Raw genomic sequence first — 54,651 nt, forward strand, 5'->3', positions numbered from 1 at the left:
GCTGCCCGGCTCGCTCGCGCTGCTGGCGGACCTGCGCGAGCACGGCATGCTCGGCGACGCGGGCGCGAACGTGCTCGGCGCCGCCGTGGGCGCCGCCGCGACCCGCACCCTCCCGGCCCCTGCCCGTCTCGCGCTGCTCGGCGGGGTCGTCGCGCTGACCCTGGCCAGCGAGAAGGTGAGCTTCAGCGCGGTCATCGACCGCACCCCGGCGCTGCGAGCGCTGGACCGCGCAGGCCGGCTGCCCGTGCCCTCCCGCGCCGTGGACGGCTCCGCCGTCCCTGGGACGACCGACGGGCCCGCCGCGCCGTCGGGGCCGCCGAGGACGTCCAGCGACCCGGACGACGCGGAGGAGGCACGTTGAACGGGACCGACACCGCGTCGGAGGCACGGCCCGTGCCCTCGACCCGCAGCGGCCGCATCGCCCGCTCCGTGCTGCGCGGCGCGGGGATCATCCTGATCGTCACCGTGTTCGCACGGATCGCGGGCTTCGTGCGCTATCTCGTGTTCGGCGCGAGCGTGGGCGCCGGCGACGTGGGCACCGCCTACACCACCGCCAACATGCTCCCCAACGTGCTCTTCGAGATCGTCGCGGGCGGGGCGCTCGCCGCGGCCGTCGTGCCGCTCATCGCGGGCCTCGTGCCCGAGCGGGACCCCGAGGAGGCGGAGGGGACGGCCGACGTGCCCGTGCCTGCGCCCGCCGCCGGGACGACCGCGGTCCCGCAGCCGTCCACGGCGACGCCGGAGCCCACGACCCCGGCCCCCGGCTCATCGGCGTCGCCGCAGAGCGCCTCCTCGCCCGACTCGCCGACGCGTCCCGTCCCCGCCGGTGCGGCGCTCGCCGACCGGATCATCTCGGCGCTGCTGACCTGGACGGTGATCGGCACCCTGCTCCTCGCCGCGCTCGTGATCGCCCTCGCCGAGCCGCTCTCGCAGCTGCTGCTCGCCTCCGACCAGACCGGGGCGGCCGGCGTCGGCCTCGGCGCGACGCTGCTGCGGATCTTCGCGGTCCAGCTGCCGTTCTACGGGGTCTCCGTCGTGCTGGCCGCCTACCTCCAGGCCCGGCGGCGCTTCCTCTGGCCGGCGATGATGCCGCTGCTGTCCTCCCTGGTGGTGATGGCGTCCTATCGCGTGTACGCCCTGCTCGTGCCGTCGGTCGCGACGGTCTCCACCATCGACGGCGCCGCCGTGCAGTGGCTCGGCTGGGGCACCACCGCCGGGGTCGTCGTGATGGCGCTGCCCGTCGCGATCGCCTCCGCCCGGGCGGGGCTGCGCGTCCGCCCCGCGCTGACCATGCCCGCCGCGCACGCACGGCGCGCCCTCGCCCTCGGCGGAGCGGGGCTCGGCGCGGTCGGCGCCCAGCAGATCGTGCTCGCCCTGGTGATGCTGTTGGCCATGCGCGCGGGCGGCGTCGGCACCCTGCCTGTCTTCCAGTACGCCCAGGCGCTCTACCTGCTGCCCTACGCGGTGCTGGTGGTGCCGCTGGTGACCTCCGTCTTCCCGCACCTGTCCGAGCTGCGCCTGGTCGGGGACGTCACCGGCTTCGCCCGTGTCGCCGCCGTCTCGGTGCGCACCGTCATCGGCGTGTCCGTGGTCGGGGCGGCGATGCTCATCGCGGCCGGCCCGGCGCTCGGCCAGTTCTTCCGCCACATCGACCGGGCCGAGGCGACCGGGGTGGGCTCCGCGACCGCGGGCCTCGCGCTCGGGCTGGTCGGCTTCGCCGTGGCGACCCAGTGCACCCGCATCCTCTCCGCGGCGCTGCGCGCCCGGGACGCGCTGATGGTCGGCGCGGTCGGCTGGGGCATCGCCCTGGTCGCCCTGCTCGTCCTGGTGCTGCCCAGCCCTGCTCGCTCCGCCGCGGAGGCGGCCACCGCCTTCGCCCTCGCGATCGCGGCCGGCATGGCGGTGGGCGGCCTGGTCGGTCTCTCCCGCATCTGGGACATGCTCGAGCACGGCGGCCACGAGCGCCAGGTGCGCCGCACCGCCCTCGCGGTCCCCGTCGCCGTGCTCGTCGGGGCGGTGCCGGGACTGCTGCTGGGCCGTCTGCTGATCACGGTCGACACCGGCGAGGTGCTCACCGTGCTCTACGGCATCCTGTGCGGGTTGGTCGCCGCCGTGCTCTCCGCCGCGGTGCTCGGCGCGGTGGACCGGGAGCTCGCCGTCGGCGTGCTGCGACGCCTGCGGAGGGCGGGCTGATGCGCGTCCTGCTCGTGCGCCCCACCGCCAGCGGGGGACTGGCCGCGCATGTCGACCAGGAGCTCGCGCTGCTCGAAAGCGCAGGACGACGCGTCGCCGAGGCGCCGGTGCGGATCCGCGAGCGCCCCAGCCCCCGGCACGACGCCGCGACCGTGACGGCGCTGCGCCGGATCGTGCGCGGCGCCGGGGAGCCCGTCGCCGTCCATGCCCACGGGTTGCGCGCCGGGGCCCTGGCCGCCCTGGCCGTGCCCCGCCGGGGCGGGCACCGGCTCGTGGTCACCCTGCACAACCGCACCGTCGGCGGGGTCCCCGCCCGAGCGATCGGCGCCGCGCTGCTGCGGCTCCTCGCCCGCCGGGCCGACACCGTGCTCGCCGTCTCCCCGGACCTCGCCGAGGACGCCCGCCGCGCCGGCGCGCGCGACGTGCGACACGCCGTGATCCCCGCCCCGCGGCGCCCGGAGGAGGCGGGGGAGCAGCGCTCCGCGAGCGACGGGACCGGTGCCCGGGAAGCGGCCGGGCCGGGAACGCCCGTGGCCCTCGTCGCCCTCGTCATCGCTCGGCTCGCCCCGCAGAAGGGGCTGCACGACCTGCTCGACGCGGCGGCCCTGCTGCGCGGCGAGGAGGTGCGGATCCTCGTCGCCGGCGACGGTCCGCTGGAGCGCGAGCTCGCCGCCCGCATCACCGCGGAGCATCTCCCCGTCGACCTGCTCGGCCGTCGTCAGGACGTCCCCGACCTGCTGCGCCGCGCCGATCTGGTGCTCTCCGCCGCCCGCTGGGAGGGACAGCCCGTCGCCCTCCAGGAGGCGCTCCTGGCCGGCCGCGCGATCGTCGCCACCGACGCCGGCGGCACCCGCTGGGTCACCGGAACGGCCGCGCACCTGGTCCCCGTCGGCGACGCGGAGGCGCTCGCCGCGGCGGTCAGCACGCTCCGCGCCCCGCTCGCACGGCGCCGCGCCGAGACCGCCTCCCGGCGGCGGGCCCGCGAGCTCCCGCGTGCCGAGGATCTCCTGGCCCAGCTCGACGAGATCCTCGCCCCCGCACCCCGCCGATGGTAGGTTGGCCGTCCGTGGCAGACACGAGCGCGAGCGCACCCCAGACCGGCACCGGCCCCATCCCCCGGATCGGGGCGGCCGCATCGGCCAAGCCCTTCCGCAACGAGGGCACCACCAAGCACATCTTCGTCACCGGCGGTGTCGTCTCCAGCCTCGGCAAGGGACTGACCGCCTCCTCCCTCGGGATGCTCCTGCGCAGCCGCGGGCTGCGCGTGACGATGCAGAAGCTCGACCCGTACCTCAACGTGGACCCGGGCACGATGAACCCCTTCCAGCACGGCGAGGTGTTCGTCACCGAGGATGGCGCCGAGACCGATCTCGACATCGGCCACTACGAACGGTTCCTCGACGAGAACCTCTCCGCGAACGCGAACGTGACCACCGGCCAGGTCTACTCCACCGTGATCGCCAAGGAGCGCCGCGGCGAGTACCTCGGCGACACCGTGCAGGTCATCCCGCACATCACCAACCAGATCAAGGAGTCGATGCGCTCCCAGGCCGGTGACGACGTGGACGTGATCATCACCGAGGTCGGCGGCACCGTCGGCGACATCGAGTCCCAGCCCTTCCTCGAGGCCGCGCGCCAGGTCCGCCAGGACATCGGCCGCGAGAACGTGTTCTTCGTGCACGTCTCCCTGGTGCCCTTCATCGGCCCGTCCCAGGAGCTGAAGACCAAGCCCACCCAGCACTCCGTCGCCGCACTGCGCAGCATCGGCATCCAGCCCGACGCGATCGTGCTGCGCGCCGACCGGGCGCTGCCCGCCTCCGTGAAGTCGAAGATCTCCTCGATGTGCGATGTGGACATCGACGCGGTCGTCACCTGCGCCGACGCTCCCTCCATCTACGAGATCCCGCTCGTGCTGCACGGCGAGGGCCTGGACGCCTATGCGATCCGGCGCCTGGACCTGCTCAGCCACGACGTGGACTGGAGCCAGTGGGAGGAGCTGCTGCGCCGCGTCCAGCACCCCGCCTACGAGGTCACCGTCGCCCTGGTCGGCAAGTACGTCGACCTGCCCGACGCGTACCTCTCGGTCACCGAGGCGCTGCGCGCCGGCGGCTTCCACCACAGCGCGAAGGTCACGATCCGCTGGGTCGAGTCGGACCTGTGCGCGAGCGAGGACGGGGCCCGCGAGCAGCTCGCGGACGTCGACGCGATCGTCGTCCCCGGCGGCTTCGGCGTGCGCGGCGTGGACGGGAAGGTCGGCGCGCTGCGTCACGCCCGCACCCACGGCCTGCCCGCGCTGGGCCTCTGCCTGGGCATGCAGTCGATGGTGATCGAGTACGCCCGCACCGAGCTGGGCCTGACGGGGGCGCACTCCACCGAGTTCGACCCTGACACCGCCCATCCCGTCATCGCGACCATGGCCGAGCAGGAGGACATCGTCGCAGGCAGCGGGGACCTGGGCGGCACCATGCGGCTCGGCTCGTACGACCACACCCTCGCCGAGGGCTCCCTCGCCGCCGAGGTGTACGGCACCACCGAGGTCGCCGAGCGGCACCGTCACCGCTACGAGGTCAACAACGCCTATCGCGACCGGCTCGAGCAGGCGGGGCTGCGCATCTCCGGCGTCTCCGAGCTGAACGAGGACCACTCCCTGGTCGAGTTCGTGGAGCTGCCCGCAGAGGTGCACCCGTTCTACATCGGCACCCAGGCCCATCCCGAGCTGAAGTCCCGCCCCACCCGCGCCCATCCGCTGTTCGCGGGCCTGATCGGGGCGGCGCTCGACCTCCAGAAGTCCACCCGCCTGCTCGAGGTGGAGCCCGACGGGACCGTGCCCGAGCTCGCCGAGCACGTCGACGACCAGGACCAGCAGGACTGAGACCCGCGCGGGTGCGCCGGGACCTCCCCTCCCGGCGGCCCGCGACGACCGAGGACGGAGCGGCGATGACCGACGACACGACCACGCACCCGCGGCACGGCGGCGAGGACCCGCTGCGCGACGAGGCCGACCTGCGCCCCGTCGCCGCGCACCGCACGGTGCACGAGGGGATGGTGTGGGACCTCGTGCGCGACACGATCGACTTCGCGCCGGGCGTGCGCTTCGACCGCGAGTACATCCGCCACACCGGTGCCGTCGCGGTCCTCGCCGTGGACGAGGCCGACCGGGTGCTGCTGATCCGCCAGTACCGCCATCCCGTCGGCCACCGGCTGTGGGAGATCCCCGCCGGACTGCTCGACCTCGCCGGCGAGCCGCCCCACGCCGCCGCCGCCCGCGAGCTCGCAGAGGAGGCCGGATGCGAGCCGGTGCGGATGTCCACCCTGGTGGACCTCCGCCCGAGCCCGGGAGGCAGCGACGAGGTGATCCGGGTCTACCTCGCCGAGGGCGTGCGCGAGAGCGAGGAGGAGTTCGAGCGCGTCCACGAGGAGGCCGAGCTGATCAGCCGCTGGGTGCCGCTGGGCGAGGCCGTGGCCGCCGTGCTCGAGGGCCGGATCACCAACGGCACCACGGTCGCCGCCCTGCTCGCCCTGCAGGCGCTGCGCGGCGGGGGAGCACCCGTGGCCGCGCCGCGACCCGCCGACGCACCGTTCATGGAAAGACCCGGACGGCACTGAGCGGGCCGCTTCCCGGGCTCAGACGGACTCGACGCGCGCCCGGTGGATCACCGGCGCGGACTGCTCCGCCTGCCAGGGACGGGCGCCCAGGTCGCGCAGCGCCTGCTCGACCTCCGCCTCGGTCCCGGCCTCCTCGTGCTCCCACACCCACTGGCGCAGCAGCGCGGGCTGGAGGAGGTTCTCCGGCGGCATCTCGAGATCCTCGGCGCGCTCGTTCACCGCGGCGCGCACCACCTGGTAGCGCTCGGCCACGTCGGGATGCTTCTTGGACCAGAGCTTGTGGGGCGGGGGATAGGAGCGCTCGGAGCGCTCCGGCAGGTGCGAGGCCGGCAGCTCGATGCCCGAGCGGGCGACCTGCCACCAGCGGTCCTTGTGCCGCATCTTCGACGGCAGCGCTCGGTCGAAGGCCTCCCTCCCGCGCGGCGCCTCCTTCGCGGCGGCGACGAGGTCGCGGTCCTTGATCACCCGGTGCGGGGAGAGGTCCGCCTCGCTCGCGAGCTCGTCGCGGCGGGTCCACATCTCCCGCGCCGCCGCGAGCTGCCGCACGGTGCGCAGGGCGCCCAGGCCGTGCAGTCCCCGCCAGCTCGAGGAGCGGGTGGGACCGTGCTCGCGGGTGCGCTCGTGGGCGAACTCCTGAGCGGCCCAGTCCGCCTTGCCGGCCGCCTCGAGGCGCTGCGCCAGCACGTCCCGCACCTGGACCAGCACCTCGACGTCGAGCGCGGCGTAGACCAGCCAGCTCTCCGGCAGCGGCCGCTTCGACCAGTCCGCGGCGGAGTGCTCCTTGGCCAGGCGCAGGGCGAGGGTGTCCTCGACCACCGCGCCGAGCCCGACCCGCTCCATGCCCAGCAGCCGCGCGGCGAGCTCGGTGTCGAACAGGCCGCCGGGGTGCAGGCCCAGCTCTGCGAGGCTCGGCAGGTCCTGGCCAGCCGCATGCAGCACCCACTCGCGCTCGGCCAGAAGGGTGCGCAGCGTGCCCGGCATCGTGAACGCCAGCGGGTCGATCAGTGCGGTCCCGGCCGCCTCGGTGCGCAGCTGCACCAGATAGGCGCGGGAGCTGTAGCGGTAGCTGGAGGCGCGCTCTGCGTCCACCGCGACCGGCTCGGCGGGATCGGAGGCCGCCGCCTCGCACCAGGCCAGCAGCGGCTGGATGCGGTCGATCACGGGCACGAGGCCATCGCGGGGCGCGGTGAGGTCGCGCAGCTCGGGTCCTGCGGAGGGAGTGGTGGCGGTGTCGTGGGGCATCTGGGTGCTGGCTGCGCTGTCCGTGGTCTCGAGGGGGCGGGGGCGGCGAGGGCCGCGCGTGCGGGTGCGGCGGCGGGAGCGGGACGCCGCGGGATCGGCGTGATCGGCGGGGGAGGCGTCGCTCGCGGCGTTCACCGCAGCTCCCCGTCGTCCTCCGCGGTGCGGGGCGCTCGCGCATGGTGGGTGGGGGCGATCGCCGAGATCTGCGGGGGCGCCGGGGGCAGCCCCCCGGCGGCGGCGAGCATCGCGGTCCAGGCCGCGAAGTGCGGGGCGAGGGCGAGGTTCCCGTCCTCGGAGGGCTCCGGCGTCCACGACACCCGCATCTCGACGTCGACCGTGGAGGGCCGTGAGGCGAGCGCCCCGTAGGACTGGGAGACGACGCGGGTGGCCGTGCAGCCGAGCTCCCGGGCGTCGGCGTCGTGGAGCTCGAGGGACTCGGTCACCCAGGACCAGGCGACGTCGCCGAGCATCGACTCGATCGCGAACTCGGGCTCGAGCTGCGCCTGGACCAGCGCGACCATCCTCGAGGTGCCGTCCCAGGACTCCTGACCGGCGGGGTCGTGCAGGACCACCAGTCGACCGGAGGCGAGCTCGTCGTCATGGACCAGGATCTCCCCGGTGCAGGCCCACGTCGAGGGCGCCATCCTGGACGGGGCCGGGATGGTGCGCCATGTGAACTCCGGGCGATGGGGAGCGCTGGTCATGGCGTCGATGGCGGCGCGGAAGGTGTCGTCGCCGGTGCGGATTCGATGGACGGACACGCAGGGAGGCTATCCCCGGCGTGCCCGCTCGCCCGGCAGGCGCGCCGGGCTCAGCCGCGGTCCGCCGCGTCGTCGCTGTGCAGCAGGCTGATCGAGTTGATGCAGTAGCGCTGATCGGTCGGGGTGGGGAAGCCCTCGCCCTCGAAGACATGCCCGAGATGCGAGCCGCAGCTCGCGCAGCGCACCTCGATGCGGCGCATCCCGAGCGAGGTGTCCTCGAGCAGCTCCACCGCGTCGGAGTCGCTCGGGGCGTAGAACGCCGGCCAGCCGCAGTGGGCATCGAACTGGGTCTCGGCGGTGAACAGCTCGACGCCGCAGGCGCGGCAGGCGTAGGTGCCGGCGGGACGCACCTCCTCGTACTCCCCGGTGCCAGGGCGCTCGGTGCCACCCTGGCGGAGCACCTGGTACTCGGCGGGGGAGAGGCGCTCGCGCCACTCCTCCTCGCTGATCGCGACCGGGTAGGGGCGGGTGCCGATGGGATCGTTGGACATGATGCCTCCACTCTGCGGCGCCTGGCGCCGCCTGGGGCCGCGGACCGGCGGGGACGGGCTCGTCCCCGCCGACGCGGACGGGTGTTCTCAGTGTCGATGCTAGTGCGTCGATAGGATGCGCGATATGACGTGCGACCCCTCCCGGAACCGCCCGACCACGGCGCTGACCCTTCGCGAGCGGTTGCTGTCCGCACGCCCCGACCAGGCCCGATGGCTCCACGTGGCGGGCTACGGGGTCACCGGTGCCGCCGGGGCGTTCGCGCTCAGCGCAGGGCTGCTCACCGTCGGCGCCCGGGTGATGGCGCGGCTGCCGCTGGTGCCGCGGGAGAGCCTGCGCGGACGGCCCGACGTCACCGTCCGCGCCGTCCACCCCGACCGGGTGCACCTCGACGCCTCCGCGACCACGCGCCGTGACGGCCTGATGGCGCTGCGCCAGTCCGGCGGGACCGTGCACGTGCGTCTGGGGCCGGTCGACGGCCGCCCCACGCCCACGACGGTCTCCCGCCCGCTGCTGGTCGAGGACACCGCCGAGCCGCTGCTCGTGGACCGGGCGACGTCCAACGGCTTCTTCTGGGCGGGCACGCCGCAGACGGCGCACGGGCTGGCGACGGAGGAGGTGGAGATCGGCTCGCCCGTCGGTCCGATGCCGGCGTGGCTCGTGCGGCCCGATGAGGCCGAGGGGTCCGTGCCGGGGCAGGAGGACACCTGGGCGATCCTGGTGCACGGCCACGGCTCCGCCCGCGGCGAGGCGCTGCGCGTGATCCCGCTGCTGCACCGGCTGGGGCTGACCAGCCTCGCGATCACCTATCGCAACGACGCCGGCGGCCCCGCCTCCGCAGACCGGATGCACCACCTGGGCTCGGCCGAGTGGGAGGACGCCGAGGCCGCGATCGAGTACGCCGTCTCCCAGGGCGCCCGGCGCCTCGTGCTGATGGGCTGGTCGATGGGCGGGGGGATCGTGCTGCGCACCTCCGTGCGCTCGGCCCATCGCGACCTCATCGCGGCCCTCGTGCTCGACTCCCCGGCCGTGGACTGGCAGGACATCCTCGTCTACCACGCCACCGCGCTGAAGGCCCCCGCCCCGATGCGGCGGCTCGCGCTGTGGATGATGACCTCGAGCATCGGGGCGCGGATGGTGCGCCTGCACGAGCCGCTGGCGCTGCACGAGATGACCCCCGCCTACTACGGACGTCATCTGCGCCACCGCACCCTCCTCTTCCACGCCCTGGACGATGCGACGGTGCCGCCCGCCCCGAGCCGGCATCTCGCCGCGCTTCGGCCGGACCTGATCGAGTTCGAGCCGTTCGAGGGTGCCTCCCACACCCGCGAGTGGAACCGCGATCTCGCCCGGTACGAGCGGCTGCTGGCCGACTTCCTCGGCGATGTGCTCGGTCTGGGGGAGCAGGCCGCCGCCCTCCAGGTGCCGGTGCGCGATCCCGCCGCGCCCGCTCTCGAGGGTTCGATCGGGCTGCGTCTCTGAGCGGTCGAGCCCCGAGGGCCCCGGTCGCGCCCCGACCGGGCGTGCTCAGGACCGCCGATAGCGCGACAGCGTCGCACCCTCGCCCAGCAGCAGGGACTCCAGCGTCCAGCGCGTCTCGTGCGGGGCGCCGTCGAGCACGCGCGGGGAGGGTCCGCCGACGGTGCGGTGCGCGGTGGTGAAGCACAGCTCGTCCAGCAGCTCCGCCTCCGCCAGCCGGGCGAGGGCCGACGGTCCGCCCTCGGCCTGGATCAGCCGCATCCCCCGGGCGGCGAGCGCGTCGACCGCCTCCAGCGGGGAGTCGGCGGTGAGCACCTGGGCGGCGGGCAGGCCCGAGCGGCGCGCGGCGTCCTTCGCCCCGGCCGACGGGGTGAGCAGGTAGGTCGGCTGGTCGGGGTCGACGTAGTCCGGCAGCTCCCCGCTGCCCGACCAGATCGCAAGCGCAGGTCGCGGGGCGCCGCCGGGCCGGAGGGAGGGTCGCAGCAGGTCCGCGCGGCCGCGCACGCCGCGGTAGTCCTCCGCCCGCACTGTCGCGGCCCCCACGAGCACGACGTCGGCGAGCGCCCGCAGCACGGAGAAGAGAAACGAGTCGTCGGGGTCGTGGAGCGAGCCGGAGGTCCCGTCGGCCCCCGCGACCGCGCCGTCGATCGTGGTGGTCATCATCGCGCGCACGTGCACGGCGCCCGGCGGGAGCTCCGGGGCGGCGTACAGCGCGGCGAGCGCGCGGGCGCCCTCGGCGTCGGCCGGGACGGGCACGGGGGAGGGCAGCAGGGCGCGATCGCGCAGCAGCAGGTGCACGGGGACTCCTTCGCACAGGACGGGTGGGACGGGACATACCGCTCCGAAGCACGGCCGGAGGGTGTGTCCTCGATCATCGCGCACCCGGGGAACCGCCCGGGGCACCGCACGCGGCGCGGGATGCGCCCCTACACTGACCGGCGTGACCGACTCCCTCTGCGACCGTCGCCCCGAACCGACCCTCGAACGACTGCTCGCGGACCTCGTGCCCCCGCCCCGCTTCGCCCAGGCGCGCCTGGAGAGCTACGTCCCCGACCCCGCGCACCCCTCCCAGCAGGAGGCCAAGGAGCGCGTCTCCGCCTTCGCCGCCGCCCTCGCCCGGCCGCGCGGCGGATTCCTCTCCCGGCTGCGCCGACGCAGCGAGGCGGCCCGCGGCATCTACCTCGACGGCGGCTTCGGGGTGGGCAAGACCCACCTGCTCACCTCGCTCTTCCACGCGGTCGAGGGGGAGAAGGTCTACGGCACCTTCGTGGAGTACACCGACCTGGTCGGCGCGCTCGGCTTCCAGAAGGCCGTGGACCTGCTGGGGGCCTCGCGCCTGGTCTGCATCGACGAGTTCGAGCTCGACGACCCCGGCGACACCCTGCTGATGACGCGGCTCATCCGGGAGCTCTCCGACCGGGGCGTCTCCATCGTCGCGACCTCCAACACCCTCCCCGACGCGCTCGGCGAGGGTCGCTTCGCCGCCCAGGACTTCCTGCGGGAGATCCAGGCGATGGCCGAGCGCTTCGAGGTGCTGCGGATCGACGGCGAGGACTACCGGCGCCGCGACGGGGTCGCCGAGATCTCCGCCCTGCCCGAGCAGGAGGTGCGCGAGCACGCCGCGGCGCAGGACGGCGCGACCCTCGACGGCTTCGACGAGCTGCTCGCTCATCTCATGCGCGTCCACCCCTCCCGCTACGGCGCCCTGATCGACGAGGTCGCCGCCGCGCACCTCACCGGGGTGCACGGGCTCACCCACCATCACGACGCGCTGCGCTTCGTGGTGCTCGTGGACCGGCTCTACGACCGGGAGGTCCCGGTGCTCCTCTCCCTCGCCCCCGCGGACGGCGCGGAGGCCGACGGCCCGGCCGAGGCGAGCGAGCCCGGGGACGGTGTGCTCGAGGACCTGTTCTCCGCCGAGCTGCTGCGCTCCGGGTACCGCAAGAAGTACCTTCGGGCGCTGTCGCGCCTGGCCTCCCTCGCCCGCGACGGACTCGTCCTCAGCCGCTGAGGCGCGCCCCGCGCAGCACGGCCGCTCCCGCACCGTCCAGGTGCACGCCCCCGTCCTGTCCGTGACGGAGAGGCCCGAAGGAGCCCAGCACCTCCTCGGCGTGGAGCACCCGCCCGTCGGCCGCGGCGAGCGCGCCCGGGCCGCGGTGGGCGAGCACCGAGAGCTCCCCACGATGCATCAGCACCGTCTCCTCGGCGAGCACCTCGACGCGGGTCGCGGCCAGATCGCCCGAGCGCAGCGCCTCGTGCGCGCGGCGCAGCGCGATCAGCTCCCGGTACCACTCCAGCATCCGTCCGTGCTCACCCTCGGTGCGCTCCTCCCAGCGCAGCTGCGAGCCCACGAAGGTCGAGCGCTGCTGCGGGTCGGGCACCTCTGCGGCCCAGCCCATCGCCGCGAACTCCTCGGCGCGGCCGGCGCTGACCAGGGGCCCGAGCTCATCGTCGTGGTCAGTGAAGAAGGCGAAGGGGGTCGAGGCCGCCCATTCCTCGCCCTGGAAGAGCATCGGCGTGCCGGGGCCCAGCAGGATCAGCGCGATCGCGGCGGCATGGGCGCCCGGGGAGATGCCGTGGTGGATCCGGTCGCCGGCGGCGCGGTTGCCGACCTGGTCGTGATCCTGCAGGAAGGTGACGAAGGAATGGCCGTCGTAGTCGGGGGAGGCGGGGTCCACCGGCGCGCCCCACACCCGCCCGCGGAAGCTCGAGTACGTGCCGGCGTGCAGGAAGATCCCCGGCAGCGCCGCGGCGAGCACGTCGGCGTCGCCGAAGTCGGCGTAGTAGCCGGCGCGCTCGCCGGTGGCCCAGGCGTGCACGGCGTGGTGCACGTCGTCGGCCCACTGCATGTCCATCCCCAGTCCGCCCGAGCTCGTCGGCGTGACGGTCGCGGGCTGGTTGCGATCCGATTCGGCGATCAGGGCGAGGGGGCGCCCGGTCTCCTCCTGCCAGGCGGCGACGGCGCCGGCGAGCTCGGCGAGGAAGTGCGGGGAGGAGTCGTCCTTCAGCTCGTGGACCGCGTCGAGCCGCAGCCCGTCCAGCCCCAGCTCCACCAGCCACTGCCGGGCGCTGCCCAGCAGGAAGTCGCGCACCTGGCGGGAGCCGGGCTGGTCGAGGTTCACCGCCTCGCCCCAGGGCGTCTCGTGGCGGTCCGTGAAGTACGGGCCGAACATGCCCAGGTAGTTCCCCGAGGGTCCCAGGTGGTTGTGGACCACGTCCAGCACGACGGCGAGGCCGCGGTCATGGGCGGCGCGCACGAAGCGGGCCAGCGCCTCCGGCCCGCCGTAGGCGGAGTGCACGGCGTACAGCCCCACCCCGTCGTAGCCCCAGCCGCGCTCGCCGGGGAAGGTCGCCAGCGGCATCAGCTCGACCGCGTCCACGCCGAGCTCGACCAGCGCGTCGAGCCGCTCGATCGCCGTGTCGAGGGTGCCGCCGGCGCCGTCCGGCCCCGGGGCGAAGGTGCCCACGTGCACCTCGTAGAGCACGGCCCCGCGCAGGTCCCTGCCCTCCCAGCCCGGTGTCGGCGCGAGCGCCTGCGCGTCGACGACCTCGCTCGCGCCGTGGACGCCGTCCGGCTGGGACAGCGACCGGGGATCCGGCAGCCACAGCTCCCCGTCGTCGAGGCGGAAGGCATAGCGCGCCCCCGCCACGGGCGCCGGGTCCGACAGCTCGAACCATCCCTCCTCGGCCGGGGCCATGGTGTGCACGGTCCCGTCCACGCGGATCTCCACGGCGCCGGCCGACGGGGCCCACACGCGATAGCGGTCCATCGCGCCGAGCGGGGTCGGGGGCTGCGGTGCGGCGATCATCGCGTCTCCTCCAGGTGGTGGGGGACCGGCAGGGCGCCGGTCGGGGTGGCGCCGACGCGCACCAGCAGCGCGACGGGGCTGTCGTCCAGCAGCTCGACCAGCGGGACCATCCCGCCCTCGTGCTCCGCGCCGCCGAGCACGTCGCGCCAGCGGCCCTCGGGCAGGCCGATCCGGCTCTCGCCCCAGCCGCCGCGCTGGGCGAGCCCGTGCGCGAGCCGTGTGACGACGGTGACCACCTCGACCGGTCCCTCACCGCATGCGCGGCCGAAGGCGACGGCATGGCCGGTCGTGGTGGGCAGCGGGCGGTAGGCTGCGTCCCGGCCCTGGAACAGGTCCGGCCGCTCCCGGCGCAGCACCAGCGCACGGTGGGTCAGCCACAGCTTCTCGTCGCCGATCCCCTCGGGACGGGCGCCCTCGATCATCCGTCCGAGGCGGGCGGCGTGCGCGGCGTGGTCGACCTCGCGGCGGTTGTCGGGGTCCACCAGGGAGAGGTCCACGCTCTCGTTGCCCTGGTAGACGTCGGGCACGCCGGGCATCGTGAGCTGCACGAGCTTCTGGCCGAGGATCGCGGCGCGCTGCACGGAAGCCGTGCGCCGGGTCCAGTCGGCGAGGATCGCGGCGACCTCCTCGGACTCCAGCGCCGCTCGCCCCAGGGCCTGCACCTCGCACTCGTACTCGGCGTCCTGCTCGGTCCAGGTGGTGTGGGTCTTCGCCTCGCGCATCGCCTTGGCGAGATACCCCTCGAGCCGGTCCGCGTCCAGCGGCGCGGCCCCGGAGCCGGGCAGCTCCCAGCAGGTGGCCAGGGTCTGCCACAGCAGCAGCTCGATCGCCCCGTCGACCCGGTCACCGCGATGCGCGGAGGTCGCCCGATCCAGGTCCTGCACCACCAGCGCCCACTCGAGCGGCTGCTCGGTGAGGACGGCCAGGCGTGCCCGCACGTCCTCGCTGCGCTTGGTGTCGTGGGTGGACAGGGTGGTCATCGCATCGGGACGGGTGCGCACCATGTGCAGGGCGTGGTCGTGCAGCACATCCGACTCGACCCCGATCCGCTCCGGGTCCGAGCCCACCTCGTTCACGGCCAGGAAGCGCGTGTAGCGGTAGAATGCGGTGTCCTCGAGCCCCTTGGCGTGGACGGGGCCGCAGGTCTGCGCGAAGCGGACCACGACCTCGTCGCGCTCGGCGCTGCGGCTGCGTCCCGCGCTGCCCGCCTCGTCCCCGCACACCAGGGCGACGACCAGCTCGAGGGTCGCGGCGAGGTCCTCGTCGTCCCCGAGCCGGGACTGTGCCCGCGCCGCGGCCTGCTCGATCACGGCCCGCTCGGCGCCGGGGGCGGGCTCGCCCGGGACGATGTAGGCGCGGTAGCGGTCCATCGAGGTCAGCAGCGCGACGACGACCTTCTGGATGTTGCGCCGCGTGGTGTCGCGCAGGCGGATGTCGTCCTGGCAGATCCCGTGGATCAGCGCGGTCAGCCGTTCGATCTCGGCCCACAGGCTGGTGGTGACCACGAGGTCCGTGGACTCGGCGGCGACCTCCTCGAAGGGGCGCAGGTCGCCGGTGCGCCGCTGCCACAGATGGGTCAGGCCCAGCGCGCCGTGCGGGTCGTGGAACAGGCCTGTCACCCGCCACAGCGCGTCGTAGCCGGTCGTGCCCGCGCAGGGGAAGTCGCCGGGCAGGTGCTCCTCGCCCTCGAGGATCTTCTCGATCACGGTCCAGGCCCCGTCGGTGGCGCGCTCGAGATCGCGCAGGTAGCCGCGAGGATCGGAGAGGCCGTCGGGATGGTCGATCCGGTAGCCGTCGATCACGCCCTCGCCCTGCAGCTGCAGGAGCGTGCGATGGGTCGCCTCGAACACGGCGGGGTCCTCGACCCGCACCGCGGCGAGGGTGTCCACGTCGAAGAAGCGCCGGTAGTTCAGCTCCTCGTCGGAGACCTTCCAGTACGCGAGCCGGTACCACTGGCGGTCCAGCAGATCGGCGAGCCCGAGGTGCTCGGTGCCTGCGGCGACGGGCAGCACGTGGTCGTAGTAGCGCACCACGGTCTCCTCGGCGACCGAACCGTCGGCCTGCGGGACCTGCTCGACGCCCATCGTGATCTCCCCGTCGGCGAGGACCGCGCCGACGGGCCGTCCCAGCACCGGCACGAGCACCGATCGCTCGCCGGAGAGCTCGAGGTCGAACCAGTCGGCGAAGGGGGAGGCGGGGCCGTCGCGCAGCACCGACCACAGTGCCCGGTTGTGCCAGATCGGGGTCGGGATCGACATGTGGTTGGGGACGACGTCCACGACGATCCCCATCCCGTGGGCGTGGGCGGTCTGGGCGAGGCGGCGCAGCGCCTCCTCCCCGCCGATCTCCTCGCTGATGCGGGTGTGGTCCACGACGTCGTAGCCGTGGGTCGAGCCGGGCGCGGCCTGCAGCACGGGGGAGCAGAACAGGTGCCCCACGCCGAGCCTGGCGAGATAGGGCACGATCTCCGCCGCGTCGTCGGCGGTGAAGCCGGCGTGCAGCTGCAGGCGGTAGGTCGAGGTCGGGACCCGGCGCACCGCGGGCTGGGCCCCGGTGTCGGCGGGTCGGGAGCGCCGGGACGGCGTCTCCCGGGGCGTGGGACGGGGACGGGTCTCGAGGCTCACTGCGGGGCTCTCCTTCTCGGGGGTCAGGCGCGGACCGTGCGCTCGAGGTCGTCGGCGGTGCGCTCCTCGTCCTCGCCCGTCTCCGGGGGACGCATGAGGATCAGCATCGAATGGCCGGGGCGGACGACCTGCTGGCCGGGGTCGAAGACGGAACCGACGTCGATGGTGTCGCCCGTGCCGAGCACGACCTCCCACTCGGTGCCGTACTCCTCGCCGGGCAGCACGACGTCGACGTCGTTGCCGGAGGCGTTGAACACCACCAGCGCCGAGTCGCCCTCGATCCGTTCGCCGCGGGAGTTGGGCTCGGGGATCGCGGAGCCGTTGAGGAACATGGTCAGGCACTTGTTCTGAGGATCGTTCCACTCCTCCTCGGTCATCGGCTGCCCGTCGGTGCCCAGCCATTCCACGTCCTTGAGCACGGAGCCGGCGTCCTCGCGCACCACGCCCTGCAGGAAGCGGCGTCGGCGGAAGATCGGGTGCTCGCGGCGCAGGGCGATCATGCGCTGGGTGAACCAGAGCATCTCCTCCTGGTGCTCGTCGAGGTCCCAATGCACCCACGACAGCTCGTTGTCCTGGCAGTAGGTGTTGTTGTTGCCCTGCTGGGTGCGTCCCATCTCGTCGCCGTGCAGGATCATCGGCACGCCCTGGCTGACCAGCAGCGTGGCCATGAGGTTCTTGGCGCGGCGCTTGCGCAGTTCGAGCACGGCCTCGTCGTCGGTGTCGCCCTCGATGCCCGAGTTCCAGGAGCGGTTGTGGCTCTCGCCGTCGCCGCCGCCCTCCTGATTGGCCTCGTTGTGCCGCTCGTTGTAGGAGACGAGGTCCCGCATCGTGAACCCGTCGTGGGCGGTGACGAAGTTGATCGACGCGATAGGTGTGCGGCCGGTGTGCTGGTAGAGGTCGGAGCTGCCGGCGAGGCGCGAGGTGAAGTCGCCGACGGTGCCCGGCTCCGAGCGGTGGAAGTCCCGCACCGAGTCGCGATAGCGGCCGTTCCACTCCGACCACAGCGGCGGGAAGCCGCCCACCTGGTAGCCGCCCTCGCCCAGGTCCCACGGCTCGGCGATGAGCTTGACCTGGGAGATGATCGGGTCCTGCTGGATGATGTCGAAGAAGGCGGAGAGCCGGTCCACCTCGTGCAGCTCGCGCGCGAGGGTCGAGGCGAGGTCGAAGCGGAAGCCGTCCACGTGCATCTCGGTGACCCAGTAGCGCAGCGAGTCCATGATCAGCTGCAGCACGTGCGGGGTGCGCATCAGCAGCGAGTTCCCGGTGCCGGTGGTGTCGTAGTAGTGCGCCTCGTCGCCCTCGACCAGGCGGTAGTAGGCGCTGTTGTCGATGCCGCGGAAGCACAGGGTGGGGCCCAGGTGGTTCCCCTCGGCGGTGTGGTTGTAGACCACGTCGAGGATGACCTCGATGCCCGCCTCGTGGAGGTTCTTGACCATCTGCTTGAACTCCTGGACCTGCTGTCCCAGATCGCCCGCATAGGCGTACTCGTTGTGCGGGGCGAAGAACCCGATCGTGTTGTAGCCCCAGTAGTTGCGCAGCCCCTTCTCGACGAGATGGCCGTCCTGCACGAACTGGTGGACCGGCATCAGCTCGACCGCGGTGACGCCAAGCTCCTTGAGGTGCTCGATCACGGCGGGATGGCCCATTGCGACGTAGGTGCCGCGGATGCTGTCGTCGATCTCCGGGTGCAGCATCGTCAGGCCCTTGACGTGCGCTTCGTAGATCACGGTGTCGTGGTATTCGTGCGCCGGCGGATGATCGTTGCCCCAGTCGAAGAAGGGGGAGACCACGACCGAGTGCATGGTGTGGGCGGCGGAGTCCTCGGTGTTGCGCTTCTCGGGGTCCTCGAAGTCGTAGCTGTACAGCGAGGGATGGTTGCTGGCCATCCCGGCGATCGCCTTCGCGTACGGGTCCAGCAGCAGCTTCGAGGGGTCGCAGCGCAGGCCCGCGGCGGGGTCGAAGGGGCCGTGCACGCGGTAGCCGTAGCGCTGGCCGGGCTGGACCGCGGGGAGGTAGACGTGCCACACGTGGGCGTCGACCTCGGTGACCTCGATGCGCCGTTCGGCGCCGTCCTCGTCGAACAGGCACAGCTCCACCCGCTCGGCCGCCTCGGAGAAGAGCGCGAAGTTGGTTCCCGAGCCGTCGAACGTGGCGCCGAGGGGATACGACTTACCTGTCCAGATCTGCATGGCCCCACAGTACTGGGCGCGGGCGAGCGGGGAACGGGGCGCGGCGAGGCGGGCCCGATCGTGATTATTCCGCGAGCTCGGTCGGGCCCCGGCGGGGTCGGCGGGCTCGTCCACGCCGGGGCGGGGACGAGAAAGGCCCCGGCCGGAGCCGGGGCCTTGCATGGTGGGCGATACTGGGATCGAACCAGTGACCTCTTCCGTGTCAGGGAAGCGCGCTACCGCTGCGCCAATCGCCCGTCGCGCCGGAGGCGCGGGGGAGGGATGGAGCGGACGACCGGATTCGAACCGGCGACCCTCACCTTGGCAAGGTGATGCTCTACCAACTGAGCTACGTCCGCACATCGGCTGGGCCGACGAGGAGTCACCTTAGGCGCGCTTCGACCCCCTGTGCAAACCCGGACGGTCTTCAGTGTCCGAGGTCACGGGCGGCAGGGCCGGGGTGCACCGAGGGCTCGTGCCGGCCGGCCGGCCGGGGCTGCGGAGCGCGAGGAGCACCAGAGGTGCTCGGGCTCCGTCCTCGCGCCGCACGGGCGCGGCGCGCCCGTGCGGTCGGATCGACGGCGCCCGAGCGGTCGGATCGGGGAGGGCGATGGGGCCCGGGTGCCGGCGGGACCGGAGGGTCGGCTCGTCGGGTCCGACGCCGCTCCGATGGACCGGGACGCAGGTCACATCCAGAAGTGGCGCGAGCATCCGTCGGGAGCATGTAAGCTTCTTCAAGTCCGATCGAGAGAACGGGCATCACCTCAGGGCGATTGGCGCAGCGGTAGCGCGCTTCCTTCACACGGAAGAGGTCACTGGTTCGATCCCAGTATCGCCCACGGCAGGATCCTCGGATCCCTGTCCTGCGGACGTAGCTCAGTTGGTAGAGCATCACCTTGCCAAGGTGAGGGTCGCCGGTTCGAATCCGGTCGTCCGCTCCGGGGGGATGGCGCTCCCGACCTCGCGTCGGGAGCGCTGTTCCGTATGATGCGAGAGCATCACCCGGTGGGTTGGCCGAGAGGCGAGGCAACGGCCTGCAAAGCCGTGTACACGGGTTCGAATCCCGTACCCACCTCGAACGGCACCTGCCGGTGCCGTCCCGGGCGATTGGCGCAGCGGTAGCGCGCTTCCCTGACACGGAAGAGGTCACTGGTTCGATCCCAGTATCGCCCACCCACGAGAACAGCCCCGGCTCCGGCCGGGGCTGTTCTGCATTCCGGGAAGGGGCGGCGTTCGGGTCGACTGCTCGATGGTTTCCCACGGGTTCGGGTTCTCACGGCCCCGTGTTCTCCCACGGCTCCTGGGCCCCACCTGTCCCGTGGCCTCCGGCGCGACACCGCCGCGTGATCGCCCCCGTTACCGGTCTGTCGCAAGATGGCGACATAGGATCGCGATACCGCGACCGAGGTGCGACAACGCCGCCACATCGCGTCGATAGCGTCGAGAGCAAGCGGACGGCAGGGGGTCGTCCACCACCGCCCGAGGAGGCGCAGCATGAACGCCACAGCACGCACCAGCAGCCGCATCGTCCGGGGCCTCGCCGCCGCCGCACTGATCACGGCCCTGGCCACCGGCTGCCAGTTCGGCATCGGCGGCGAGGACGAGGAGCCCACCGGCTCCGGCACCACCGCCGAGCAGGGCGAGGCACCCGCGGGCGACGGATCCGGCACCAGCGAGGAGGCCCCGCGGGCCTCCGACGGCGGGGGAGAGGCGGGCAGCGGCGGATCCGGAAGCTCCGATACCGGCAGTGAGGACGACGTGGCGGACGAGAGCGCTGCCGCAGCCGGCGTGGACCTCACCGACCTGGGCGACCCCGTCGCCACGGCCGAGATCCCCGCCAGTGTCGAGGGCGACCCGGAGGCGACTATGACCGTCCAGCTGTTCGGCCTGGAGAAGCAGGGCGAGACGGTGGTGGCGACCTTCGCCTTCACCGTGAACAGCGAGGACGGTTCCGACGAGCAGCGCCAGCTCTACCACTACCTGGGGAACACGGGCTGGCAGCCCTACGCGATCGACACCGTGAACCTCAACAAGCACGGCGTGCTGGGTGGATCCACGACGGGGCAGACCGACTACCAGGGCACGCGCTTCAAGCCTGGCCAGACGTTCTACGCCTACGCCTCCTTCGCCGCCCCGCCGGCGGACGTGACCGCCATGGACGTGATGATGGTGGATGGTGCCCCGATGGCCACGGGGGTGGAGATCCGATGATCTGCTCGACCGCCCGCCACACGATCCCTCGGAGCATCGGAACGGCTGTGCTGACCGCCGCGCTGCTCATCGGTGCCGGTGCCGCTCTGGCCGACGACATCGAACCCCTGGATCCGAACATCACCGCGCTGGATCGCAACATCACCCCGCTCGGCGATGAGGTGACCGAGGGCGAGACCACCACCATCACCCTGGAATCGGACATCCTGTTCGACTTCGGCTCCACCGAGCTCTCCGACGCCGCCGTCACGAAGATCGGCGAGCTGGTGGCCGAGGCGCCGCAGGGAGGGACGGTCTCCGTGGACGGCCACACCGACGACGTCCCCTACCACCGCGGCAACGACGTCCTCTCGACGGAACGCGCCCAGTCCGTCGCGGACGCGATCGCCGCCGCCCGCCCCGATCTGGAGCTCACCGTCACCGGCCACGGCGACAGTGACCCCGTGGCCCCGAACAGCTCCGGCGGCGAGGACAACCCTGAGGGGCGCGCCGAGAACCGCCGCGTCGAGATCCGCTATGACGGGTGAGCGCCCGCGGGTCCTGCTGGTGGACGACGACGCCACGATCCGTGAGCACCTCACCGGGGTGCTCGAGCGCAGCGGCCTCGACGTCCACGCGGCGGCCGACGGCGCCGAGGCCCTGCGCAGCATCGAGGAGAGCGCCCCGGACCTGGTGATCCTGGACGTGATGATGCCGGTGATGGACGGCCGGGAGGCCCTGCGTCGCATCCGGGCGGGACACGACTGGCTGCCGGTCATCCTGCTCACCCAGGTGGGGGAGAGCTTCGAGCGTGCCGCAGCCCTGGACGAAGGGGCAGACGACTACCTCAACAAGCCTTTCGACCCGCAGGAGCTGCTGGCTCGGATCAGGGCCGTGCTGCGCCGCAGCAGCCGGGGCTCCGTCCCCCTCAGCGCCGCCCAGGCGCTGAGGGCCGGGGCGCTGCGGATCGACCGCCCGGCGCGGCGGGTGTTCCTCGGCGATGTCGAGAAGCAGCTCACCCCCCGGGCGTTCGCCCTGCTGGAGTTCCTCATGTCCCATCCGGACGAGGTGTTCGGCCGCGAGCGCCTGCTGCAGACGGTGTGGGGGTTCGACGCCATCGTCACCAGCCGTGCCGTGGACCACCGGGTGGCGGAGATCCGCCGGGTCCTCGGCGAGGACGCCGCGGCCGCCTCGTACGTGGAGACCGTGCCGGGGCTCGGCTACCGCTTCGTGCATCCGGTGGAGCGCGGATGAGTGCGAGGACGCAGGAGGATCTGAGGATCCTGGCCGGCGCGGTGATCGTCCCCGCCGTGCTGGGCCTGGCGCTCTCGGTGATCTGGTGGGCCGCCGGTGGTGACGGGACGTTCTACATGACGGTGTCCCTGCCATGGCTGCCGTTCGCCGTGGGCCTGCTGATCAGTGCCCTGCTGCTGCCGGCGCTGGTGACCCTGATCGCGATGCGCCGTCACGTCGAGCAGGTGCGCCGCCGCACCGTCCAGGAGCAGACGGCCAGCAGGCGCCGACTGCTCGCGCGACTGGACCACGAGATCAAGAACCCCATCCAGGGGATCCGTGCCGCGCTCGCCGACGAGCCCTCGGAGCGGCAGCGCGCCAGCATCGACGCCCAGTCACAGCGCCTGACCAGTCTCCTCGGGGATCTGCGCAAGATCGGCGAGGTGGAGCACACCGCGCTCGAGCTCACCACCATCGATCCGGCAGCCCTCGTCGAGGAGGCCGTCGCCACCATCACCGAGGCTCCCGGCGCCGGCGAACGGCGCATCGCCGTCTCGCTGCCCACCGCTCCGCGTCCGCTCCCGCCGATCGTGGGGGATGAGGACCTGCTTTTCCTGGCACTGGTGAACGTGCTGACCAACGCCGTGAAGTACTCCGCCCCGGGGGACGCGATCGAGGTGCGGGGCCGCGCCGCCGAGGACGTGGTGGTGCTGGAGATCGCCGACACCGGACGCGGCATCGCGCCCGAGGAGCTGGACCTGGTGTGGGAGGAGCTGGGGCGGGCCCAGGAGGCTCGCTCCGTCGAGGGCTCCGGCCTGGGCCTGCCGATGGTCCGCGCCATCGTCGAGCGCCACGGCGGGACGGCGCGCCTGGACTCCTGGCACGGGGAGGGATCCACGCTCACCCTGAGCCTGCCCGCCGATGGACCGACGGCGGGCGGCTGAGAGACCGGTCATCCGCCGTCCACGGCCCGTCGGAGCATCGCGACGGTGCCCATGGCCACACCGAGAACAGCCCACGCCACGAGCCACCAGGGCTCGTCCCCGTTGCTAGGGTCGGAAGTGACGCATCTCGCATCAGGCCCCCGGCCGCTGATGCCTACGACACCCCACAAGGAGCCCACCCATGCGTGTACTCGTCATCCGTGCCCACCCCCTCGACTCCAGCAAGTCCCGGTCCATGGCCATGGCCGACGTGTTCCTCGAGGAGCTGCGGTCCTCGCACCCCGACGCTTCCGTCGACGACGTGCGCCTGTACGAGACCGCCGTGCCCGAGATCGACCTGGACATGATGACCGGCTGGGAGCGCCTGGCAGACGGTGAGCACTTCTCCCACCTGACCGGGCCCCAGCAGAACAAGCTCGCCCTGTTCGACCAGTACACCAAGCAGTTCCAGGCGGCCGATCTGGTGGTGATCGCCAACCCCCTGTGGAACCTGTCCGTGCCCACCCGCCTGAAGGCCTGGATCGACACCATCAGCCGGGCCGGGGTCACCTTCCGGTACACGGAGGACGGCGCCGCGGAAGGCCTGGTCAAGGGCAAGACGGTGGTCCACCTGCAGGCCAGTGGCGGCCATTTCGACCAGCAGGACCCGGCCTGCCTCTACATCAGGGGAATGTTCTCGTTCCTGGGGTGCGAGGTGCACACGGTGGCCGCGGAGGGCATGGACCATGAGCCCGACCGTGCCGAGAAGATCCTGGAGGAGGCTCACGACAGGGTGCGGGAGCTGGCGCGCGGGCTCTGAGCCGCCAGCCCGGTGCGGGGCGGGTGGCTCAGGGTGGCGGTGGCCGGCGGGAAGCGAGTGCGCACGGCCGGTGCGGGGCACTCTCGCGCCCGTCTACGATGGCTCGTGGAGCCGGCACCGTAGGCCGGATCGCGACCCCTCAATGCAAGGAGCATCACCGTGGCCCAGTTCGACATCACCCTCGACGGCAGTCCCCAGCAGGTCGAGGAGGGCACCACCGGCACCGAGCTCTTCGAGGGGCGCGGCGAGGTCATCGCCCTGCGCATCGACGGAGAGCTGCGTGACCTCTACACCCCGCTGGCCGCAGGCCAGGTGGTCGAGGCCGTGGACATCTCCAGCCAGGACGGCCTGTCGATCCTGCGCCACAGCGCCGCCCACGTGCTCGCCCAGGCCGTGCAGAAGGTGAACCCCGACGCCAAACTGGGCATCGGCCCGCCCATCACCGACGGCTTCTACTACGACTTCGATGTCGCCGAGCCCTTCACCCCGGAATCCCTCAAGGCCCTGGAGAAGGAGATGAACCGGATCGTCAAGGAGGGCCAGCGCTTCGTGCGCCGCGACATCTCCGACGACGACGCCCGCTCGGAGGAGGTCGACGAGCCGTACAAGCTCGAGCTGATCGGCCTGAAGTCCAACGCCGGGGAGGCCGCCGAGGGCGCCGCCGTCGAGGTGGGCGAGGGCGGGCTGACCATGTACGACAACGTGAACCGCCGCGGTGAGGTGGTCTGGACGGACCTGTGCCGCGGCCCGCACCTGCCCACCACCAAGCTGATCGGCAACGGGTTCGCCCTCACCCGCTCGGCGGCCGCCTACTGGCGCGGCAGCGAGAAGAACCCGATGCTGCAGCGCATCTACGGCACCGCCTGGCCCTCCAAGGAGGAGCTGCGCGCCTACCAGGAGCGGATCGCCGAGGCCGAGCGCCGGGACCACCGCCGCCTGGGCAGCGAGCTGGACCTGTTCTCCTTCCCCGACGAGATCGGCTCGGGGCTGCCGGTGTTCCACCCCAAGGGCGCCATGGTGCGCATGGAGATGGAGGACTACTCGCGCCGCCGCCACGTCGAGGCCGGGTACTCCTTCGTGAACACCCCCCACATCACCAAGGGGCAGCTGTTCCAGACCTCCGGGCACCTGGACTGGTACGCCGAGGGCATGTACCCCGCCATGCACATGGACGAGGAGCGCGACGCCGAGGGCAACATCACCAAGCAGGGCCAGGACTACTACCTCAAGCCCATGAACTGCCCCATGCACAACCTGATCTTCCGCTCCCGGGGCCGCTCCTACCGGGAGCTGCCGCTGCGGTTGTTCGAGTTCGGCACCGTCTACCGCCACGAGAAGTCCGGTGTGGTGCACGGCCTCACCCGTGCCCGCGGTTTCACCCAGGACGACGCCCACATCTACTGCACCCGCGAGCAGATGCGCGATGAGCTCACCACGCTGCTCACCTTCGTGCTGGACCTGCTGAAGGACTACGGGCTGGACGACTTCTACCTCGAGCTGTCCACCAAGAGCCCCGAGAAGTTCGTGGGCGACGACGCCACCTGGGAGGAGGCCACCCGCACCCTGGAGGAGGTGGCCACCGCCTCCGGGCTGGACCTGGTCCCCGACCCGGGCGGTGCCGCCTTCTACGGCCCCAAGATCTCCGTGCAGGCCAAGGACGCCATCGGCCGCACCTGGCAGATGTCCACCATCCAGCTGGACTTCAACCTGCCCGAGCGCTTCGAGCTGGAGTACACCGCCCCCGACGGCTCCCGCCAGCGCCCGGTGATGATCCACCGCGCCCTGTTCGGCTCGATCGAGCGGTTCTTCGGCGTGCTGGTGGAGCACTATGCGGGAGCGTTCCCGGTCTGGCTCGCGCCGGTCCAGGTGGTCGGCATCCCGGTCGCCGCGGAGTACGTGCCCTACCTCGAGGAGATCGCTGCGAAGCTGCGCACCCACGGCGTGCGGGTCCAGGTGGATGCCTCCGACGACCGGATGCAGAAGAAGATCCGCACCCACACCAAGGAGAAGGTGCCCTACCTGCTCATCGCCGGCGGCGAGGACCAGGAGAAGGGCGCGGTCTCCTTCCGCCTGCGCGACGGCAGCCAGGACAACGGCATCGACGTCGACGAGGCCGTGGAGCGGATCGTCACCGCGATCGCCGACAAGGTGCAGGTGTGAGCCCGGCCGACCAGCGCGGCGGGGAGCCCTCGCTCGAGGACGCCCGCGACTTCGCGGGCGTCCCCGACGACACCCAGCGGCTGTGGACCCCGCACCGGATGGCGTATATCGGCGGCGAGAACAAGCCCGAGGACCCGCACGACGACGAGCAGTGCCCCTTCTGCGCGGGGCCGCGCCGCAGCGACGAGGACTCGCTCATCGTCCACCGCGGCCGCGTCGCCTACGCGATCCTGAACCTCTACCCCTACAACTCCGGCCATCTGCTGGTGTGCCCGTACCGGCACGTCTCGGACTACACGGAGCTGACCGAGGAGGAGGTGGCGGAGGTCGCCGAGATCACCCGCACCGCGATGACCGTGATCCGCGAGGTCTCCGGCCCCGCGGGCTTCAACCTGGGCATGAACCAGGGCGAGGTCGCGGGCGCCGGGATCGCCGCCCACCTGCACCAGCACGTGGTGCCGCGCTGGGCGGGGGACGCGAACTTCCTGCCCATCGTCGGCCGCACCAAGGCCCTCCCGATCCTGCTCGCGGACACCCGTCGGCTCTACGCCGAGGCGTGGCCCGGCGGCGGCGGGGCCTGAGCTAGCATGGCCGAGCGCATCCGGGGGGAGCGCCGGGCGGACGGCGGGAGCCGACCGACCGCGACCGAGCACCGGGGGAGAGGCAGGGCCACGCTGTGACCAGCTCGACCGGCGCGCCCGCGCGCCAGCCCGGCCCGCCGCGGGCCGTCGGCCCCGGTGCCGCCGCCCCGGCCGGTCCCGACCCCGGGTACGGCTACGACATCGCCCGCACCGATCCCCGCGCCCCCGGCCGGCTCGGCCCGGGTGCCCCTGCCGCCGCCCGACCCCGCCGACGCTGGCTGCGCTGGGTGCTGCTGGTCGCCTCGCTGCTGGGCATACTCGCCTCCCTGGTCGTGCTGTACCTGGTGGTGATCAGGCCGCTCGGCATCGGCACCGCGCTGGTCGCCCTCACCGCGGCGCTCGTGCCGGTCGCGCTCGTGCTCGGCGCGGTGTGGTGGCTGGACCGGTACACGCCGCAGCCCCGGCTCTCGCTCGTCTCCGCCTTCGCCTGGGGCGCGATCGGCTCCGTGCTGCTGTCGCTGTTCTTCGGGACCTTCTTCGACGCCTGGATCTCCCCGCAGGAAGAGACCGAGCTGATCGACTCCTTCCTCGGCGCGACCGTGCAGGCACCGGTGATCGAGGAGACGATGAAGTCCGCGGGCCTGTTCGCCCTGCTCGTCTGGGGGCGCCGGTACATCTCCGGTCCGCTCGACGGCGTCGTCTACGCCGCCCTCATCGCGGGCGGCTTCGCCTTCACCGAGAACATCCTCTACTTCGGCAACTCGTTCCATCAGGCGCAGGCCGCCGGGACGGTCGACGTCTTCTGGCAGACCTTCTTCCTGCGCGGCATCCTCTCGCCCTTCGCCCACGTGTCCTTCACCGCCCTGTGCGGCCTCGGCCTCGGCATCGCGGCCGAGCGCCGCTCGCTGATGCTCTACTTCGGCCTGGGCCTCGGCGGGCTGTCGCTCGGGATGGCGCTGCACGCGCTGTGGAACGGCTCGAGCTTCTTCCTCCCGGTGGACCCGGAGGCGCCGCTGGCCGGGTTCCTGCGCTACTACGTCACCGTGCAGGTGCCGATCTTCCTGCTGCTGGTGGGCATCGTGCTGTTCCTGCGCCTGCGGGAGAAGCGGATCCTGCGCCGCCAGCTGTCCGAGTACGGCAGGGCGGGCTGGTTCTCGCCCGACGAGGTCGAGATGCTGGTCTCGATGCGTCGACGCCGTCGCGCCGAGACCTGGGCGGGCCGCCACGGCGCCGTCGCCCGGATGGGCATGCACGATCTGATCCGCGCCGCGATCTCGCTGGGCATGGAGCGGCACAGCGTCCTGTTCGGCCGGCCGACGGCGAGGACCCGCGCCCGCGAGCGCGAGCTGCTCGAGCAGATCACCGCCGATCGTCGCCTGATCGGTGCGCTGACCGCCCCCGTCGTCCGCGGCTGACCGCCTCGCGGGGCGCGGCCGGACGACACGGCGGGATGCGGCGGAGCCGCATCGGCGGGGACTCGACGGCGCGGTCGGCGGAGAGGCCCGGCGGTGCGCGGCGTGGAGCGCCTTCGCCGTACCACTAGGATGGTGCGGCGATCCGCCACCCCATGGCGGACCATCGGAAGGAGCGAGATGTCCGGGCATTCCAAGTGGGCGACGACCAAGCACAAGAAGGCCGTCATCGATGCCAAGCGCGGCAAGCTGTTCGCCAAGCTGGTGAAGAACATCGAGGTGGCCGCACGCATGGGCGGCCCCGACCCATCGGGCAACCCGACGCTCTACGACGCCATCCAGAAGGCGAAGAAGACCTCCGTCCCCAATGACAACATCGACCGCGCCGTCAAGCGCGGCGGCGGGCTCGACGGCGGCGGCGTCGACTACGAGACGCTGATGTACGAGGGCTACGCCCCGGGCGGCGTCGCCGTGCTGGTCGAGTGCCTCACCGACAACAAGAACCGCGCCGTCTCCGAGGTGCGCCTGGCCTTCAACCGCAACGGCGGCAACATGGCGGACTCCGGCTCGGTCTCCTATCTCTTCGAGCGCCGGGGCGTGGTCACCGTCGCCAAGGGCGAGAACACCGAGGACGACCTGCTCGAGGTCGTGCTGGACGCCGGCGCCGAGGAGATCAACGACGAGGGCGAGACCTTCGAGATCCTCACTGAGGCCACCGACGTGGTCGCCGTGCGCACCGCGCTGCAGGAGGCGGGGATCGACTACGAGAGCGCCGAGGTGCAGTTCGTGCCTACCATGCGCACCCCCGTCGACCTCGAGGGCGCGCAGAAGGCGCTTCGCCTGATCGACGCGCTCGAGGACAGCGACGACGTGCAGGCCGTCTACTCCAACCTCGACATCCCCGACGACGTCGCGGCCCAGCTGGACGAGCAGGAGTGAGCGGGCGGGACGGCGCGGTCGCGGCCTGGGCCGCGTCGTCCCCTCGGCCGCACCGCCGACGCGGGCCGCACCACCCGGACCGGGGAGAGGTCCGTTGACACCGCCGACGGCGATGCCGGGAGGGGAGGAGCGCAGATGACGACCCTGCGTGTGCTGGGGGTCGACCCCGGGCTGACCCGCTGCGGGATCGGCATCGTCGACGCGATCGGCGGGCGACGCGCTCGTCTCGTCCACGCGGGCGTGATCCGCTCGGACTCCGAGCAGCCGCTCGAGCGGCGCCTGCTCGGCATCGCCCTCGGGCTGCGCGCCGTGCTCGAGGAGTTCGCCCCCGACGCCGTCGGCGTGGAGCGGGTGTTCAGCCAGTCCAACATCTCCACCGTGATGGGCACCGCTCAGGTCTCCGGTATCGCGCTGCTCGAGGCGGCGGAGCGCGGCATCCCCGTCGCGCTGCACACCCCCTCGGAGGTCAAGGCCGCCGTGACCGGCAGCGGGCGGGCGGACAAGAAGCAGATCCAGTCGGTGCTGGTGAAGGTGCTGGGCCTGGACGCGGCGCCCCAGCCCGCGGATGCCTCCGATGCCGTCGCGATCGCGCTGACCCAGCTGTGGCGGGGCGGCGGCCCCGTGGCGCTGGATCGCACCGGCGGCGCCCGCACGAGCGCGCAGTCCGTGTGGGCCGAGGCGGAGCGCAGGGCCCGACGCGCCCGGGAACGCTCGACCTCCCGCCAGTGATCGAACAGGTGTTCTAGGGTGGTGGCGTGATCGCATCCCTGACCGGGCGGGTCGTTCGCCTCGACCTCGACGCCCTCGTGCTCGAGGTGGCCGGCATCGGCTACCTCGTGCGCACCACGCCGCAGGCCCTCGCCGCGACCCGTCACGGGGCCGAGCTCACCCTGCACACCGAGCTCGTCGTCCGCGAGGACTCCCTGACCCTCTACGGCTTCCCCCAGGCGGAGGAGGCCGAGACCTTCCGCATCGTGCAGTCCGTCACCGGGATCGGCCCGCGCACGGCGCTGGCCGTGCTGGCGGTGCTCGACCCGGAGGAGCTGCGCCGCGCCGTCGCCGAGCAGGACGTGAAGACCATCACCCGCACCCCGGGCATCGGCCCGAAGGTCGCCGGCCGGATGCTCCTCGAGCTCGGCGGGAAGCTGCCCGCGCCGAGCGAGGCCTCGCCGGAGGCGGCGTCGGCCCCGGGTACGGCCCCCGGCGGCCCCGACGCCGACGTGGTCGAGGCCCTCGTCGGGCTCGGCTGGGCGGAGAAGGCGGCGCGCAGCGCCGTCGAGGCCGCGCGCGAGGAGGGCGGGGAGCAGGTCGACGCCGCCGCGCTCCTGCGCACGGCTCTGCGCGGTCTCGGAGGACATCGATGAGCGCGCGGGCGGCGGGCCGCGAGGAGGAGCCGGCCGGCAGGTCCTTCGCCGACGGCTCGTGGGAGGCGACCGAGGACGCGCCGCACACCGTGACGAGCCCCGAGTCGATGCCGCCCGAGCGCACCGCGGAGGCCGCGCTGCGCCCGCGTCGGCTGGAGGAGTTCGTGGGACAGCAGGTGGTGCGCGACCAGCTCTCCCTCGTGCTCGACGCCGCCGCGGCGCGCGGCCGCGCCCCCGAGCACATGCTGCTCTCGGGACCGCCGGGCCTGGGCAAGACGACCCTCGCCATGATCATCGCCGCCGAGCTCTCCGCCCCGCTGCGCATCACCTCGGGACCTGCGATCCAGCACGCCGGCGATCTCGCCGCGATCCTCTCCTCCCTCGACGAGGGGGAGGTGCTCTTCATCGACGAGATCCACCGCCTCGCGCGGCCCGCCGAGGAGATGCTGTACATCGCCATGGAGGACTTCCGCGTCGACGTGGTGGTCGGCAAGGGCGTCGGCGCGACGTCGATCCCGCTGGACCTGCCGCCCTTCACCGTCGTCGGCGCCACCACCCGCGCCGGTCTCCTCCCGGCGCCGTTGCGCGACCGCTTCGGGTTCATCGGCCACCTCGACTTCTACGCCGCCGAGGAGCTGCGCGAGGTGGTGCGCCGCTCCGCCGTGCGGCTCGAGGTCGAGCTCGAGGACCGCGCGGCGATCGAGATCGCATCCCGCTCCCGCGGCACCCCCCGCATCGCCAACCGTCTCCTGCGCCGCGTGCGCGACTGGGCCCAGGTGCGCGGCAGCGGCGACCTCGACCTCGGCGCCGCGAAGGAGGCGCTGCGGGTCTACGAGGTCGACGACCGGGGCCTGGACCGTCTGGACCGCGCGGTGCTCAGTGCCCTGTGCGGCCGCTTCGCCGGCGGACCGGTGGGCCTGTCGACCCTCGCCGTCGCGGTGGGGGAGGAGACCGAGACGGTCGAGACGATGATCGAGCCGTATCTCGTGCGCGAGGGATTCCTGCTGCGGACCCCGCGCGGCCGGGCGGCCGCCCCCGCCGCCTGGGAGCACCTCGGCCTCGAGCCGCCCGCAGGGGCGGAGGGCGCCTCGCCCATGCTCGGCCGCTTCTGAGCCCGGGCACCGGCTGGGAGGACCGCGGCGGACCGACGGGTACAGTGGGGCGGTCAGTCGCCCGCGGCAGGCTCTCCCCCGTGCAGCAGCACGATCCCGAGGGGCTGTCCGTCGAGAGGAAAACCGTGGACCTCCTTCCCATCCTGCTGATCATCCTCGTGATGATGCTGCCCCTGTTCCTGCTCTCCCGCAGCCAGCGCAAGGCGCAGGCCAAGCAGCAGGAGCTCGTCAAGAAGCTCGGCGTGGGCGACGAGGTGCGCACGCACTCGGGCTTCTACGGACTGATCGTCGAGGAGTACGACGACGTGGTGGTGCTCGAGTCGGAGGACGGCACGCAGACCAAGTGGGCACGCATGGCGATCGCGATGGCCGTGGACCCGGTCGAGGACGAGCAGGGCGAGGCCCTCGAGGGCGAGACCCTGGAGGGCGAGGCCGTCGAGGGCGTCACCCCCGAGGGCGCCGACTCCCGCGAGGCGCAGGACACCTCCGCCGCCGGCCAGGTCCCCGGCGTCACCGTCGCCGACGAGGACCCCCGCGAGGACGGCTCCGCACGCGGGCGCTGACCCGGCCCGCGCCGCGCGCCCGGCCGCGCACGACGCCGCACGACCCCGCGGGGCCTCCTCGCCCCGCCCTCCGCTCCCTGGCCCGTCGTCCTGAGGAATCCCCACCATGCCTGCACGCCGCATCGCCCTGGCGACCCTCGCGGTGCTGATCCTGCTGCTCGGCGGCGGGATCGGCGCCGGGGTCTGGAAGGGTGGCTGGCAGCCCGCCCCCAAGCTCGCCCTCGACCTCGAGGGAGGCACCCAGGTCATCCTCCAGGCGCAGTCGCGCGACGGCTCCGCGATCGACGAGACCGCGATGGAGCAGGCGCGGCAGATCATGAGCCAGCGCATCAACGCGATGGGCGTGGCGGAGACCGAGATCACCGTCCAGGGCGGCACGAACATCGTGATCGACGTGCCCGGGCAGATGGACCAGGAGACCTCCGCCGCGATCCGTCAGACCGCCGCGATGTCCTTCCGCCCCGTGCTCGGCGTGGTCGCGCCCGAGGGCAGCGGCGAGGCGCTCGCCTCCGACGGCGGCGGCGACTCCGATACCGGTGGCGACGAGACCGCCGAGGAGGCCTCCGAGGCCCCCGCCGATCCCTCCCAGCAGCTCTTCTCCGGCCCGCTCAGCGACGACTCCTCGATGGCTCCCGCGACCGGGACCGGCGAGGGCGACCTGCCCTACCCGGCCTGGAGCATGGACTGGATGACCCCCGAGGTCCAGACCGAGCTGATGAGCGCGGACTGCGTCGATCCCGCCGCGCAGCAGGAGCGCGCCACGGAGACCGCCGCCGATGAGCCGATGGTCGCGTGCGCCCCGGACGGGAGCGCGAAGTACCTGCTGGGTCCCGAGGTCATCGCGGGCTCCTCGATCGAGAGCTCCTCCGTCGCCTCGGACGTCACCCCGACCGGTCAGCCGACCGGCTACTACGTCGTGAACATGTCCTTCGACGAGACCGCCGCGGAGTCCTTCTCGACCATGACCGGCGCCCTGTACAACGGCGAGGGCGCCACCGCCGCCTTCGGCATCGTGCTGGACGGGATGGTCATCTCCGCTCCCGAGGTGCAGGAGCCGTCCCCGGGCGGCGAGGCGTCGATCTCCGGCAACTTCTCCCAGGAGCAGGCGACCCAGCTCTCGGACCAGCTGCGATTCGGTGCGCTGCCGCTCGAGTTCGAGGTCGCCTCCGAGCAGCAGATCTCCGCCACCCTCGGCGCGGACCAGCTCCAGATGGGCCTTATCGCGGGCCTGATCGGGCTCGCGCTCGTGGTGGCCTACGCCTTCGCGCAGTACCGCGTGCTCGCGATCGTGACGACCTCGAGCCTGCTCATCATGGGCATGTTCACCTACGCCACCCTCACGGTGCTCTCGAACATCCCCGAGATCGGCTACCGCCTCTCCCTCGCGGGCGTGGTCGGCCTGATCGTCGCGGTCGCGTTCACCGCGGACTCGTTCATCGTCTACTTCGAGCGCGTGCGCGACGAGATCCGCGACGGCCGCGGGATCGCCGCGGCCGTGGACCACGGCTGGGAACGCGCCAAGCGCACCATCCTCGCCTCCGACACGGTCAACATCATCGCGGCCGTGGTGCTGTACCTGCTCTCCACCGGCGGCGTGCGTGGCTTCGCCTTCGTGCTGGGGCTGACCACTCTGCTGGACCTCCTGGTCGTCTTCCTCTTCACGCATCCGGTGCTGCAGGCGCTCGTGCGCACGCGCTTCTTCGGGAAGGGCCATCCGTGGAGCGGCCTGGACCCGGCGCGGCTGGACCGCGACGTGCCCGCCTACGCCGGGCGCGGACGCGTCCGCCTCGGCGAGGAGCGCGGCCGCGGCGGTCGCCGCGGCGCCCGCGCGCAGGAGGAGGCCGAGCGCGAGCCGATCGCGGTGCGCCGCGCCCGTGAGGCCCGGGAGGCGCGCGAGGCGCACAAGGCCCGTGACGGGGTCCCCGCGGACGGCGCCGCCGACGACGGCACCCCTGCCGACGAGGACACCGACGAGACCGAGGAGCAGGGCCGATGAGCACCACCTTCGCCACCTTCGGCAACGACCTCCACGCCGGCAGGCGGATCCTGCCGATCGTCTCCCGCCGACGCATCTGGTACCTGATCAGCATCGTCGTCGTGGTGCTGCTGGGCGCCCTCGCGGTCATGCGAGGGCCCAACCTCGGCATCGAGTTCACCGGCGGCTCCGAGTTCCAGATCGCCGGGGTCTCCGACACCGAGCAGTCCTCCGCCCGAGAGGTCGTGCGCGAGCATCTGCCGGACAACGAGCCGAAGGTCACCCAGCTCGGCAGCGACACCCTGCGCGTGCAGACCGAGCAGCTCGACTCGGTCCAGACGGCCGAGCTCGCCGGAGAGCTCGCCACGGCCTACGGGGTGCCCGCCGACGCGGTCTCGACCTCCTACATCGGCCCGGTGTGGAGCGGCGACGTCACCCAGAAGATGGCCCGCGGCGTCGTGGTCTTCCTGGTCCTGGTCGCCGCGATGATGGCGCTCTACTTCCGCGACCTCAAGGCGTCCCTCGCCGCGATGATCGCGCTGGGCCACGACATGCTGCTCACCGCCGCGGTGTACGGCGTGGTCGGCTTCGAGATCACGCCCGGCACGGTCATCGGCTTCCTCACCGTCATGGGCTACTCGCTCTACGACACCATCGTCGTGTTCGACAAGGTGCGGGAGAACACCGCGGACCTCACAGGCCAGCGCCGACGCACCTTCGCCGAGCTCGTCGAGCTCGCCGCGAACCAGACCCTGGTGCGGTCGATCAACACCTCCGTCGTCGCGCTGCTGCCGATCGGCTCGATCCTCGCCATCGGCGCGTTCCTGCTCGGCGCCGGCACCCTCAAGGACATCTCCCTCGCCCTGTTCATCGGGATCATCGCCGGCACCTACTCCTCGATCTTCCTCGCCCCGGGGCTGCTCGTGGACCTCCGCCGGCGCGAGGACACGATCGCCCGCCACACCGTCGCCCTCGAGCGGGCGCGCCGCGGAAAGACCGGCTCGACGTCCGAGGACTCTCCCGGGAGCCCCCGCGGGGAGGACGCCGCGACCCGCTCCGACGGCGCTGACCCCGACGCCGCGGACCCTGATGCCGCTGACCCTGCGGACGCCGACGCGGCGGAGGAGGGGGAGGGGCGCCCCCCGGAGGCCGACCCCGCCGACGAGGACGACGGCACCGTCGGCCGCGACGCCGCACCCCGCTCCGCCCGGCAGCAGCCGCGCAGGACCACCCGACGCCGACGCTCCGGCAGGTGAGGAACCGATGAACGACCCGCAGACCGCCCCTGCCCCGCTCCGCACCGCGGAGGAGATCCCCGCCGCGGCCGAGATCGAGGCGCTCCGCAGCACGCACATCGCCGAGTACCCGGACTTCCCGACCCCCGGCGTGCTCTTCCGCGACATCACCCCGCTGCTGCGCGACGCGAACGCGCTGCGACGCGTGATCCGCTACTGGACCACGCTGCTGCCCGAGGGCATCGACTACATCGTCGGCACCGAGGCCCGCGGCTTCGTGCTCGGTGCACCGCTCGCCTACGAGCTCGGCGCCGGGTTCATCCCGGTGCGCAAGGCGGGCAAGCTCCCCGGTCGCCCGGCCGGGCTGAAGTACGACCTCGAGTACGGCAGCGCCGAGATCCAGATCCCCGAGAACTCGCTCCCGGCCGGCGCGCGGACCCTCGTGCTCGATGACCTGCTCGCGACCGGCGGGACCGCCGCGGCGACGGTCGAGCTCACCCGACGCTTCGACGTCGAGCTGCTCGGTGCCTCCTTCCTCATCGAGCTCGAGGGCCTCGGCGGCCGCGACCTGCTGCCGGACGTGCCGCTGACCACTGTCTGGTCCATCCCCGACTGATCTCCGGGGCGTCGCCGTCCGCCGCCGGCGGACGCGGCGCGCACCCCAGACACCCGCGCGTAGACTGTGCCTTCCACGCAGGGAGGTGTGCATGCACGAGCGGACCGCATCAGAGCAGGCCGGGGCCGATACCGGCCCGGCCGACCAGGCCGCGCGCCCTCCCGCCACCTCGCCCGCACAGCCGGACTCGCCGCGCACCCCTTCGACCGCGCCGCGACGCTCCCGCTCGCGCCTGTCCTTCTTCGCCCCGCGCTCCTCCCCGGTGGATCCGCTGCTCGCACCGCTGCTGGAGACGATGACGGCGGTGAGCCCGAAGGAGAACCAGGAGCTGGTGCGCCAGGCGTACTCCGTCGCCGAGCGCGCCCACCGCGGCCAGACCCGCCGCAGCGGCGACCCGTACATCACCCACCCGGTCTCGGTCGCCACGATCCTCGCCGAGCTCGGCTCGCCGGCCGATGTCGTCGCCGCCGCGCTCCTGCACGACACGGTCGAGGACACCGACTACTCCCTGGACCAGCTGCGCGCCGAGTTCGGCGAGGTGATCGCCGTCATGGTCGACGGCGTGACGAAGCTGGACAAGGTCACCTACGGCGAGGCCGCGCAGGCCGAGACCGTGCGCAAGATGATCGTGGCGATGAGCCGCGACGTGCGCGTGCTGCTGATCAAGCTCGCCGACCGCCTCCACAACGCCCGCACCTGGAAGTACGTGCCGGCCGCCTCGGCGGAGCGCAAGGCGAAGGAGACCCTCGAGATCTACGCCCCGCTCGCGCACCGTCTGGGGCTGAACACGATGAAGTGGGAGCTGGAGGACCGCTCCTTCCAGGTCCTGTACCCCAAGGTGTACGAGGAGATCGTCTCGCTGGTCGCCCAGCACGCCCCGGCGCGCGAGCAGTACCTCTCCACCGTCTCCTCCCAGATCCAGGAGGATCTGAAGAAGGCGCGGATCAAGGCCGAGGTCACCGGCCGGCCCAAGCACTACTACTCGATCTACCAGAAGATGATCGTGCGGGGCCGCGACTTCTCCGACATCTACGACCTGGTCGGGGTGAGAGTGCTCGTGGACACGGTTCGCGACTGCTACGGGGTGCTCGGCACGCTCCACGCGCGCTGGTCGCCGGTGCAGGGACGCTTCAAGGACTACATCGCGCTGCCGAAGTTCAACCTGTACCAGTCGCTGCACACCACCGTGATCGGCCCGACCGGCAAGCCGGTCGAGGTCCAGATCCGCACCCGCGAGATGCACCGCCGGGCCGAGTACGGCGTCGCCGCGCACTGGAAGTACAAGGCGATGGCGGGCGGCCAGGGCGGCGGCGAGTCCGCGGCGATCACGAACGACGCCGCCTGGCTGCGCCAGCTGATGGACTGGCAGAAGGAGACCACCGACTCCGGCGAGTTCCTGGACTCGCTGCGGTTCGAGATCAACACGCAGGAGGTGTACGTCTTCACGCCGAAGGGGGACGTGCTCGCCCTGCCGCAGGGCTCGACCCCGGTCGACTTCGCCTACTCGGTCCACACCGAGGTGGGGCACCGCACGATCGGGGCGCGGGTCAACGGGCGCCTGGTCTCCCTGGAGTCCGCGCTCGCCACCGGCGACGTCGTGGAGGTCTTCACCTCGAAGTCCGCCGACGCCGGCCCCAGCCGGGACTGGCTCGGCTTCGTGAAGTCGCCGCGGGCACGCAACAAGATCCGCCAGTGGTTCTCGAAGGAGCGTCGCGAGGAGGCGCTCGAGCGGGGCAAGGAGGAGCTCGCCAAGGCGCTGCGTCGGCAGGACCTGCCCATGCGCCGCTTGCTCACCCACGACACGCTCGCCACGATCGCCTCGGAGCTGAACCTCGGCTCTATCGATGCGCTGTACACCTCGATCGGCGAGGGTCACACCGGCGCCCAGCATGTCGTCGAGAAGCTGCGCGCCTCCTTCGGCGGCGCCGACGGCGCGGAGGAGGACCTCGCCGAGATCACCCTGCCCTCGAAGGTCCGCCCGCGGGGCAGCCGTGCCGAACGGCACACGGCGGAGACGGACCAGGGCGTCATCGTGGATGGCCACGCCGACCTGTGGGTCAAGCTCGCCAAGTGCTGCGCGCCGGTGCCGGGCGATCCGATCGTCGGCTTCATCACCCGCGGCTCGGGGATCTCCGTGCACCACACCAGCTGCACCAATGCGATCCAGCTTCAGGAGCAGCAGCCTGATCGCATGGTCGAGGCGAGCTGGTCCGGGCGGCACTCCACCGCCTATCTCGTGCACATCAAGGTCGAGGCGCTGGACCGTCCCCGACTCCTCACCGATCTGGCGCTGGTGATCTCGGAGCAGCAGGTCAATCTGCATTCCGCCTCGGCGCAGTCGAACACGGACCGGCTCGCGACGACCTTCTTCTCCTTCGAGCTGGCCGATCCCGCGCACCTCCAGTCCGTGCTCGCCCAGGTCAGGCGCGTCGAGGGCGTCTACGACGTCTACCGCGTCACGGCCGACGGCCGACCCGTCGGCCTCGGCGCACCGCTCACGGCGAGCTGAGAGGCCCGGTCCGCTCCGACCGTGCTGTGATCAGCGGACCCCGGAGGTGCGTCCCCGCCAGCGGCCGCACGGTGGGCGGCTGCTCCTGGGCCCGTCGCGGCCCGCACCGTCCGGTCCCGTCCTGCTGTGCCGTGTCCGACCGCGCTGTGAGCGGTGTGAGCGCCCGATCCAGCCGCTCCCGGGCCTCCTGCACGCCGGGATGCCGGTGCAGCCGGTGCAGATGCGCGCGCAGCTCCTCGTGCTCCACCAGGCCCGCCCGTTCGAGCCGCCGAAGCAGTGGGCGGGCGATCGCCTCGGGGCTGAAGCGCAGCAGGTCCGAGGCGGTGCGGCGGGGCGTGGTCACGGGCGCGCCGCCGACGGTGTCGATGTCGCCCGGGCCGAGCCGGGCATGGCGCTGGACCACGCCGGCGAGGATCCCTCGGTGCGCGGGGGAGAGCAGCTCGAGCGGTGCCGGCGGCCGACCGCCCAGATGCACCCAGGCGGCGCTTATCCCGGCGATCACGTGATGGGACTGCAGGTGCTCCCCGAGGGCGCAGCCGAGCGCCAGGGCACGGCGCACCGAGGTCCCGAGCAGATCCGGGGGCAGGAACACCCCGGGCAGCAGTCGGATGATCTCCCCGCGGGCGACCATCGCGGCGGTGGTCGGGGTCTCCTCCCAGCGCTGCAGCTCGGCGCCGAGGGGGAGGGCGAGATCCGCCGCGTGATGGGACCAGGCCGCGCACAGCCCGATCGGGCGCAGCCTCACAGCTGGGGGCGGGCGGTCGCAGGGCGGGGGAGCGTCCTGTGCGGGGGCGTCGGCGAGGAGCTCGCGCAGCACGGGGTCCGCCAGGGCGCCGCTGAGCGCGGCGTCGACGGGCACCCCGGGGGCGGGCGCGGTGAGGGCGGGCGCGGCGGCGGCGAGGGTCTCCATGCATCGACCCTGGCCCCCACCGGTCCGCACGGCAATGCCCCGCCCGTCCCTGTGGACGAGCGGGGCATTGGGGAGGAGAGGTGCGCGGCGCCGGCTGCCGGCGCGCGGGCGCCTCAGCCCAGGTCGCGGGCGGAGCGCTCGATCACGGCGAGCCACTCCTTGCGGGCTTCGAGCGCCGCCTCGGCCTCCGCGATCTTCTTCGGGTCGCCGCCGGCACGGGCCTTCTCCAGCGCCTCCTCGTAGGAGGCGATCGCGGAGTGCAGCTGCGAGGACGCACCCTCGACGCGCGCCTTGGTGCGCGGATCGGTGCGGCGCCACTCGGCCTGCTCGGCGTCCTTCACGGCACGCTCGACGGCCCGCAGGCGGCCGTCGATCCGACGCATGTCGCCGCGCGGCACCTTGCCCGCCTCCTCCCAACGGTCCTGGACCGAGCGCAGCGCGGACTTCGCCGCGTCGAGGTCCTTGCCCGGGTCGAGCGCCTCGGCCTCGACCAGCAGCGCCTCCTTCACCTCGAGGTTCTTGCGCTGCTCGGCCTCGGTCTCGTGGAGGTCCGCGTTGCGCGCCGCGAAGAACGTGTCCTGGGCGGCCTTGAACCGCTTCCACTGGGCGTCGTCCTTCTTGCGGCTGCCGCGGGGCGCGCGACGCCACTGGTCCATGAGGTCCTTGTACGCCCGGACCGTCGGACCCCAGTCGGTGGAGTCCTGCATCGCCTCGGCGCGGGCGATGAGCTCCTCCTTCTGCGCGGCGGCCTCGGCATGCCGCTCGTCGAGCTGGGAGAAGAACTGCTTGCGCATTCGGTCGAAGGAGGCGCGGGCGGCCGAGAGCCGCTTCCACAGCGCCTCCTCGGTGGGGCGGTCCAGGCCGATGTCCTCGGACTGCATCTGCTTCCACGTCGGGACCATCTGACGCATCGTCTCGCCGGCGTTCTTCCAGGAGATCTGCTCCGGCTCGGTGGCGACCAGGGCCTCGATCGACTCGACGAACTCGGTGCGGCGACGGGTCGCGGCCTCACGGCCCTCGGCCCGCTTCGCCTCGAGCGCCCGGATCTTCTCCTTGGCCTGCTCGCGCAGCTCGGAGGCGCGTGCGCGCAGCGCCGGGATGTCGCCGACGACCTGCGGCTCCTTCATGTTCTTGCGCAGGTTCTCCAGGAGCCGGTTGAGCTCGTTCTGGGTGTGCTCGGGCGCGGTGAGGGCGGAGGCGGTCTGGTCGAGGAAGGCGACCAGGTCCAGGTACCCCTTCGCGAAGGGCTCGAGCGCGGCGTCGTGGTCGGTCTCGGTCGTGGTGCCGATCGTGCGCACCTGGGTGCCGTCCTGGACGGTGACGGTGCCGTCCTCCGCCACGCTGCCGAAGGCCTTCGCCGCGGCGATCTCGGCGGGATCGTGCTCGGCGGCCGCGGGAGCGACGGGCAGCAGGGCCGCCGTCGGCTTCTTGCCCGCCAGCGCGGCAGGGGAGGGGGCGGCCGGTCGCGGGCGGAAACCGCCCGGCGCGGGCTTCGGCCCGGGGGTCGGTGCAGGCGTCGCCGCGGCGGGGGCGCCCGCTCCCGCGGCGGGGGCCTCGTCGTCGGTGGGAGTCGCGTCGTCCGAGGAGGTCGCGTCGTCCGAGGAGGTCGTGTCGGCCGTGGAGGACTCGCCGGTCGGGGCGCTCTCCTCGGTCGTGGTGCTCTGCTCGGTCGTGGTGCTCTGCTCGGCCGTGGCGTCGACGACGGCGTCGGCGGGCTGGGCGGCTGCCTGGTCGGCGGGGAGGGAAGTCTCGGACTCGCTCACGATGAGCTCCTTCGATGGGATCCGCTGCGGGGCGGGACACTGCCGTCACCAGGACGGCCGGGCTGATGGGGTGCTCGTCACGGAGGGACCGGGGCGACCACGTCACGGAACTCTACAGCGGAGCGCGCCGGCGTTCCGCCTCGTCCGGCGCCGTGCGACCGTGCCTCGGGCACGCCCGGCCCCGAGAGGGGATAATGGGCCCGCACCGCAGACGACCAGAAGGAAGTGCACCGCATGGCGAAGATCGCCGCCCTGTCAGGATTCCCGGAGTGGCTCCCCTCCGAGCGTCTCGTCGAGCAGCACGTGATCGACGTGTTCCGGGAGGTCGCCGAGCTGCACGGGTTCTCCGGCATCGAGACGCGCGCGGTCGAGCCGCTCGAGCAGCTGCTGCGAAAGGGGGAGGTCGACAAGGAGGTGTACGTGCTGCGCCGCCTCCACGCCGAGGAGGGCGACGAGGACGCCCGCGCCGACCGCTCCCGCACCCTCGGCCTGCACTTCGACCTCACCGTCCCGCTCGCGCGCTACGTGCTCGAGCACCAGAACGAGCTCGTCTTCCCCTTCCGGCGCTACCAGATCCAGAAGGTGTGGCGCGGCGAGCGCCCCCAGGACGGCCGGTTCCGCGAGTTCTACCAGGCCGATCTCGACGTGATCGGCCAGGACACCCTGCCCGGCCACGTCGAGGCCGAGGTCGCGATCGTGATGGCGGAGATCCTCTCGCGCCTGCCGCTGCCGCAGGTGAGCATCCACGCCAACACCCGCCGCCTCTCCGAGGGCTTCTTCCGCGCGATCGGCTTCGAGGACCACACCCCCGTGCTGCGCGCCCTGGACAAGCTCCCGAAGATCGGCGCCGACGCCGTGGCCTCCCTGCTGCGCGACGAGGCCGGCGCGAGCGAGGAGCAGGCGCAGAAGGCGCTCGCCTTCGCCTCGATCCGCACCCGTGACGCCTCCTTCGGTCAGCAGGTCCGCGACCTCGGCGGAAGCGGCGAGATGGTCGAGGAGGGCATCGCCGAGCTCGCCGCCGTCATCGAGCGGGTCGAGGCGGCCGTGCCCGGCATGATCGTCGCGGACCTCTCGATCGCCCGCGGCCTGGACTACTACACCGGCACCGTGTTCGAGAGCTTCGTCGCCGGGCACGAGTCGCTCGGCTCGATCTGCTCCGGCGGACGCTACGACCGCCTCGCCTCCGACAACCGCCACACCTATCCCGGCGTCGGCCTCTCCATCGGCCTCTCGCGGCTGGTCTCCCGCCTCGTCTCGGCCGGGATGGCGGCCCCGAGCCGCGCGGTCCCCACCTGCGTGCTCGTCTCGGTCGCCGACGAGGAGCACCGGAGCCACAGCGATGCGGCCGCCCGAGCGCTGCGAGCCCGCGGCATCTCCTGCGAGGTCGCCCCGAGCGCCGCGAAGTTCGGCAAGCAGATCCGCTACGCCGACCGCCGCGGCATCCCCTTCATCTGGTTCCCCGGCGAGGAGGGCACCGGCGGGGAGGTCAAGGACATCCGCAGCGGCGACCAGTCCGCGGCCGACGCCGTTACCTGGCAGCCCCCCGCCGAGGACCTGCGCCCGCGCGTCCTCGCCGCCCAGGAGGGCCGGACGGACTGACGGCCCGTCCGACCGCCGGCGGATGAGCTGTCTCACATCGCGGCCCCGAGGGAATGATCCCCGGGGCCGCGGCGTTCCAGCCACCATGGCTACGCTCACCCTGACCACCGAGAACCACGACAAGACCGTCGAGGACGGCATCGTCCTGATCGACTTCTGGGCGGGCTGGTGCGTACCGTGCCAGCGCTTCGCCCCGATCTACGAGGAGGCCTCGGAGACGCACGAGGATGTCACCTTCGCGAAGGTCGATACCGAGGACCAGCAGGACCTCGCCATGCGCTACGGCGTCACCTCCATCCCGACCCTCGTCGCCTACCGCGAGGGCATCCCGGTCTTCTCCCAGGCCGGCGCCCTTCCGCAGTCCGCGCTCGAGGACCTCATCGGCCAGGTGAAGAACCTGGACATGGACGAGGTCCGCAAGGCCTACGCCGAGGCCCAGCAGAAGCAGGGCTGATCCCTCCGCAGGGCCGACCCCGGTCGCGCCCCCCGCGACCCCGACGACGACAGGACCCCGCCACCCGAGAGGGCGGCGGGGTCCTGTGCTGTGCGGAGGCACTGCGCCGCGAGATGCCCGGCGGAGCCGGACACCGCCGAGCTCACGCCCCGGGCGGCCGCATCGAGGCGGGGCCGGCATCGGGGCGGGAGCGGCGCTCAGCCCTCCCGGCGGAAGGGGCGACGCTTCCCCTCGGGGCGGCCGCCGCGGTCGTCACGGCGCGGACGGTCGTCGCGGCGGAAGGGTCGCTCGCCGTCACGACGCGGGCCCTTGCCCCCGCGCGGCCCGCGGTCCGGGCCGATGCGCAGCTCGCGACCGGCGAGCTTCGCCCGGCCGATGCGGTCGATCTGCTCCGGGCTGAGCGAGCCGCGGATCTGGACCAGCGAGAAGTGCGGGAAGATCTGGATCTTGCCGATGTCCTTCCCGTTCAGGCCGCCCTCGCCGGTCATGGCGCCGACGATGCCCGGCGGGCGCGCGCCGTGGGAGTGGCCGACCCCGACCTTGTAGGAGGTGTACCCGCGCTCCGTCGGCGTCGCCTCCCGCGGGCCGCGGTCGCCGCGCTCTCGGTCGTCCCCGCGCAGCTGCGCGCCGGTGAACTCCTCGTCCTCCGTCGCCGCGCCGGGGCCCTCGTCGCCCACGGTCATCGCGCCGAGCACGGCGGCGAGCTCGAGCGGGTCGATCTCGTTCTCGGCGACGAACTCGCCGATCAGCTCGCGGTACAGCTCCAGACGGCCCCGCTCGATCCGCTCGGGGACCTGGGTCAGCAGCGCGGCGAGACGATGCTTGGAGACGTCGCGGGGCGAGGGGATGTCCGCCTCGGCGAGGGTCTGCTTGGTGGCGCGCTCGATGTTCTTCAGCGCACGGCGCTCGTGCGGGCCGATGAAGGTCAGCGCCTCGCCGGTGCGGCCCGCGCGACCGGTGCGGCCGATGCGGTGGACGTACGACTCCGCCTCCTTGGGCACGTCGAAGTTCACCACCAGGCCGATCCGCTCGACGTCCAGGCCGCGGGCGGCGACGTCAGTGGCGACGAGCACCTGCAGGGAGCCGTCGCGGAGCCGCTCGACGATCTTCTCGCGCTCCTTCTGCGGCACGTCGCCGCTGATCGACGCCGCGATCAGGCCGCGGGCCACCAGCGCGGAGCCCACCTCCTCGGCGGCGGCGCGGGTGCGCACGAAGACGATCGCCGCCTCGGCGGACGAGGTGGCCAGCACGCGGGCGAGCGCGCCGGTGCGGTGCTTGAAGGGCACCACGGCGTAGGTCTGGGTGACGCTCTTGACGGTGGAGGACTGCGGGGTGACGCTCACGCGCACCGGGTCCTTCATGTGGGTCTGCGCCACGCGCTGGATCGCGGCGGGCATCGTCGCGGAGAACAGCGCGACCTGACGGCTCTCGGGGGAGTGGGAGAGGATCTCCTCGACGTCCTCCGCGAAGCCCATGCGCAGCATCTCGTCGGCCTCGTCCAGGACCGCGAAGCGGATCGTGTCCAGCTTGAGGTTCGCGCGGCGCATGTGGTCCATCACGCGGCCGGGGGTGCCGACGACGACCTGGGCGCCGCGGGAGAGCGCGCGCTCCTGCGGCCCGTAGGGGGAGCCGCCGTACAGGGCGACCACGTCGAGCCCGCCCATGGAGGTGGCGAAGGAGGAGATCGCGTCGGCGACCTGCATCGCGAGCTCACGGGTCGGGGCGAGCACCAGCGCCTGCACCTCGCGGACGGACGGGTCCACGGCGGCCAGCAGCGGCAGGCCGAAGGCGGCCGTCTTGCCGGTGCCGGTCTGGGCGACGCCGATCACGTCGCGGCCCTCGAGCAGCGAGGGGATCGCCTGCGCCTGGATCGCCGAGGGGGTGGTGAAGCCGAGCTCGTCGACCGCGCGCCGCAGCGGCGCCGGCAGGTCGATGTCGTCGAAGCTGGGCCCGGCCGGGGCCTGCGGCTCCTCGGCGGCCGACGGGGCGGTCCCGCTCTGCGCGCCCGCCCCCTCGGTGCTCTCGGTCACGGTCTCGGCAGGGACTTCGGACCCGTCGGCGGGGTCGGCGGCATCGGGGGCAGGGCGGGATTCGGTCATGGCGTCCTTACGACGGTCAGGGGTTTCAACAGGCCCCAACAGGTCGCAGGGCGTGGCTGCCCATACATTCCGCGCTGCGAGCGCCATGCGCGGGGCACGGCATGCTCGGGCGGACTCGGGCGGAAGGACCTGCGCTCCGGCAGGTCGAACAGATCTCGAGTCTACGGGGGAGAGGGCCCGCTCCGACAGGTCGGCGGTGGCGAGATCCCTCACCCCGGACGGTAGGCTGGCCTCTCCGCGCACCCCGTGCGCCGGACCCCGCGCGCCCCGCGCCGGGGAGCCACCGACCCCCGACACCGCGAAGGACATCCCGTGCTGCGCACCCACACCGCCGGTGAGCTCCGCCAGGAGCACATCGGACAGACCGTCACCCTCACCGGCTGGATCGGCCGTCGCCGTGACCACGGCGGCGTGACGTTCCTCGATCTGCGCGACGCCGCGGGCGTCACCCAGGTCGTCGTGCGCGAGGACGAGGCGATGCACCTGCGCAGCGAGTACGTGCTGAAGGTGACCGGCTCCGTCGACCGCCGCCCCGAGGGCAACGAGAACCCGCAGCTGCCCACCGGCGAGATCGAGGTCACCGCGACCGAGGTCGAGGTGCTCAGCACCTCCGCGCCGCTGCCGTTCCAGCTCGACGAGCACAGCGAGGTGGGCGAGGAGACCCGCCTGCGCTACCGCTACCTCGACCTGCGCCGGCAGGGTCCGGCCGCCGCGATGCGCCTGCGCTCCGAGGTCAACCGCGCCGCGCGCGACACCCTCCTGGACCAGGGCTTCGTCGAGGTCGAGACCCCGACCCTGACCCGCTCCACCCCCGAGGGCGCCCGCGACTTCCTGGTCCCCGCGCGCCTCGCCCCGGGCTCCTGGTACGCGCTGCCGCAGTCCCCGCAGCTGTTCAAGCAGCTGCTCATGGTGGGCGGCATCGAGAAGTACTTCCAGCTCGCCCGCTGCTACCGCGACGAGGACTTCCGCGCCGACCGCCAGCCCGAGTTCACCCAGCTCGACGTCGAGATGAGCTTCGTGGACCAGGAGGACGTGATCGCGCTGGCCGAGCAGATCCTCTCCGCCGTCTGGGCGAAGGCCGGCCACGAGATCTCCGGCCCCTTCCCGCGCCTCACCTACGCCGAGTCGATGCGCCGCTACGGCTCGGACAAGCCCGACCTGCGCTTCGACCTCGAGCTGGTCGAGATGACCGAGTACTTCTCGGACACGCCCTTCCGCGTGTTCCAGGCCCCCTACGTCGGCGCGGTCGTCATGGCCGGCGGCGCCTCCCAGCCCCGGCGCCAGCTCGACGCCTGGCAGGAGTGGGCCAAGCAGCGCGGCGCGAAGGGTCTCGCCTACGTGCTGGTCCAGGAGGACGGGACCCTCACCGGCCCCGTCTCCAAGAACATCTCCGAGCAGGAGAAGGCAGGTCTGCTCGAGAAGACCGGCGCGGCCCCCGGCGACTGCGTCTTCTTCGCCGCCGGCGAGCCGAAGAGCTCCCGTGCCCTGCTCGGCGCGGCCCGGAACGAGATCGCCGAGAAGCTCGGGCTCATCGACGAGGACGCCTTCGCCTTCGTGTGGGTCGTCGACGCGCCGATGTTCGAGCCCGCCGCGGACGCCCGCGCGGCCGGTGACGTCGCCGTGGGCGGCGGCGCCTGGACTGCGGTCCACCACGCCTTCACCTCGCCGAAGCCCGAGTTCCTCGGCACCTTCGACACGGACCCCGGCTCCGCGCTCGCCTACGCCTACGACATCGTCTGCAACGGCAACGAGATCGGCGGCGGCTCGATCCGCATCCACTCCCAGGACGTGCAGCAGCGCGTCTTCGAGGTGATGGGGATCGGCGCCGAGGAGGCGCAGGAGAAGTTCGGCTTCCTGCTGGACGCCTTCCAGTTCGGTGCCCCGCCGCACGGCGGCATCGCCTTCGGCTGGGACCGGATCGTGGCGCTGCTGGCCGGGGAGGAGTCGATCCGCGAGGTCATCGCCTTCCCCAAGACCGGCAACGGCTACGACCCCCTGACCGCGGCCCCCGCCCCGATCACGCCGCAGCAGCGCAAGGAGGCGGGCGTCGACGCGAAGCCGTCCGCGAAGGACGCGCCGAAGGATTCCTCGAAGGACGCGCCGCAGGGCGAGACGGGCCCAGCCTCCCCGAAGGCCTGAGCCCTCTGCACACGAGAACGGCCGACGCGAGCGATCGCGTCGGCCGTTCTCGTGGTCCCGGGGAGTCGCTCAGCGAGGCGCCTCGCCGTGCTTGATCTGCGGCTTCGGCAGGCGGAAGCGGCGGATCTGGATCGCTCGCATGATCCCGTAGCCGACCAGGCCCTGGCCCACCGAGCCGAAGCGCTCGGTGAGCTTCGCGCGCAGGGAGCGGCGCAGGACGAGGCTGTCGATCACGCACAGCGCGATGCCGCCCCACAGCACGACGATCATGCCCGTGCTCATCGCGGTGGTGATCTCCGGACGGATCAGCGGCAGCACCAGCGCCACCAGCATGAACACCAGCGCGATCGGGAAGAAGTACTCGGCGACGTTGCGGCGCGAGTCCACGACGTCGCGCACGTAGCGGCGCTCGGGGCCGCGGTGCTGCGCCGGCATCTTCCGCTCGTCGCCGGTCACCAGCGCCTGCTGCGCCTCCATGCGCTCCTGGGAGGCGCGCTCGCGATCGCGCTTGCGCGCCTCCTTGCGGTCGTCGACGACCAGCGGACGGCGGCGCGCCGCCTCGGCCTCCTTGCGGGTGCGCGTGGGGCGACCCTTGGTGCCGGGGCGGGAGGGGGCCGGGGACTGCTCGGCGGGATGCGGGGGCTCGGACTTGCGGAAGATCACCGGGGCATTCTAGGCGACGGGGACGGGAGCCGCCTGGGACCCCTGCGAGGGCCTGCCCCGTACTCGGGTCCGTCGCCCGGCGTACTCGGGTCCGTCGCCCGGCCGCGGCGGTACCGTGAGGGCCATGAGCCTGAACGAAGACCCCGTCTCGCCCACCGCCGACGCCGCGTCCCCGGAGGAGGTGCAGGCGCTGCGCGAGCGCCTGGATCCCCTGCTCCCCGCCGCGATCGAGGACCTGAAGGATCTGGTGCGGATCCCGTCGATCGCCTTCGAGGGGTACGACCAGGAGCCCGTGCGCCGCAGCGCCGAGGCCGTCGCCGAGCTGCTGCGCGGCGCCGGCATGGAGCAGGTGGAGATCGAGTCCGTCGCGGGCGGGAGCCCCGCGGTCATCGGACGCAGCCCGGCCGCCCCGGGTCGCCCGACGGTGCTGCTCTACGCGCACCACGACGTGCAGCCCACCGGCGAGGTCTCCGACTGGAGCAGCGACCCCTTCGAGCCCGTCGAGCGCGACGGCCGCCTCTACGGGCGCGGCGCGGCCGACGACAAGGCCGGCATCATGGCCCACGTCACCGCGCTGCGCCTGGTCGGGGAGGAGCTCGCGGCCGACGGCATCGGCGTGAGCGTCTTCGTCGAGGGGGAGGAGGAGGCGGGCTCCCCGACGTTCCGTCCCTTCATCGAGGCGCACCGCGACGCGCTCGCGGCGGACCTCATCATCGTCGCGGACTCCGCGAACTGGGCGGTGGGCACCCCCGCCCTGACCACGAGCCTGCGCGGACTGGTCGACCTCGTGGTCGAGGTGCGGGCCCTGGACCACGCCGTCCACTCCGGCCTCTTCGGCGGCCCCGTGCTCGACGCCCTCACCCAGCTCAGCCGCCTGCTCGCCACTCTGCACGACGAGAACGGCACGGTCGCCGTCGAAGGGCTGCGCCGCGCTGAGGACCCGAGCGTCGAGATGGAGGAGGCCGACTACCGCCGCGACGCCGGCGTCGTCGAGGGGGCCGAGCTCTCCGGCGAGGGGCCGCTGACCGCGCGACTGTGGACCCGTCCGGCGCTGTCGGTGATCGGCATCGACGCCCCCTCCGTGCGCGACGCGTCGAACACTCTCGTGCCCGTGGCCCGCGCGAAGGTGTCGCTGCGGATCCCGCCGGGCGAGGACCCCGAGCGCGCCATGGAGGCGCTGACCGCCCACCTCGAGTCCCACGCCCCGTCCACGGCGAAGGTCACGATCCACCGCGGAGAGCTGGGCCGCCCCTTCAGCGCCGCGCAGAGCTCGGCCGCGATGGACCTCGCCCGCCGCTCCTTCGCACGAGCCTGGGACACCGAGGCGGTGGACACCGGGCTCGGCGGCTCCATCCCGTTCATCGCCGACCTGCTCGAGGTCTTCCCGCAGGCCGAGGTGCTGGTCACGGGGGTCGAGGACCCCGAGTCCCGTGCGCACGGCATCGACGAGTCCCTCCACCTCGGGGAGTTCGCGAAGGTCTGCCTGGCCGAGGCGCTGCTGCTGCGCGGCGCCGGCGCGCTCGCGGAGAGCACCTCGCAGATCCGCGACGGGGACGGGGCATGAGCGGCCAGGGACCGGGCCGCCAGAGCGCCGGGGCCGGCCGGGGGAGCGGGCAGCAGCCCGCGCCGGTCTCCCCGCTGATGATCCCGCTGCTGGTGCTGGGCCTCGCGATCGGCTTCTTCTCCGGCTACTTCCTGCTGGGGTGGGGCGCGCTCGTGGTCCTCGGCGTGATCGTGGCGGCCGTCTCGCTCGTGCTCAGGGGCCGCAGCCGGGACGGCGCCACGGGCGCGATCGCCGGCGTGCTCCTCGGGTACGCGGGCGTGATCCTGGTGGCGCTCTTCCGCGGCGCGCTGTGACAGCGACCGGGAGGGGGAGCGGCTCCGCGCCCGCCGGCCGCGGCGGCAGGGGGCGTTCCCGTCGGCCGGTGCACGGACGTGAGGCGGCTCGCCGCCGGCGGTCCTCCCCGTTCCCGGCGGCCGAGGCGTATCCTGGGGGGAATCGAGCTTCGAGGAGGACCGCATGACCACGACCACCACCGAGCGTCCCGCCGCGGCGCACGGCGTCACCCTCACGTCCGGCGCCGCGCAGAAGGTCACGAGCCTGCTGGAGCAGGAGGGCCGTGACGACCTCCGCCTGCGGATCGCGGTGCAGCCCGGCGGCTGCTCCGGGCTGATCTACCAGCTCTACTTCGACGAGCGCCTGATGGACGACGACCAGGTCGTCGACTTCGAGGGCGTCGAGGTGATCGTCGACAAGATGAGCAGCCCCTACCTCAGCGGTGCCGTCATCGACTTCTCCGACACCATCGAGAAGCAGGGCTTCACGATCGACAATCCCAACGCGGGCAGCTCCTGCGCCTGCGGCGACTCCTTCTCCTGAGTCCCGCCCCGCCGCGCCGAAGGGCCCGGGCCACGTCCTGACGACGTGGCCCGGGCCCTTCCGCATGCGCTCCGCGCCCGGTGACCCCGCCCTCCCGGGGCGCTGCGGGTGTGATCGTCGCGACGTGCAGATCACGGACCGGTCACGGCGCCGCGAGAGGGGAGGGCCACGGTGGGTCGAAGTGCCCGCACCACCCGTCGGACGCCGTATGATGACGAGGTGCCGTCAAGTGACGGGCCTTCCCGGGTCCGCCACGGCTCGCTCCTCAGGGGCGGGCGCGGCACTGTGGGTGTGTTCAGCCCACGTCAGTACCAGCTCCGCGCCGCGGAGCCGCCCCGGATCCTCCGTCCGGGTCGGCGACGAGGGCAGGAGACGACGAGCGGAAGGTCATTCCCTGTGATCCCCCAGGTCCCCAAGCGCGCGCGGCGCGGCCGCCGCGCAGCGGCAGCCGGCCTCGCCCTGGCCACACTGGTCCTCGCCGGTTGCACCCAGGCGCAGCAGCGCGGGTTCCTCCCCGGCCCCGACGACGGCCAGGAGGTCACCAACCAGACCGAGAGGATCACGAACCTCTGGGTCGGCTCCTGGTCCGTGCTGATCCTCGTCGGCCTCATCATCTGGGGCCTGACCATCTGGTGCGCGGTGGCCTACCGCCGCCGGAAGAACGACAAGGGCTTCCCGATCCAGCTGCGCTACCACGTGCCGCTCGAGCTGATGTTCACCCTCGTGCCCGTGGTGATGGTGCTGACGCTCTTCTACTTCACCCAGCGAGATACGCGCGAGGTGGAGATGCACGTCGCCGAGCCTGATGTGACCGTCAACGTCGTCGCCAAGCAGTGGAGCTGGGACTTCAACTACGTCGACGACAACGTCCACGAGCCCGCTGGGGTGCAGTCCTTCGCCACCGGCGAACCGGGCGCCGAGGAGTCGCTGCCCGTGCTGTGGGTGCCCGTCGACCAGACCGTCGAGTTCCGCCTCGACTCGCGCGACGTCATCCACTCGTTCTGGGTCGTGGACTTCCTGTACAAGAAGGACATGATCCCGGGGCGCACCACGAGCTTCCAGGTCACGCCGACACGCATCGGCGAGTACTCCGGCAAGTGTGCCGAGCTGTGCGGCGAGTACCATTCGGACATGCTCTTCACGCTGAAGGTCGTGTCCCAGGAGGACTACGACGCGCACATGGAGGAGCTGCGCCAGCAGGGCAATGAGGGCCAGCTCGGCGTGGACCTCAACCGCAACGAGGAGGAGTGGAGCATGCGCGAGAAGGTTGACGACGCCGGTCCTCGCTACACCGAGGAGACCGCGACCCGCGGCAACGAGGGAGACGACCAGTGAGCACCGACGTCACCGCCTCGCCGAGCACCACGGCGCCCGCGCGGTTCCAGGAGGAGCGCCCCACCAACCTGGGGAGCCAGTTCTTCAAGCTCCTGACCACCACCGATCACAAGCTGATCGGCATGATGTACATGGGCATGGCGTTCGCGTTCTTCGCGTTCGGCGGCCTGCTCGCGCTCGGCATCCGCGCCGAGCTGTGGGAGCCCGGGCTGCAGGTCGTGGTCTCCAAGGACCAGTACAACCAGCTGTTCACCATGCACGGCACGATCATGCTGCTGATGTTCGGCACGCCGCTGTTCAACGGCTTCGCGAACTACCTCGTGCCGCTCCAGATCGGCGCCGTGGACATGGCCTTCCCGCGGCTGAACATGTTCGCCTTCTGGATCACGCTGTTCGGCTCGCTCATCGTGGTGGCCGGCTTCCTCACCCCGCAGGGCGCCGCGTCCTTCGGGTGGTTCGCCTACGCGCCGCTGTCGGACACGACGTTCTCGCCCGGCCTGGGCGGTGACCTGTGGGTCTTCGGCTTGGCGTTGCAGGGCTTCGGCACGATCCTGGGCGCGGTCAACTTCATCACCACGATCATCTGCATGCGCATGCCCGGCATGACCATGTTCCGCATGCCGATCTTCACCTGGAACGCCCTGATCACCGGTGTGCTGGTGCTCATGGCCTTCCCTACGCTCGCCTCGGCCCTGCTGGCGCTCGGCGCCGACCGCCGCTTCGACGCGAACATCTTCGATCCCGCCAACGGCGGTCCGATCCTGTGGCAGCACCTGTTCTGGTTCTTCGGCCACCCCGAGGTGTACATCCTCGCACTGCCCTTCTTCGGCATCGCCTCGGAGATCATCCCGGTGTTCTCGCGCAAGCCGATCTTCGGCTACAAGACCCTGGTGGGCGCGACGATCTCGATCGCGGCGCTGTCGGTCACCGTGTGGGCGCACCACATGTACACCACCGGCGCCGTGATGCTGGACTTCTTCGCCTTCATGACGATGCTGATCGCGGTCCCGACGGGCGTGAAGTTCTTCAACTGGATCGGGACCATGTGGCGGGGCTCGCTCACGTTCGAGACGCCGATGCTGTTCACCCTCGGCTTCCTCACCACCTTCATCTTCGGCGGTCTGACCGGCGTCATCCTGTCCTCGCCGGTGCTGGACTTCCCCCTCTCCGACACCTACTTCGTGGTCGCGCACTTCCACTACGTGATGGCCGGCACCGTGGTGTTCGAGATGTTCGCGGGCTTCTACTTCTGGTGGCCCAAGATGTTCGGCTACAAGCTCAGCGAGGGCATCGGCAAGCTCCACTTCTGGCTGCTGACCATCGGCTTCCACATGACCTTCCTGATCCAGCACTGGCTGGGCGTGGCCGGCGCACCGCGTCGGTACGTGAACTACCTCGCCGAGGACGGCTTCGACTGGATGAACCAGATCTCGACCGTCGGCGCGTTCATCATGGGCGTCTCCACCCTGCCCTTCCTCCTCAACGTGGTCCTGACCCACCTGAAGGGGAAGAAGGTCGAGGTCGACGATCCGTGGGGCTACGGCGCCTCGCTCGAGTGGGCGACGTCCTGTCCGCCGCCGCGCCACAACTTCCACTCGCTGCCCCGCGTGCGCTCCGAGCGCCCTGCCTTCGACCTCCACCACCCCGAGGTCGCGCTGCAGGACCACATGCTCGCGGAGGAGCCCGCCAAGAACCCGAGGACGAACTGACATGAGAGCAACCGCAAAGATCTTCTGGATCCTGGGCGCCTTCTTCCTGGCCGTCACGATTGCCTACGGACTGCTTACCGGTACCTTCGATCCGCTAGGCGTTGAGACGGTTGGCTTCCCTGTGATGGTTGCTCTTACGGGCTTGGCGTTCATGATCGGGATGGCTATGAGCCTCGCGGTGCGCAAGAACGACCTGGGCCCTTCAGAGGACATGTATGGCGAGGTCGAGGCGGACGCCGGTGTGCAGGGCAGCTTCAGCCCTTACAGCTGGGCGCCGCTGTGGGCTGCGGTCGGAGCGGGTCTCTGCTTCCTTGGCGTCGCCGCCGGCTGGTGGATCTTCGCCTTCGGCGTCATCTTCGCGATCTACGGCATCCTTCTCTGGGTGCTCGAGTTCTCGCGGGGCCAGCATGCCCACTGACTGCTTTTCGGGGTACTTTCACTGATAGGTGACATCTGTTTTGGCTTCCCTGTTGGATCGCTTGGAGGGGTTTGCACTACGCCCGCTCCCTGCCCGGTAGAGCTCCACGCACATCTCGTGCGGGTGGCCCGTTCCGGTAAGGACGGAGTCAAGATCGCGACGAAGGGGACTGGTGCACGTGGGTGGCACATCATCTGTGGCGCTGAGCAGCATCGCAGGGAAGGATGTACATCATGCCTGCGCCCTATCTCCAGGAGTTCCGTGACAAGGTCCTGCGCGTCGGGAAGAATCGTGAACCTGGCTAGAAGCTTTCTCAGATCCCTCACGACTTCGGGATCCCCGAGTTTTGCCTGACGAACTGGGTGCGCCAGGCCGATGTCGAGGATAGAAACCGTTCGGGGAGGACTCGGGAAGAGTTGAGCGAACTGCGCGACCTTCGTCGTTGGAACCGGTAGCTCGAGCAGCAGAACGAGATCCTCCGCCACGTCGCGGCCTACCTCTCCCAGGCGAACCTGCCGGGAATAGGTTCTGCCTGCTCGTGAGCGAGCTTCGCTGGCGACGGGATTCCTGTCGCGGTGCCCCTTCGGGCCCTGAAGGGCTCTCGCCGACCCTACTACCGCTGGCGGAATCAGCAGGTCACCGAGGCTGAGCTGGTCGAGGCCTACCGCGCCAACGCCCTGTTCAACGAGCACCCCGACGATCGGACCTTCGGCTATCGACCTCTGGCGGACGAGGCTGCGGTCGCCGGGGAGGTGATGTGTCGGCGGACCGTGTGGCGGATTTGCCGGGACAACCAGTGGTTCTTGGCCTTCGGGAAGAAGCGGGGCTAGAGCGGCAGTCGCCCTGACCGCCCCACGATGGCCTCGTCCAACGCGATATCGCCGCCGATGATGTCAGGGAACTATGGATGACTGACATCACGGAACACTCGACCAACGAGGGCAAACTCTACCTCTGCGCAGTCAAGGACGTGTTCTCCGGCCGGATCGTTGGCTACTCGATCAGCGACCGGATGAAGGTCCGCCTCGTGATGAACACCCAACGTCACATCCCACCGTGGAGATGTTGCTGTGTGTACCGTACATTCGGACCGCGGGAGCCAGGGTGGATTCAACTGGTGGACGCAACACCTCAGGTCGAGGAGGGTGTTGATGGGACGACCAGCTGGATGGCTGAAGG

44 protein-coding genes, 6 tRNA genes and 2 pseudogenes are annotated in these 54,651 nt (G+C 72.2%); 39 read left to right on the plus strand and 13 right to left on the minus strand.

Annotated features, from left to right (window positions below):
- The 5 genes and pseudogenes from L3K22_RS11295 to L3K22_RS11315 form a co-directional block, all read left to right on the plus strand.
- A pseudogene (locus tag L3K22_RS11295) lies at nucleotides 1-361 on the plus strand (hypothetical protein); the annotation flags it as partial.
- Nucleotides 358-2,193 (plus strand): murein biosynthesis integral membrane protein MurJ, encoded by a 1,836-nt coding sequence (gene murJ, locus L3K22_RS11300; RefSeq protein ID WP_263311458.1) that lies wholly within the window; start codon nucleotides 358-360, stop codon nucleotides 2,191-2,193. The pseudogene L3K22_RS11295 and the gene murJ, both read left to right, overlap by 4 nt.
- Nucleotides 2,193-3,248, plus strand: a complete 1,056-nt coding sequence (locus tag L3K22_RS11305; RefSeq protein WP_263311459.1) for a glycosyltransferase — start codon at nucleotides 2,193-2,195, stop codon at nucleotides 3,246-3,248. Before murJ ends, L3K22_RS11305 begins: the two co-directional genes overlap by 1 nt.
- A gap of 11 nt (nucleotides 3,249-3,259) precedes the next feature.
- Complete coding sequence (gene pyrG / locus L3K22_RS11310; RefSeq protein ID WP_263311460.1) at nucleotides 3,260-5,065, plus strand: CTP synthase; 1,806 nt, start codon at nucleotides 3,260-3,262, stop codon at nucleotides 5,063-5,065.
- Between the two features lie 65 nt (nucleotides 5,066-5,130).
- Nucleotides 5,131-5,799: an NUDIX domain-containing protein gene (locus L3K22_RS11315; RefSeq protein ID WP_263311461.1), complete on the plus strand. Its 669-nt coding sequence runs from the start codon at nucleotides 5,131-5,133 to the stop codon at nucleotides 5,797-5,799.
- An 18-nt stretch (nucleotides 5,800-5,817) separates the two neighbouring features.
- Here L3K22_RS11315 and L3K22_RS11320 read toward each other — a convergent pair whose 3' ends face one another.
- From L3K22_RS11320 to msrB, 3 genes are read right to left on the minus strand one after another with little or no spacing between them, the layout of a single operon-like run.
- Entirely contained in the window at nucleotides 5,818-7,176 is a 1,359-nt protein-coding gene (locus tag L3K22_RS11320; protein WP_263311462.1) for a ribonuclease D, read from the minus strand.
- Entirely contained in the window at nucleotides 7,173-7,802 is a 630-nt protein-coding gene (locus tag L3K22_RS11325) for a DUF3000 domain-containing protein (protein WP_263311463.1), read from the minus strand. The genes L3K22_RS11320 and L3K22_RS11325 overlap by 4 nt, the downstream gene beginning before the upstream one ends.
- A gap of 50 nt (nucleotides 7,803-7,852) precedes the next feature.
- A complete protein-coding gene (gene msrB, locus L3K22_RS11330; protein ID WP_263311464.1) occupies nucleotides 7,853-8,293 on the minus strand; it encodes a peptide-methionine (R)-S-oxide reductase MsrB in 441 nt (146 codons plus the stop codon).
- Between the two features lie 124 nt (nucleotides 8,294-8,417).
- Here msrB and L3K22_RS11335 point away from each other — a divergent pair, with 124 nt between their 5' ends.
- Nucleotides 8,418-9,773 carry an alpha/beta hydrolase family protein gene (locus tag L3K22_RS11335; RefSeq protein ID WP_263311465.1) on the plus strand — a complete coding sequence of 452 codons (1,356 nt, stop codon included), beginning with the start codon at nucleotides 8,418-8,420 and terminating at the stop codon, nucleotides 9,771-9,773.
- A gap of 45 nt (nucleotides 9,774-9,818) precedes the next feature.
- Here L3K22_RS11335 and L3K22_RS11340 read toward each other — a convergent pair whose 3' ends face one another.
- Complete coding sequence (locus L3K22_RS11340; RefSeq protein ID WP_263311466.1) at nucleotides 9,819-10,568, minus strand: dihydrofolate reductase family protein; 750 nt, start codon at nucleotides 10,566-10,568, stop codon at nucleotides 9,819-9,821.
- 142 nt (nucleotides 10,569-10,710) lie between these two features.
- On the opposite strand from L3K22_RS11340, the gene zapE reads away from it, so the two are divergent.
- Nucleotides 10,711-11,781: a cell division protein ZapE gene (gene zapE, locus L3K22_RS11345; protein ID WP_263311467.1), complete on the plus strand. Its 1,071-nt coding sequence runs from the start codon at nucleotides 10,711-10,713 to the stop codon at nucleotides 11,779-11,781.
- Here the strand turns inward: zapE and treZ are convergent.
- The 5 genes from treZ to L3K22_RS11370 all read right to left on the minus strand — a co-directional run bounded on the left by treZ (nucleotide 11,771) and on the right by L3K22_RS11370 (nucleotide 18,730).
- A complete protein-coding gene (treZ, locus tag L3K22_RS11350) occupies nucleotides 11,771-13,579 on the minus strand; it encodes a malto-oligosyltrehalose trehalohydrolase (RefSeq protein WP_263311468.1) in 1,809 nt (602 codons plus the stop codon). The two genes, zapE and treZ, sit on opposite strands and share 11 nt — an antisense overlap.
- Complete coding sequence (treY, locus tag L3K22_RS11355) at nucleotides 13,576-16,203, minus strand: malto-oligosyltrehalose synthase (RefSeq protein WP_263311469.1); 2,628 nt, start codon at nucleotides 16,201-16,203, stop codon at nucleotides 13,576-13,578. The genes treZ and treY overlap by 4 nt, the downstream gene beginning before the upstream one ends.
- 23 nt (nucleotides 16,204-16,226) lie before the next feature.
- Nucleotides 16,227-18,392, minus strand: coding sequence for a glycogen debranching protein GlgX (gene glgX / locus L3K22_RS11360; RefSeq protein ID WP_263311470.1), 2,166 nt, complete (start codon nucleotides 18,390-18,392; stop codon nucleotides 16,227-16,229).
- A gap of 161 nt (nucleotides 18,393-18,553) precedes the next feature.
- Nucleotides 18,554-18,628 (minus strand) — tRNA-Val (locus tag L3K22_RS11365).
- A gap of 26 nt (nucleotides 18,629-18,654) precedes the next feature.
- Nucleotides 18,655-18,730 (minus strand) — tRNA-Gly (locus L3K22_RS11370).
- A gap of 408 nt (nucleotides 18,731-19,138) precedes the next feature.
- Here L3K22_RS11370 and L3K22_RS11375 point away from each other — a divergent pair.
- From L3K22_RS11375 to L3K22_RS11475, 21 genes are all read left to right on the plus strand, one after another.
- Nucleotides 19,139-19,210 (plus strand) — tRNA-Val (locus L3K22_RS11375).
- Nucleotides 19,211-19,236: 26 nt separating this feature from the next.
- Nucleotides 19,237-19,309: transfer RNA gene (locus L3K22_RS11380), tRNA-Gly, on the plus strand.
- A gap of 66 nt (nucleotides 19,310-19,375) precedes the next feature.
- Nucleotides 19,376-19,446 (plus strand) — tRNA-Cys (locus L3K22_RS11385).
- A 26-nt stretch (nucleotides 19,447-19,472) separates the two neighbouring features.
- Nucleotides 19,473-19,544, plus strand: a tRNA-Val gene (locus tag L3K22_RS11390).
- A 321-nt stretch (nucleotides 19,545-19,865) separates the two neighbouring features.
- On the plus strand, nucleotides 19,866-20,582 hold the full coding sequence (locus tag L3K22_RS11395; RefSeq protein ID WP_259881513.1) for a hypothetical protein: 717 nt from the start codon (nucleotides 19,866-19,868) through the stop codon (nucleotides 20,580-20,582).
- Nucleotides 20,579-21,109 (plus strand): OmpA/MotB family protein, encoded by a 531-nt coding sequence (locus L3K22_RS11400; RefSeq protein ID WP_259881515.1) that lies wholly within the window; start codon nucleotides 20,579-20,581, stop codon nucleotides 21,107-21,109. Before L3K22_RS11395 ends, L3K22_RS11400 begins: the two co-directional genes overlap by 4 nt.
- Nucleotides 21,099-21,815: a response regulator transcription factor gene (locus tag L3K22_RS11405; protein WP_259881516.1), complete on the plus strand. Its 717-nt coding sequence runs from the start codon at nucleotides 21,099-21,101 to the stop codon at nucleotides 21,813-21,815. The genes L3K22_RS11400 and L3K22_RS11405 overlap by 11 nt, the downstream gene beginning before the upstream one ends.
- Entirely contained in the window at nucleotides 21,812-22,738 is a 927-nt protein-coding gene (locus tag L3K22_RS11410) for a sensor histidine kinase (protein ID WP_263311471.1), read from the plus strand. The genes L3K22_RS11405 and L3K22_RS11410 overlap by 4 nt, the downstream gene beginning before the upstream one ends.
- A 181-nt stretch (nucleotides 22,739-22,919) precedes the next feature.
- A complete protein-coding gene (locus L3K22_RS11415; RefSeq protein WP_263311472.1) occupies nucleotides 22,920-23,537 on the plus strand; it encodes an FMN-dependent NADH-azoreductase in 618 nt (205 codons plus the stop codon).
- Nucleotides 23,538-23,696: 159 nt separating this feature from the next.
- Complete coding sequence (thrS, locus tag L3K22_RS11420) at nucleotides 23,697-25,697, plus strand: threonine--tRNA ligase (protein ID WP_263311473.1); 2,001 nt, start codon at nucleotides 23,697-23,699, stop codon at nucleotides 25,695-25,697.
- Nucleotides 25,694-26,278: an HIT family protein gene (locus tag L3K22_RS11425; protein ID WP_263311474.1), complete on the plus strand. Its 585-nt coding sequence runs from the start codon at nucleotides 25,694-25,696 to the stop codon at nucleotides 26,276-26,278. The genes thrS and L3K22_RS11425 overlap by 4 nt, the downstream gene beginning before the upstream one ends.
- Nucleotides 26,279-26,373: 95 nt before the next feature.
- Entirely contained in the window at nucleotides 26,374-27,693 is a 1,320-nt protein-coding gene (locus L3K22_RS11430) for a PrsW family intramembrane metalloprotease (protein WP_263311475.1), read from the plus strand.
- A gap of 177 nt (nucleotides 27,694-27,870) precedes the next feature.
- The gene (locus L3K22_RS11435) at nucleotides 27,871-28,629 is read left to right on the plus strand and encodes a YebC/PmpR family DNA-binding transcriptional regulator (RefSeq protein ID WP_263311476.1); all 759 of its coding nucleotides are present in this window, start codon (nucleotides 27,871-27,873) and stop codon (nucleotides 28,627-28,629) included.
- A 135-nt stretch (nucleotides 28,630-28,764) separates the two neighbouring features.
- Complete coding sequence (ruvC, locus tag L3K22_RS11440) at nucleotides 28,765-29,358, plus strand: crossover junction endodeoxyribonuclease RuvC (RefSeq protein WP_263311477.1); 594 nt, start codon at nucleotides 28,765-28,767, stop codon at nucleotides 29,356-29,358.
- Nucleotides 29,359-29,384: 26 nt separating this feature from the next.
- Nucleotides 29,385-29,993, plus strand: a complete 609-nt coding sequence (gene ruvA, locus L3K22_RS11445; protein WP_263311478.1) for a Holliday junction branch migration protein RuvA — start codon at nucleotides 29,385-29,387, stop codon at nucleotides 29,991-29,993.
- 107 nt (nucleotides 29,994-30,100) lie between these two features.
- Nucleotides 30,101-31,105 (plus strand): Holliday junction branch migration DNA helicase RuvB, encoded by a 1,005-nt coding sequence (ruvB, locus tag L3K22_RS11450; RefSeq protein WP_263311490.1) that lies wholly within the window; start codon nucleotides 30,101-30,103, stop codon nucleotides 31,103-31,105.
- 80 nt (nucleotides 31,106-31,185) lie between these two features.
- Nucleotides 31,186-31,668 carry a preprotein translocase subunit YajC gene (yajC, locus tag L3K22_RS11455; RefSeq protein WP_263311479.1) on the plus strand — a complete coding sequence of 161 codons (483 nt, stop codon included), beginning with the start codon at nucleotides 31,186-31,188 and terminating at the stop codon, nucleotides 31,666-31,668.
- Between the two features lie 106 nt (nucleotides 31,669-31,774).
- On the plus strand, nucleotides 31,775-33,664 hold the full coding sequence (gene secD, locus L3K22_RS11460) for a protein translocase subunit SecD (protein WP_263311480.1): 1,890 nt from the start codon (nucleotides 31,775-31,777) through the stop codon (nucleotides 33,662-33,664).
- On the plus strand, nucleotides 33,661-34,899 hold the full coding sequence (gene secF, locus L3K22_RS11465) for a protein translocase subunit SecF (protein WP_263311481.1): 1,239 nt from the start codon (nucleotides 33,661-33,663) through the stop codon (nucleotides 34,897-34,899). Before secD ends, secF begins: the two co-directional genes overlap by 4 nt.
- 7 nt (nucleotides 34,900-34,906) lie before the next feature.
- Nucleotides 34,907-35,494, plus strand: a complete 588-nt coding sequence (locus L3K22_RS11470; protein WP_263311482.1) for an adenine phosphoribosyltransferase — start codon at nucleotides 34,907-34,909, stop codon at nucleotides 35,492-35,494.
- Nucleotides 35,495-35,585: 91 nt separating this feature from the next.
- Nucleotides 35,586-38,003, plus strand: coding sequence for a RelA/SpoT family protein (locus L3K22_RS11475; RefSeq protein ID WP_263311483.1), 2,418 nt, complete (start codon nucleotides 35,586-35,588; stop codon nucleotides 38,001-38,003).
- Here the strand turns inward: L3K22_RS11475 and L3K22_RS11480 are convergent.
- Nucleotides 37,990-38,913 carry a hypothetical protein gene (locus L3K22_RS11480; protein ID WP_263311484.1) on the minus strand — a complete coding sequence of 308 codons (924 nt, stop codon included), beginning with the start codon at nucleotides 38,911-38,913 and terminating at the stop codon, nucleotides 37,990-37,992. The genes L3K22_RS11475 and L3K22_RS11480 overlap by 14 nt on opposite strands.
- A 113-nt stretch (nucleotides 38,914-39,026) precedes the next feature.
- Nucleotides 39,027-40,676 (minus strand): DUF349 domain-containing protein, encoded by a 1,650-nt coding sequence (locus tag L3K22_RS11485; RefSeq protein WP_263311485.1) that lies wholly within the window; start codon nucleotides 40,674-40,676, stop codon nucleotides 39,027-39,029.
- A 234-nt stretch (nucleotides 40,677-40,910) separates the two neighbouring features.
- Here L3K22_RS11485 and hisS point away from each other — a divergent pair, with 234 nt between their 5' ends.
- Together hisS and trxA are read left to right on the plus strand one after the other, a co-directional pair.
- The gene (hisS, locus tag L3K22_RS11490; RefSeq protein WP_263311486.1) at nucleotides 40,911-42,275 is read left to right on the plus strand and encodes a histidine--tRNA ligase; all 1,365 of its coding nucleotides are present in this window, start codon (nucleotides 40,911-40,913) and stop codon (nucleotides 42,273-42,275) included.
- An 85-nt stretch (nucleotides 42,276-42,360) separates the two neighbouring features.
- On the plus strand, nucleotides 42,361-42,729 hold the full coding sequence (gene trxA / locus L3K22_RS11495; RefSeq protein WP_259881545.1) for a thioredoxin: 369 nt from the start codon (nucleotides 42,361-42,363) through the stop codon (nucleotides 42,727-42,729).
- 197 nt (nucleotides 42,730-42,926) lie between these two features.
- Here trxA and L3K22_RS11500 read toward each other — a convergent pair whose 3' ends face one another.
- A complete protein-coding gene (locus L3K22_RS11500; protein ID WP_263311487.1) occupies nucleotides 42,927-44,828 on the minus strand; it encodes a DEAD/DEAH box helicase in 1,902 nt (633 codons plus the stop codon).
- Nucleotides 44,829-45,140: 312 nt separating this feature from the next.
- Here L3K22_RS11500 and aspS point away from each other — a divergent pair, with 312 nt between their 5' ends.
- On the plus strand, nucleotides 45,141-46,967 hold the full coding sequence (aspS, locus tag L3K22_RS11505; protein ID WP_263311488.1) for an aspartate--tRNA ligase: 1,827 nt from the start codon (nucleotides 45,141-45,143) through the stop codon (nucleotides 46,965-46,967).
- Nucleotides 46,968-47,036: 69 nt separating this feature from the next.
- Here aspS and L3K22_RS11510 read toward each other — a convergent pair whose 3' ends face one another.
- Nucleotides 47,037-47,630, minus strand: a complete 594-nt coding sequence (locus tag L3K22_RS11510; RefSeq protein WP_053917773.1) for a DUF3043 domain-containing protein — start codon at nucleotides 47,628-47,630, stop codon at nucleotides 47,037-47,039.
- A gap of 124 nt (nucleotides 47,631-47,754) precedes the next feature.
- Here L3K22_RS11510 and L3K22_RS11515 point away from each other — a divergent pair, with 124 nt between their 5' ends.
- The 8 genes and pseudogenes from L3K22_RS11515 to L3K22_RS11550 form a co-directional block, all read left to right on the plus strand.
- Nucleotides 47,755-49,194, plus strand: a complete 1,440-nt coding sequence (locus tag L3K22_RS11515; protein ID WP_263311489.1) for a dipeptidase — start codon at nucleotides 47,755-47,757, stop codon at nucleotides 49,192-49,194.
- Nucleotides 49,191-49,487, plus strand: a complete 297-nt coding sequence (locus L3K22_RS11520) for a hypothetical protein (RefSeq protein WP_234695706.1) — start codon at nucleotides 49,191-49,193, stop codon at nucleotides 49,485-49,487. The genes L3K22_RS11515 and L3K22_RS11520 overlap by 4 nt, the downstream gene beginning before the upstream one ends.
- A 163-nt stretch (nucleotides 49,488-49,650) precedes the next feature.
- Nucleotides 49,651-50,010: an iron-sulfur cluster insertion protein ErpA gene (erpA, locus tag L3K22_RS11525; protein ID WP_053917775.1), complete on the plus strand. Its 360-nt coding sequence runs from the start codon at nucleotides 49,651-49,653 to the stop codon at nucleotides 50,008-50,010.
- 396 nt (nucleotides 50,011-50,406) lie between these two features.
- Nucleotides 50,407-51,345 (plus strand): aa3-type cytochrome oxidase subunit II, encoded by a 939-nt coding sequence (ctaC, locus tag L3K22_RS11530; RefSeq protein WP_010552352.1) that lies wholly within the window; start codon nucleotides 50,407-50,409, stop codon nucleotides 51,343-51,345.
- Nucleotides 51,342-53,054: an aa3-type cytochrome oxidase subunit I gene (gene ctaD, locus L3K22_RS11535; protein ID WP_010552351.1), complete on the plus strand. Its 1,713-nt coding sequence runs from the start codon at nucleotides 51,342-51,344 to the stop codon at nucleotides 53,052-53,054. The genes ctaC and ctaD overlap by 4 nt, the downstream gene beginning before the upstream one ends.
- A gap of 1 nt (nucleotide 53,055) precedes the next feature.
- Entirely contained in the window at nucleotides 53,056-53,472 is a 417-nt protein-coding gene (gene ctaF, locus L3K22_RS11540) for an aa3-type cytochrome oxidase subunit IV (protein WP_010552350.1), read from the plus strand.
- A gap of 575 nt (nucleotides 53,473-54,047) precedes the next feature.
- A complete protein-coding gene (locus L3K22_RS11545) occupies nucleotides 54,048-54,302 on the plus strand; it encodes a hypothetical protein (RefSeq protein ID WP_010552349.1) in 255 nt (84 codons plus the stop codon).
- Between the two features lie 77 nt (nucleotides 54,303-54,379).
- Nucleotides 54,380-54,651 (plus strand): annotated as a pseudogene (locus L3K22_RS11550) (hypothetical protein); the annotation flags it as partial.

Origin of the sequence: Brachybacterium atlanticum, from assembly GCF_025669985.1 — a bacterium.
GTDB lineage: Bacteria > Actinomycetota > Actinomycetes > Actinomycetales > Dermabacteraceae > Brachybacterium > Brachybacterium conglomeratum.

Coding starts and splice junctions, on each gene's coding strand:
- L3K22_RS11305 (WP_263311459.1), top strand. CDS start 2,193: ATGCGCGTCCTGCTCGTGCGCCCCACCGCCAGCGGGGGACTGGCCGCG.
- L3K22_RS11315 (WP_263311461.1), top strand. CDS start 5,131: ATGACCGACGACACGACCACGCACCCGCGGCACGGCGGCGAGGACCCG.
- msrB (WP_263311464.1), bottom strand. CDS start 8,293: ATGTCCAACGATCCCATCGGCACCCGCCCCTACCCGGTCGCGATCAGC.
- L3K22_RS11335 (WP_263311465.1), top strand. CDS start 8,418: ATGACGTGCGACCCCTCCCGGAACCGCCCGACCACGGCGCTGACCCTT.
- treZ (WP_263311468.1), bottom strand. CDS start 13,579: ATGATCGCCGCACCGCAGCCCCCGACCCCGCTCGGCGCGATGGACCGC.
- glgX (WP_263311470.1), bottom strand. CDS start 18,392: ATGCAGATCTGGACAGGTAAGTCGTATCCCCTCGGCGCCACGTTCGAC.
- L3K22_RS11395 (WP_259881513.1), top strand. CDS start 19,866: ATGAACGCCACAGCACGCACCAGCAGCCGCATCGTCCGGGGCCTCGCC.
- L3K22_RS11400 (WP_259881515.1), top strand. CDS start 20,579: ATGATCTGCTCGACCGCCCGCCACACGATCCCTCGGAGCATCGGAACG.
- L3K22_RS11405 (WP_259881516.1), top strand. CDS start 21,099: ATGACGGGTGAGCGCCCGCGGGTCCTGCTGGTGGACGACGACGCCACG.
- L3K22_RS11410 (WP_263311471.1), top strand. CDS start 21,812: ATGAGTGCGAGGACGCAGGAGGATCTGAGGATCCTGGCCGGCGCGGTG.
- L3K22_RS11415 (WP_263311472.1), top strand. CDS start 22,920: ATGCGTGTACTCGTCATCCGTGCCCACCCCCTCGACTCCAGCAAGTCC.
- L3K22_RS11435 (WP_263311476.1), top strand. CDS start 27,871: ATGTCCGGGCATTCCAAGTGGGCGACGACCAAGCACAAGAAGGCCGTC.
- ruvC (WP_263311477.1), top strand. CDS start 28,765: ATGACGACCCTGCGTGTGCTGGGGGTCGACCCCGGGCTGACCCGCTGC.
- ruvB (WP_263311490.1), top strand. CDS start 30,101: ATGCCGCCCGAGCGCACCGCGGAGGCCGCGCTGCGCCCGCGTCGGCTG.
- secD (WP_263311480.1), top strand. CDS start 31,775: ATGCCTGCACGCCGCATCGCCCTGGCGACCCTCGCGGTGCTGATCCTG.
- secF (WP_263311481.1), top strand. CDS start 33,661: ATGAGCACCACCTTCGCCACCTTCGGCAACGACCTCCACGCCGGCAGG.
- L3K22_RS11470 (WP_263311482.1), top strand. CDS start 34,907: ATGAACGACCCGCAGACCGCCCCTGCCCCGCTCCGCACCGCGGAGGAG.
- L3K22_RS11475 (WP_263311483.1), top strand. CDS start 35,586: ATGCACGAGCGGACCGCATCAGAGCAGGCCGGGGCCGATACCGGCCCG.
- L3K22_RS11480 (WP_263311484.1), bottom strand. CDS start 38,913: ATGGAGACCCTCGCCGCCGCCGCGCCCGCCCTCACCGCGCCCGCCCCC.
- hisS (WP_263311486.1), top strand. CDS start 40,911: ATGGCGAAGATCGCCGCCCTGTCAGGATTCCCGGAGTGGCTCCCCTCC.
- trxA (WP_259881545.1), top strand. CDS start 42,361: ATGGCTACGCTCACCCTGACCACCGAGAACCACGACAAGACCGTCGAG.
- L3K22_RS11500 (WP_263311487.1), bottom strand. CDS start 44,828: ATGACCGAATCCCGCCCTGCCCCCGATGCCGCCGACCCCGCCGACGGG.
- L3K22_RS11515 (WP_263311489.1), top strand. CDS start 47,755: ATGAGCCTGAACGAAGACCCCGTCTCGCCCACCGCCGACGCCGCGTCC.
- L3K22_RS11520 (WP_234695706.1), top strand. CDS start 49,191: ATGAGCGGCCAGGGACCGGGCCGCCAGAGCGCCGGGGCCGGCCGGGGG.
- erpA (WP_053917775.1), top strand. CDS start 49,651: ATGACCACGACCACCACCGAGCGTCCCGCCGCGGCGCACGGCGTCACC.
- ctaF (WP_010552350.1), top strand. CDS start 53,056: ATGAGAGCAACCGCAAAGATCTTCTGGATCCTGGGCGCCTTCTTCCTG.